This window comes from Mesorhizobium sp. BHbdii (genome assembly GCF_053848045.1).
Map to the genome: position 1 here is coordinate 2,194,023 of NZ_JBSPKX010000001.1, position 54,645 is coordinate 2,248,667.

General features: G+C 61.6%; 59 protein-coding genes, 1 tRNA gene and 2 pseudogenes (2 of these 62 running past the window's edge). 33 read left to right on the top strand and 29 right to left on the bottom strand.

What is annotated here, in order from left to right; translation table 11 throughout:
* Window positions 1-257, bottom strand: partial view of an NADH:ubiquinone oxidoreductase subunit NDUFA12 gene (locus ACWTU8_RS10660; protein WP_127319583.1) — the 5' portion only. It extends 142 nt beyond the left edge of the window; 257 of the gene's 399 nt are visible here — the first part of the coding sequence; it begins with the start codon at window positions 255-257; its stop codon lies off the left edge, out of view.
* A 248-nt stretch (window positions 258-505) separates the two neighbouring features.
* On the opposite strand from ACWTU8_RS10660, the gene panB reads away from it, so the two are divergent.
* Complete coding sequence (gene panB / locus ACWTU8_RS10665) at window positions 506-1,366, top strand: 3-methyl-2-oxobutanoate hydroxymethyltransferase (protein ID WP_455848041.1); 861 nt, start codon at window positions 506-508, stop codon at window positions 1,364-1,366.
* Window positions 1,367-1,379: 13 nt separating this feature from the next.
* The gene (gene panC / locus ACWTU8_RS10670) at window positions 1,380-2,231 is read left to right on the top strand and encodes a pantoate--beta-alanine ligase (RefSeq protein ID WP_455848042.1); all 852 of its coding nucleotides are present in this window, start codon (window positions 1,380-1,382) and stop codon (window positions 2,229-2,231) included.
* Window positions 2,232-2,323: 92 nt separating this feature from the next.
* On the opposite strand, the gene ACWTU8_RS10675 is transcribed toward panC, so the two are convergent.
* Window positions 2,324-2,776: a phasin gene (locus ACWTU8_RS10675; RefSeq protein WP_455848432.1), complete on the bottom strand. Its 453-nt coding sequence runs from the start codon at window positions 2,774-2,776 to the stop codon at window positions 2,324-2,326.
* Window positions 2,777-3,335: 559 nt separating this feature from the next.
* On the opposite strand from ACWTU8_RS10675, the gene ACWTU8_RS10680 reads away from it, so the two are divergent.
* Complete coding sequence (locus tag ACWTU8_RS10680; RefSeq protein ID WP_455848043.1) at window positions 3,336-4,733, top strand: ArnT family glycosyltransferase; 1,398 nt, start codon at window positions 3,336-3,338, stop codon at window positions 4,731-4,733.
* An 83-nt stretch (window positions 4,734-4,816) separates the two neighbouring features.
* On the opposite strand, the pseudogene ACWTU8_RS10685 reads toward ACWTU8_RS10680, so the two are convergent.
* The 4 genes and pseudogenes from ACWTU8_RS10685 to ACWTU8_RS10700 form a co-directional block, all read right to left on the bottom strand.
* Window positions 4,817-5,375 (bottom strand): annotated as a pseudogene (locus ACWTU8_RS10685) (GNAT family N-acetyltransferase); the annotation flags it as partial.
* Window position 5,376: 1 nt separating this feature from the next.
* Window positions 5,377-6,876, bottom strand: a complete 1,500-nt coding sequence (gatB, locus tag ACWTU8_RS10690) for an Asp-tRNA(Asn)/Glu-tRNA(Gln) amidotransferase subunit GatB (protein WP_455848044.1) — start codon at window positions 6,874-6,876, stop codon at window positions 5,377-5,379.
* A gap of 162 nt (window positions 6,877-7,038) precedes the next feature.
* Window positions 7,039-7,470: a CBS domain-containing protein gene (locus ACWTU8_RS10695; protein WP_023798170.1), complete on the bottom strand. Its 432-nt coding sequence runs from the start codon at window positions 7,468-7,470 to the stop codon at window positions 7,039-7,041.
* Between the two features lie 202 nt (window positions 7,471-7,672).
* The gene (locus ACWTU8_RS10700) at window positions 7,673-8,431 is read right to left on the bottom strand and encodes a rhomboid family intramembrane serine protease (protein WP_455848045.1); all 759 of its coding nucleotides are present in this window, start codon (window positions 8,429-8,431) and stop codon (window positions 7,673-7,675) included.
* 422 nt (window positions 8,432-8,853) lie between these two features.
* On the opposite strand from ACWTU8_RS10700, the gene ACWTU8_RS10705 reads away from it, so the two are divergent.
* The 3 genes from ACWTU8_RS10705 to ACWTU8_RS10715 all read left to right on the top strand — a co-directional run bounded on the left by ACWTU8_RS10705 (window position 8,854) and on the right by ACWTU8_RS10715 (window position 11,076).
* A complete protein-coding gene (locus ACWTU8_RS10705; RefSeq protein ID WP_455848046.1) occupies window positions 8,854-9,489 on the top strand; it encodes a PAS domain-containing protein in 636 nt (211 codons plus the stop codon).
* A 120-nt stretch (window positions 9,490-9,609) separates the two neighbouring features.
* Window positions 9,610-10,227 carry a PilZ domain-containing protein gene (locus ACWTU8_RS10710; protein WP_455838268.1) on the top strand — a complete coding sequence of 206 codons (618 nt, stop codon included), beginning with the start codon at window positions 9,610-9,612 and terminating at the stop codon, window positions 10,225-10,227.
* A 240-nt stretch (window positions 10,228-10,467) separates the two neighbouring features.
* The gene (locus tag ACWTU8_RS10715) at window positions 10,468-11,076 is read left to right on the top strand and encodes a transglutaminase-like cysteine peptidase (RefSeq protein ID WP_029353790.1); all 609 of its coding nucleotides are present in this window, start codon (window positions 10,468-10,470) and stop codon (window positions 11,074-11,076) included.
* Between the two features lie 207 nt (window positions 11,077-11,283).
* On the opposite strand, the gene ACWTU8_RS10720 is transcribed toward ACWTU8_RS10715, so the two are convergent.
* Complete coding sequence (locus ACWTU8_RS10720; protein ID WP_455848047.1) at window positions 11,284-13,296, bottom strand: BTAD domain-containing putative transcriptional regulator; 2,013 nt, start codon at window positions 13,294-13,296, stop codon at window positions 11,284-11,286.
* A gap of 255 nt (window positions 13,297-13,551) precedes the next feature.
* Here ACWTU8_RS10720 and ACWTU8_RS10725 point away from each other — a divergent pair, with 255 nt between their 5' ends.
* The 3 genes from ACWTU8_RS10725 to ACWTU8_RS10735 all read left to right on the top strand — a co-directional run bounded on the left by ACWTU8_RS10725 (window position 13,552) and on the right by ACWTU8_RS10735 (window position 14,499).
* A complete protein-coding gene (locus tag ACWTU8_RS10725) occupies window positions 13,552-13,713 on the top strand; it encodes a hypothetical protein (protein WP_455848048.1) in 162 nt (53 codons plus the stop codon).
* Window positions 13,714-13,941: 228 nt separating this feature from the next.
* A complete protein-coding gene (locus ACWTU8_RS10730; RefSeq protein WP_455848049.1) occupies window positions 13,942-14,082 on the top strand; it encodes a hypothetical protein in 141 nt (46 codons plus the stop codon).
* 36 nt (window positions 14,083-14,118) lie between these two features.
* A complete protein-coding gene (locus ACWTU8_RS10735) occupies window positions 14,119-14,499 on the top strand; it encodes an ankyrin repeat domain-containing protein (protein WP_455848050.1) in 381 nt (126 codons plus the stop codon).
* A 53-nt stretch (window positions 14,500-14,552) separates the two neighbouring features.
* On the opposite strand, the gene ACWTU8_RS10740 is transcribed toward ACWTU8_RS10735, so the two are convergent.
* Both ACWTU8_RS10740 and ACWTU8_RS10745 read right to left on the bottom strand, forming a co-directional pair.
* Window positions 14,553-15,080, bottom strand: a complete 528-nt coding sequence (locus tag ACWTU8_RS10740) for a gamma carbonic anhydrase family protein (protein ID WP_455848051.1) — start codon at window positions 15,078-15,080, stop codon at window positions 14,553-14,555.
* A 19-nt stretch (window positions 15,081-15,099) separates the two neighbouring features.
* Window positions 15,100-15,537 (bottom strand): DUF6949 family protein, encoded by a 438-nt coding sequence (locus tag ACWTU8_RS10745; RefSeq protein WP_455848052.1) that lies wholly within the window; start codon window positions 15,535-15,537, stop codon window positions 15,100-15,102.
* A gap of 33 nt (window positions 15,538-15,570) precedes the next feature.
* Between ACWTU8_RS10745 and ACWTU8_RS10750 the strand changes: the two genes are divergently transcribed.
* Window positions 15,571-16,302 (top strand): hypothetical protein, encoded by a 732-nt coding sequence (locus ACWTU8_RS10750; RefSeq protein ID WP_455848053.1) that lies wholly within the window; start codon window positions 15,571-15,573, stop codon window positions 16,300-16,302.
* Between the two features lie 117 nt (window positions 16,303-16,419).
* Here ACWTU8_RS10750 and ACWTU8_RS10755 read toward each other — a convergent pair whose 3' ends face one another.
* Entirely contained in the window at window positions 16,420-16,623 is a 204-nt protein-coding gene (locus ACWTU8_RS10755) for a DUF3126 family protein (protein WP_013531334.1), read from the bottom strand.
* A 150-nt stretch (window positions 16,624-16,773) separates the two neighbouring features.
* On the bottom strand, window positions 16,774-17,622 hold the full coding sequence (gene cysE, locus ACWTU8_RS10760; protein WP_455848054.1) for a serine O-acetyltransferase: 849 nt from the start codon (window positions 17,620-17,622) through the stop codon (window positions 16,774-16,776).
* 245 nt (window positions 17,623-17,867) lie between these two features.
* Between cysE and ACWTU8_RS10765 the strand changes: the two genes are divergently transcribed.
* Window positions 17,868-18,470, top strand: coding sequence for an HD domain-containing protein (locus ACWTU8_RS10765; RefSeq protein WP_455848055.1), 603 nt, complete (start codon window positions 17,868-17,870; stop codon window positions 18,468-18,470).
* Window positions 18,471-18,519: 49 nt separating this feature from the next.
* Here the strand turns inward: ACWTU8_RS10765 and ACWTU8_RS10770 are convergent, their stop codons facing one another.
* The 3 genes from ACWTU8_RS10770 to ACWTU8_RS10780 form a co-directional block, all read right to left on the bottom strand.
* The gene (locus ACWTU8_RS10770) at window positions 18,520-19,287 is read right to left on the bottom strand and encodes an alpha/beta fold hydrolase (RefSeq protein ID WP_455848056.1); all 768 of its coding nucleotides are present in this window, start codon (window positions 19,285-19,287) and stop codon (window positions 18,520-18,522) included.
* Between the two features lie 20 nt (window positions 19,288-19,307).
* The gene (locus ACWTU8_RS10775; protein WP_455848057.1) at window positions 19,308-19,820 is read right to left on the bottom strand and encodes a DUF192 domain-containing protein; all 513 of its coding nucleotides are present in this window, start codon (window positions 19,818-19,820) and stop codon (window positions 19,308-19,310) included.
* A gap of 111 nt (window positions 19,821-19,931) precedes the next feature.
* Window positions 19,932-20,528 carry a cold-shock protein gene (locus ACWTU8_RS10780; RefSeq protein ID WP_455848058.1) on the bottom strand — a complete coding sequence of 199 codons (597 nt, stop codon included), beginning with the start codon at window positions 20,526-20,528 and terminating at the stop codon, window positions 19,932-19,934.
* Between the two features lie 217 nt (window positions 20,529-20,745).
* On the opposite strand from ACWTU8_RS10780, the gene gloA reads away from it, so the two are divergent.
* Window positions 20,746-21,186, top strand: a complete 441-nt coding sequence (gene gloA / locus ACWTU8_RS10785; RefSeq protein WP_455848059.1) for a lactoylglutathione lyase — start codon at window positions 20,746-20,748, stop codon at window positions 21,184-21,186.
* 29 nt (window positions 21,187-21,215) lie between these two features.
* Window positions 21,216-21,509 carry a DUF2218 domain-containing protein gene (locus tag ACWTU8_RS10790; protein WP_455848060.1) on the top strand — a complete coding sequence of 98 codons (294 nt, stop codon included), beginning with the start codon at window positions 21,216-21,218 and terminating at the stop codon, window positions 21,507-21,509.
* 10 nt (window positions 21,510-21,519) lie between these two features.
* On the opposite strand, the gene ACWTU8_RS10795 is transcribed toward ACWTU8_RS10790, so the two are convergent.
* Both ACWTU8_RS10795 and ilvA read right to left on the bottom strand, forming a co-directional pair.
* The gene (locus ACWTU8_RS10795; RefSeq protein ID WP_455848061.1) at window positions 21,520-22,074 is read right to left on the bottom strand and encodes a DUF1697 domain-containing protein; all 555 of its coding nucleotides are present in this window, start codon (window positions 22,072-22,074) and stop codon (window positions 21,520-21,522) included.
* 10 nt (window positions 22,075-22,084) lie between these two features.
* Window positions 22,085-23,341, bottom strand: coding sequence for a threonine ammonia-lyase IlvA (gene ilvA / locus ACWTU8_RS10800; protein ID WP_455848062.1), 1,257 nt, complete (start codon window positions 23,339-23,341; stop codon window positions 22,085-22,087).
* A gap of 229 nt (window positions 23,342-23,570) precedes the next feature.
* Between ilvA and ACWTU8_RS10805 the strand changes: the two genes are divergently transcribed.
* Window positions 23,571-24,647 (top strand): alpha/beta hydrolase, encoded by a 1,077-nt coding sequence (locus ACWTU8_RS10805; RefSeq protein ID WP_455848433.1) that lies wholly within the window; start codon window positions 23,571-23,573, stop codon window positions 24,645-24,647.
* Window positions 24,648-24,794: 147 nt separating this feature from the next.
* Complete coding sequence (locus tag ACWTU8_RS10810; protein WP_455848063.1) at window positions 24,795-25,961, top strand: alpha/beta hydrolase; 1,167 nt, start codon at window positions 24,795-24,797, stop codon at window positions 25,959-25,961.
* Between the two features lie 27 nt (window positions 25,962-25,988).
* On the opposite strand, the gene ade is transcribed toward ACWTU8_RS10810, so the two are convergent.
* The 3 genes from ade to ACWTU8_RS10825 all read right to left on the bottom strand — a co-directional run bounded on the left by ade (window position 25,989) and on the right by ACWTU8_RS10825 (window position 29,007).
* Window positions 25,989-27,794 (bottom strand): adenine deaminase, encoded by a 1,806-nt coding sequence (ade, locus tag ACWTU8_RS10815; protein ID WP_455848064.1) that lies wholly within the window; start codon window positions 27,792-27,794, stop codon window positions 25,989-25,991.
* Window positions 27,795-28,231: 437 nt separating this feature from the next.
* Window positions 28,232-28,684, bottom strand: coding sequence for a cupin domain-containing protein (locus tag ACWTU8_RS10820; protein WP_135937630.1), 453 nt, complete (start codon window positions 28,682-28,684; stop codon window positions 28,232-28,234).
* Window positions 28,685-28,827: 143 nt separating this feature from the next.
* Window positions 28,828-29,007, bottom strand: a complete 180-nt coding sequence (locus ACWTU8_RS10825) for a hypothetical protein (protein ID WP_029353754.1) — start codon at window positions 29,005-29,007, stop codon at window positions 28,828-28,830.
* Between the two features lie 567 nt (window positions 29,008-29,574).
* On the opposite strand from ACWTU8_RS10825, the gene ACWTU8_RS10830 reads away from it, so the two are divergent.
* Window positions 29,575-29,796 carry a hypothetical protein gene (locus ACWTU8_RS10830; RefSeq protein WP_455848065.1) on the top strand — a complete coding sequence of 74 codons (222 nt, stop codon included), beginning with the start codon at window positions 29,575-29,577 and terminating at the stop codon, window positions 29,794-29,796.
* Window positions 29,797-30,068: 272 nt separating this feature from the next.
* On the opposite strand, the gene ACWTU8_RS10835 is transcribed toward ACWTU8_RS10830, so the two are convergent.
* A complete protein-coding gene (locus ACWTU8_RS10835; protein ID WP_455848066.1) occupies window positions 30,069-30,506 on the bottom strand; it encodes a hypothetical protein in 438 nt (145 codons plus the stop codon).
* Between the two features lie 11 nt (window positions 30,507-30,517).
* Between ACWTU8_RS10835 and ACWTU8_RS10840 the strand changes: the two genes are divergently transcribed.
* Both ACWTU8_RS10840 and ACWTU8_RS10845 read left to right on the top strand, forming a co-directional pair.
* On the top strand, window positions 30,518-30,964 hold the full coding sequence (locus ACWTU8_RS10840) for a potassium channel family protein (protein ID WP_246684409.1): 447 nt from the start codon (window positions 30,518-30,520) through the stop codon (window positions 30,962-30,964).
* A 497-nt stretch (window positions 30,965-31,461) separates the two neighbouring features.
* A tRNA-Leu gene (locus ACWTU8_RS10845) sits at window positions 31,462-31,547 on the top strand.
* 44 nt (window positions 31,548-31,591) lie between these two features.
* On the opposite strand, the gene ACWTU8_RS10850 is transcribed toward ACWTU8_RS10845, so the two are convergent.
* Window positions 31,592-32,170 (bottom strand): NUDIX domain-containing protein, encoded by a 579-nt coding sequence (locus ACWTU8_RS10850; RefSeq protein WP_455848067.1) that lies wholly within the window; start codon window positions 32,168-32,170, stop codon window positions 31,592-31,594.
* A 258-nt stretch (window positions 32,171-32,428) separates the two neighbouring features.
* Here ACWTU8_RS10850 and ACWTU8_RS10855 point away from each other — a divergent pair, with 258 nt between their 5' ends.
* From ACWTU8_RS10855 to ACWTU8_RS10920, 14 genes and pseudogenes are all read left to right on the top strand, one after another.
* Window positions 32,429-33,532, top strand: coding sequence for an NADH:flavin oxidoreductase/NADH oxidase (locus tag ACWTU8_RS10855; RefSeq protein ID WP_455848068.1), 1,104 nt, complete (start codon window positions 32,429-32,431; stop codon window positions 33,530-33,532).
* Window positions 33,533-33,662: 130 nt separating this feature from the next.
* Entirely contained in the window at window positions 33,663-33,971 is a 309-nt protein-coding gene (locus ACWTU8_RS10860; protein WP_455838308.1) for a DUF982 domain-containing protein, read from the top strand.
* A 31-nt stretch (window positions 33,972-34,002) separates the two neighbouring features.
* The gene (locus ACWTU8_RS10865; protein ID WP_065008174.1) at window positions 34,003-34,242 is read left to right on the top strand and encodes a DUF2188 domain-containing protein; all 240 of its coding nucleotides are present in this window, start codon (window positions 34,003-34,005) and stop codon (window positions 34,240-34,242) included.
* Between the two features lie 292 nt (window positions 34,243-34,534).
* Window positions 34,535-35,623, top strand: coding sequence for an ABC transporter ATP-binding protein (locus tag ACWTU8_RS10870; protein WP_455838245.1), 1,089 nt, complete (start codon window positions 34,535-34,537; stop codon window positions 35,621-35,623).
* A gap of 36 nt (window positions 35,624-35,659) precedes the next feature.
* Complete coding sequence (locus ACWTU8_RS10875; protein ID WP_455848069.1) at window positions 35,660-36,985, top strand: ABC transporter substrate-binding protein; 1,326 nt, start codon at window positions 35,660-35,662, stop codon at window positions 36,983-36,985.
* A 206-nt stretch (window positions 36,986-37,191) separates the two neighbouring features.
* Window positions 37,192-38,043 carry a carbohydrate ABC transporter permease gene (locus ACWTU8_RS10880; RefSeq protein ID WP_370463494.1) on the top strand — a complete coding sequence of 284 codons (852 nt, stop codon included), beginning with the start codon at window positions 37,192-37,194 and terminating at the stop codon, window positions 38,041-38,043.
* Window position 38,044: 1 nt separating this feature from the next.
* A complete protein-coding gene (locus ACWTU8_RS10885) occupies window positions 38,045-38,938 on the top strand; it encodes a carbohydrate ABC transporter permease (RefSeq protein ID WP_029353730.1) in 894 nt (297 codons plus the stop codon).
* A gap of 352 nt (window positions 38,939-39,290) precedes the next feature.
* Window positions 39,291-40,034 (top strand): competence/damage-inducible protein A, encoded by a 744-nt coding sequence (locus ACWTU8_RS10890; protein WP_455848070.1) that lies wholly within the window; start codon window positions 39,291-39,293, stop codon window positions 40,032-40,034.
* 76 nt (window positions 40,035-40,110) lie between these two features.
* Window positions 40,111-40,944 carry a universal stress protein gene (locus tag ACWTU8_RS10895; protein WP_455848071.1) on the top strand — a complete coding sequence of 278 codons (834 nt, stop codon included), beginning with the start codon at window positions 40,111-40,113 and terminating at the stop codon, window positions 40,942-40,944.
* Window positions 40,945-41,090: 146 nt separating this feature from the next.
* Window positions 41,091-41,591, top strand: coding sequence for a xanthine phosphoribosyltransferase (gene gpt / locus ACWTU8_RS10900; RefSeq protein ID WP_455848072.1), 501 nt, complete (start codon window positions 41,091-41,093; stop codon window positions 41,589-41,591).
* A gap of 216 nt (window positions 41,592-41,807) precedes the next feature.
* Window positions 41,808-42,296, top strand: coding sequence for an NUDIX hydrolase (locus ACWTU8_RS10905; RefSeq protein WP_029353721.1), 489 nt, complete (start codon window positions 41,808-41,810; stop codon window positions 42,294-42,296).
* Window positions 42,297-43,009: 713 nt separating this feature from the next.
* Window positions 43,010-46,789: a vitamin B12-dependent ribonucleotide reductase gene (locus ACWTU8_RS10910; RefSeq protein WP_455848073.1), complete on the top strand. Its 3,780-nt coding sequence runs from the start codon at window positions 43,010-43,012 to the stop codon at window positions 46,787-46,789.
* Between the two features lie 5 nt (window positions 46,790-46,794).
* Window positions 46,795-46,995, top strand: coding sequence for a type II toxin-antitoxin system HicA family toxin (locus tag ACWTU8_RS10915; protein ID WP_455848074.1), 201 nt, complete (start codon window positions 46,795-46,797; stop codon window positions 46,993-46,995).
* 3 nt (window positions 46,996-46,998) lie between these two features.
* Window positions 46,999-47,204, top strand: a pseudogene (locus tag ACWTU8_RS10920) (type II toxin-antitoxin system HicB family antitoxin).
* A gap of 175 nt (window positions 47,205-47,379) precedes the next feature.
* Here the strand turns inward: ACWTU8_RS10920 and ACWTU8_RS10925 are convergent.
* From ACWTU8_RS10925 to ACWTU8_RS10960, 8 genes are all read right to left on the bottom strand, one after another.
* Window positions 47,380-47,745 carry an endonuclease domain-containing protein gene (locus tag ACWTU8_RS10925; protein WP_455848075.1) on the bottom strand — a complete coding sequence of 122 codons (366 nt, stop codon included), beginning with the start codon at window positions 47,743-47,745 and terminating at the stop codon, window positions 47,380-47,382.
* 223 nt (window positions 47,746-47,968) lie between these two features.
* Window positions 47,969-50,167, bottom strand: coding sequence for an esterase-like activity of phytase family protein (locus tag ACWTU8_RS10930; RefSeq protein ID WP_455848076.1), 2,199 nt, complete (start codon window positions 50,165-50,167; stop codon window positions 47,969-47,971).
* Between the two features lie 203 nt (window positions 50,168-50,370).
* Window positions 50,371-51,387, bottom strand: a complete 1,017-nt coding sequence (locus ACWTU8_RS10935; RefSeq protein WP_455848077.1) for a glycoside hydrolase family 25 protein — start codon at window positions 51,385-51,387, stop codon at window positions 50,371-50,373.
* A 229-nt stretch (window positions 51,388-51,616) separates the two neighbouring features.
* Window positions 51,617-51,841, bottom strand: coding sequence for a hypothetical protein (locus ACWTU8_RS10940; protein WP_029353718.1), 225 nt, complete (start codon window positions 51,839-51,841; stop codon window positions 51,617-51,619).
* A gap of 133 nt (window positions 51,842-51,974) precedes the next feature.
* A complete protein-coding gene (locus ACWTU8_RS10945; protein WP_455848078.1) occupies window positions 51,975-52,373 on the bottom strand; it encodes a GFA family protein in 399 nt (132 codons plus the stop codon).
* 219 nt (window positions 52,374-52,592) lie between these two features.
* The gene (locus tag ACWTU8_RS10950) at window positions 52,593-53,549 is read right to left on the bottom strand and encodes an alpha/beta fold hydrolase (RefSeq protein WP_455848079.1); all 957 of its coding nucleotides are present in this window, start codon (window positions 53,547-53,549) and stop codon (window positions 52,593-52,595) included.
* A gap of 26 nt (window positions 53,550-53,575) precedes the next feature.
* A complete protein-coding gene (locus tag ACWTU8_RS10955; RefSeq protein ID WP_455848080.1) occupies window positions 53,576-54,061 on the bottom strand; it encodes an SRPBCC family protein in 486 nt (161 codons plus the stop codon).
* A 134-nt stretch (window positions 54,062-54,195) separates the two neighbouring features.
* Complete coding sequence (locus tag ACWTU8_RS10960; RefSeq protein ID WP_065008163.1) at window positions 54,196-54,444, bottom strand: ParB N-terminal domain-containing protein; 249 nt, start codon at window positions 54,442-54,444, stop codon at window positions 54,196-54,198.
* 155 nt (window positions 54,445-54,599) lie between these two features.
* On the opposite strand from ACWTU8_RS10960, the gene ACWTU8_RS10965 reads away from it, so the two are divergent.
* Window positions 54,600-54,645 carry the 5' end (the start) of a N,N-dimethylformamidase beta subunit family domain-containing protein gene (locus ACWTU8_RS10965; RefSeq protein ID WP_455848081.1) on the top strand. 1,595 nt of this gene lie beyond the right edge of the window, so only the first 46 of its 1,641 coding nucleotides appear in the window; it begins with the start codon at window positions 54,600-54,602; its stop codon lies off the right edge, out of view.

Genomic DNA, 54,645 nt, shown 5'->3' on the forward strand with positions numbered 1-54,645 from the left:
TAATTGTCGCTCGGCGGCGCGATATCGACGCGGTGATGCATCCAGCCATGCCAGCCGGGCGGGATCATCGAGGCTTCCGAATAGTCGCGATAGATGACCCAGCGGCGGGTGCGGCCTTCCGAATCGACACCACCCTCGTAGTAGACGTTGCCAGCCTCGTCCTGCCCGACTTTCTTGCCATGCCGCCAGGTGTGGAAGCGCGTGCCCAGCGTCTGGCTGTTCCACCAGGTGAAAAACTGCAGAAGGAAAGTCTTCATCCAAATCCTCGTGGCAAGCCCTCGCGGCGGCAGCGGCGGCGCCTGTTTCCTGCTTATGGCGTCAGGCCATCGCTAAGGCAAGGGTTTTGCCGCAAGCGCGGCGCAAATGGCTGTCAGAAAACCGATGCAAACCCGGCGGCCCTTTCGCGGCGGTCGAAGCATGCCTTGCCAAGGCTGCCCCGTCTTTCTAAAGCTCTGCGCGTCCCATGCAGGTATCCAGTCTGATTTGACGGTTGAGGGAGGTAAAGATGGCCCCGGATTCATCCGACCCTGAGCTGCGGATCAGTGCCAGCTCCATTCGCCTGCGCAAGGGCGGCGTACCGGTCGTCTGCCTCACCGCCTACACCTATCCCGTCGCTCGCCTGCTCGACGATCATGTCGACCTGCTTCTGGTCGGCGACAGCGTCGCCATGGTTCTCCATGGCCACAAGACCACGCTGGGCGCTTCGCTGGAGATGATGATCGCCCATGGACAAGCGGTGATGCGGGGTTCGGCCAGGGCCTGCGTGGTGGTCGACATGCCGGCCGGAAGCTATGAGGCAACGCCGCGCCAAGCCGTCGCCTCGGCTCGGCGGATCGTCAACGAAACCGGTTGTCAGGCCGTCAAGCTGGAGGGCGGCGTTACCGTTGCCCGGCAGATCGCGGCGATCGTCGCTGCCGGCATTTCGGTCATGGGACATATCGGCTTGCAGCCGCAATCGGTGGAAAGCGACGGCGGCTACAGGATCAAGGGCCGTACCGAGGAGAATGTGGCGGCGCTTTATCGCGACGCCGGCGCGGTCGAGAAGGCCGGCGCGTTTTCGGTAGTCATCGAAGGCACCGTCGAGACCGTCGCCGCCGACCTCACCCGGCACATTTCCATTCCAACCATCGGCATCGGCGCCAGCAGAGACTGCGACGGCCAGATCCTGGTCATCGACGATATGGTCGGCCTGACCGTCGACCGCGTGCCGAAATTCGTCAAGGAATATGCCGACCTGCGCAGCGTTATATCGCAGGCGGCAGCCAGCTATGCAGCGGAGGTGCGAAGCCGGACATTCCCCGGCCCGAACCACGTCTTTTCGGCCGCAGCAGAACAAGGGCAAAGAACGAGTTGGGACAAAGAATGAGCCGAGACAAAGCATGAGCCGGCCTCTCATCGTCGACAGCGTCGCCGCCCTTCGCGCGCAAATCCGCGACTGGCGTCGCGATGGCCTCAGCCTTGCCATGGTGCCGACCATGGGGGCACTGCATGACGGCCATGTCTCGCTGATCGGGATCGCACTCGAAAAGGCCGATCGCTGCGTTGTCTCGATCTTCGTCAACCCGACGCAGTTCGCGCCGAGCGAAGACCTCGACAAATATCCGCGCCAACTCGCCCGCGACCTCGACCGGCTGGCCGAGACCGGCGCGCAACTCACTTTCACCCCTGGTGTGGCGGAGATGTATCCGGCTGGCTTCGCCACAAGGATCTCGGTCGGCGGGCCAGCCGCCGGGCTGGAATCGGATTTCCGTCCGACCTTCTTCGACGGCGTCGCGACGGTCGTGGCAAAGCTCTTCCTGCAGGCGTCGCCCGACTGTGCGGTCTTCGGTGAAAAGGACTACCAGCAGCTTTGCGTCGTCAGGCAGCTCTGCCGCGACCTCGATCTGCCGGTGGAAATCATCGGCGCGCCAACGGTACGCGACGCACATGGCCTCGCCATGTCCTCACGCAATGCGTATCTGAGCAAAGCCGAGCTGGAGGTGGCGCGCCAGCTCAACGCCATATTGCGCCGGACGGCGGCGGCACTAGCGGCAGGCGCGGATGAAGGCAGCGCGACAGCCGAGGCCAGCCGCGCGCTCGTCAAGGCTGGCTTCGACAAAATCGATTATGTCGCGGCGCGCGAGAGCCTGACGCTCGCCCCATGGCGGAGAAACCGTGACGGACGCCTGCTCGCAGCCGCCTGGCTGGGCAAGACTCGGCTGATCGACAATGTGGAAGTTCCCTCCGCCTAAAGCGCGTCGCGTTTGGATGGATTCATGCGACGCGCTTTAAGTTCTTGTTTTTATGCCGCTTCGCACTTTTTGCGCGACGTGCATTCGGCCAATCAGGCGACCTTGAGATCCTTCATCGCCTTCTCGTAGACATCTTTGATCGGCTTGGATACGTCTTCGGCGGCTTTCGTCGCGGCCGCCTGAAACTCCTTGCCCTGCTCGACGGTCTTTTCCACCTGCTTGCGCAGGAAGGTAGTCTGCAGTTCGATGAACTCGGAGGGCGATTTCACGGCAACCAGGGCTTCGAGGTGAGAAAAGCTGGCCTCAACATTTGCGCGCAGCGCGGCGATCGTCTTCAGCGACAGATCATTGCCAGCGGTCTTGGCTGTTTCGAAGGATGACTCAAGAGCCTTTTGGGTCGCCTCGGCGCCGGTCGCCAATTTCGATAAGGCTTCTTTCGACTGCTCGACGCCCTTTTCGGCGACAGCGCGGAACTGATCGGTTGCCGCGGTCGGGACTTCTGCATTCTCGATGATTTCAGCAGTTTTATCAGCGGTCTTGGTCATAGTTTCCATCCTTTGAGGTGGGCGACCTTGTAGAAAAGCCGTCTCGTTCATCTAGCAGCCTGACGTTACGGCATCTGCAGTGCATTGCAATATTTTTGTGCGTCGCACCATGCCTTTTTTGCCTCAGCGTTAGCCACTGCTGAGTTCTTACCGGGCGTGTTTTGCGGACGACAGCTGAGAAAGTATTCAGGCAAGAATTGCAAAACAGTGGCCCGCTTCAAGCGCGCCTGTCCGATACTCGGTTCGCCCCGCGAATTACGGTGACAGTGCACCTTTTCCCCGCCTGCCGCGGCGTTTTCGGTTTGCTCGGCAATTCGATCCAGAAGTGCTTCGCTGCCCACCGGCCAGCACAGCCGAGCAAACAGGGCAAAGGTGCACTGTCACCCTAATTCCAATCTGCATATTTTTTAGCCCTTTGTGGACGACATCTTCAGAATCCAAGCTACCCGGCCGGCTCGGCTACAATTCGGCCAAAATCATGGTGCGGTCCTGCGCGCTCCAGGAGCGCAGCATCGACGCTCGGCTGGAATGAGAACATTTCCTGGCGCGGATCCCAATCTTGATAACGGCACATGTCGAGCGGCTGCTCCCCTATCTGTTCCTGCTTGCATTGACCTGCATCGCGGTCGCCTTCCGGCCGCTCCTGCCTGTCGATGAAACGCGATACCTCAGCGTCACCTGGGAGATGTATCTGAGCGGACAGATCTTCGTTCCGACGATGAATTTCGCGCCCTATCTGCAAAAGCCGCCGCTGCTGTTCTGGCTCATCGACCTGGCCTGGGACATTTTCGGCGCAAGCCGGGTTGCCGCGATGCTCGTCATCTTCGTCGCGTCGTCGCTCGTCATCTGGCTGACCACGCGTCTGACAAAAACCCTCTTTCCCAGCCGCGACGACATCGCAAGCCGTATCCCTTGGCTCGTCGCCGGAAGCACCATCTTCGTGATTTATTCGACGCTGATCCTGTTCGACATGCTGCTGACGGTCTTCGTGCTCGCCGCGCTTTTGTCGTTGCTTGCCTTTGCCAAAAACGGCAACCATTGGCACGCCGTGCTGGCGGGATTGTTCATCGGACTGGGTGTTTTGACGAAAGGTCCGGTGGTGCTCATCCATGTCGGCGCCCCTATCCTGCTCTATCCGTTCTGGCGCGATCGGCAGGCCGGGCTGGCGACGCCGAAATTTTTTGCCGGGGCGGGTCTGGCAATTCTCGCCGCATTGATCCCGGTGGCGATCTGGCTGGTGCCGGCGACCATCCAGACGAAAGGCAACTTCGTCTACGACCTTGTCTGGAACCAGTCGGCAGGGCGTGTCACCGGCAACCTGCACAACTCCCATGGCCGGCCGTTCTATTTCTATGTCGTGCTGTTGCCGATCATGCTCATACCGTGGATCTTCATACCCGAAGTGTGGCGGCTGAAGCTGGGCGCCCGGATAAGTGGCCTGATCGACACGAAATCGCCGGACCTGCGCGCACTGCGCCTGCTGTCGTTCTCGTTCGTCGCGGTTTTACTGGTTTTCAGCGCGATATCCGGCAAGCAACCTCACTATCTGGTGCCGATGCTGCCATTTGCGACCATCCTGTTCGGGTATTTTATGGCGGAGATTCCCCCCGCGAGGCTCAGAAACTCGGCCCTCGTCCTGCTCGCAATTTTCGGCATCGGCCATGCCGCAGCATCAGCGACCGCTTTCAGACCCGAAGATCTCATGCCGCTGGCCAACTTCATCGCCGAGCGAAAGAACGCCGACTGGGCCGTCGCCTTCGACTACCAGGACGAGGTCGGCTTCCTGGCCCGGCTGCAGAAGCCGTTCGAAAGCACTGACAATCCCGAGGAATGGCTTCGCTCGCATCCTGGCGGCTATGTCATCGACAAATCCAAGGACACTGGGACGTCGGAGCAGATCGCTTTCCGCCTTCACGTCGAACGAGGCTATCTTGTCGTCCTCAAGGGACAACATTGAGGGCGCCGCAACCGACCGCGCAGCCCGTAAAACGCAACTGACTGCGACATATCCGGGCAGACAAATCTATCCGATCGCCTTCTCGCTGGCAGCCCTGAACCGCCGCCACAGTCGGCGGTGTTGCCGGCGGGCAAAAACCCTTTCGAGCGGTAGAAGGCGACCGCCGGAGCGTTTGCCTCTTCCACTTCGACACGCAGCGTCCGCGCCTCCGGAAAGCTGGCCTCGACCTCTCCAGCAGCGCCTGGCGATCCCTTGCCTCTGGCAGGTCGGATGCACGTATAGCTGGTTCAGCATGACGATCTTCGCATCCGTGGTGGCGGCGGCGAAAGCCATGCCGCCGATGCGCCTGCCGTCGTCTGCGACCAGGAATTCGGAGTTCGGCCGTGTCAGCCGCGCTCTACAGGGCCGCGCGTCCTTTCGGACGCGCAAAGGACGCTGTAGCACTTTTAATTTTGCGCATGATCCTTTCCGAAATCGATTCCGATTTCATGCCCTGAGCGAGGCGATCGAAAGCCATTCGTCAGGGATCTCGGTGACTTTGGCAGCACCATGGATGGCGTCATAGGTGGCATGCCAGGTTTCGACCAGCAGCGCCCGGATGGCAACCAGATCGCGTCCGCTGGCGGTGCGAACGAACATCATTCTACTCAATCCCGAGCTTGGCCTTGACGAGGTCGTTGACCGCTTGCGGGTTGGCCTTGCCACCCGTCGCCTTCATCACCTGGCCGACGAACCAGCCGGCCATGGTCGGCTTGGCGCGCGCCTGCTCGACCTTGTCCGGATTGGCTGATATCACCTCGTCGACCGCCTTTTCGATGGCGCCGCTGTCGGTGACCTGCTTCATGCCGCGACTTTCGACCAACTGGCGCGGATCGCCGCCTTCGTTCCAGACGATCTCGAACAGATCCTTGGCGATCTTGCCGGAGATGGTGCCCTCCTTGATCAGGTCGATTACCGCGCCGAGCTGATCGGGCGAAACCGGGGCATTTTCAATACCCTTGCCGGCTCTGTTCAACGCGCCCAGCAGATCGTTGATGACCCAATTGGCGGCGAGCTTGCCGTCGCGACCAGCGGCCACCTTCTCGAAATAGTCGGCGACCGCCTTTTCCGATACCAGGATCGAGGCGTCGTAGGTCGACAGGCCAAGCGAGGAGATCAGCCGCGCCTTCTTGGCGTCGGGCAGTTCAGGCAGATCCTTTGCCAACGCATCGACATAGGCCTGGTCGAATTCCAGCGGCAGAAGATCGGGATCCGGGAAATAGCGGTAGTCGTGCGCTTCTTCCTTGGAACGCATCGAGCGCGTCTCGCCCTTGTTGGGGTCGAACAGCCGCGTTTCCTGGTCGATCTTGCCGCCGTCCTCTAGGATGGCGATCTGGCGGCGCGCCTCGTAGTCGATGGCTTGGCCGATGAAGCGGATAGAGTTGACGTTCTTGATCTCGCAGCGCGTGCCGAATTCGCCGCCGGGCCTGCGCACCGAGACGTTGACGTCGGCGCGCAACGAGCCTTCGTCCATGTTGCCGTCGCAAGTGCCGAGATAGCGCACGATGGTGCGCAGCTTGGTGACATAGGCCTTGGCCTCGTCGGCGGAGCGCATGTCGGGCTTGGAGACGATCTCCATCAACGCCACGCCGGAGCGGTTGAGGTCGACATAGGACATCGTCGCATGCTGATCGTGCATCGACTTGCCGGCATCCTGCTCCAGATGCAGGCGCTCGATGCCGACCTCGATGTCCTCGAATTCGCCCTGCCGGTCCGGGCCGACCGAGACGATCACCTTGCCCTCGCCGACGATCGGCTGCTTGAACTGCGAGATCTGATAGCCCTGCGGCAAATCGGGATAAAAATAGTTCTTCCGGTCGAAGACCGATTTGTGGTTGATCTCGGCCTTCAGCCCGAGGCCGGTGCGGATAGCCTGCTTGACGCATTCCTCATTGATGACCGGAAGCATGCCCGGCATCGCCGCATCGACAAGGCTGACATTGGCGTTTGGCGGCGCACCGAAAGCCGTCGAGGCGCCGGAGAACAGCTTTGCTTGCGAGGTCACCTGCGCGTGCACCTCGAGGCCGATGATGATTTCCCAGTCGCCGGTGGCACCTGATATCAGGCGCTTGGCGTCAGGTGTGCGGGTATCGATGAGGGTCATAGTGGCCTGCGAGTTATCGGTGACGGAATTCATTCTCAACGTGAATTCCGTCACGTCGGACGTGAAAGTCACTCGCTAGTGCAAACCACAAAAAGAGACAAGCGCAAAGCCAAAGCTGGCGCTTCACATCGAATCCAGCCGGTCGGCTGAAGTAATAAGGCGTCACGCCGTCGCGATGTAGGCCCTGATCTCCGCGGCCTCGCGCTCGACATCCTCGATGCGCCGCTTGACCACATCACCTATGGACACGATGCCGTCGAGCAGGCCGTCCTTTTCCACCGGCAGATGGCGGAAACGGCCACTGGTCATGATCTCCATGACCTCGTTGACGGTGTGGTTCTCATTGCAGATCTTCACCTTGGGCGTCATTGCCGAACGCACCGCGATATCCAGTGCGGCGGCTCCTTCCCTGGCGAGGACCCGCACGACGTCGCGCTCGGAAAGAATACCGACGATCTTATGATCGCCATTGGTGATGACCAGCGCACCGATCCTGTGTTCGGCCAGGATTCGAATGGCCTCGCTCAGCTTTTCGTTCGGCCCGAGCGTCAACACGTCATGGCCTTTCTGCTCGAGAATTGCCTTAACAGTCATGGCGTCCTCCTCAGTTTTACTTGCCGGTTCCTGCCCTGACCGGCTTTCCTTCTGCGCATGACCCCGAAAATCGGCCCTGATTTTTCGGAAGGATCATGCGCAAATCAAAGTTCTACAGCGTCCTTTGCGCGTCCAAGAGGACGCGCGGCGCTGTAGTGAACATCGTGCGCCGCGATCGATTGCATTTCAAGTGCGGCGATGCTTAAGCCGTGAACTCATCCGGCTGCTGCCGTCGATCGAAAGCGCGCAGGCCGAAGAAGCCGGCGACGAAACCGCCAATATGCGCCTCCCAGGCGATCTGGCTGTCGATGCCGGGCGCGAAGGCAACGAGGCCGGTGGCGAGATTGATCACCATCCAGATGGCGAGAAAAGTCACAACGCCGCGCGAGCGGAACACCGCCGCCATCGGCAGCGGCGCGCCGGCGAAGGCGGCTTTGCCGGACGAGCGGTCCGTGCGGAAGCCAAAGCGGGCGGCGGCCCCCATCATGCCGGAAATCGCCCCCGATGCGCCCACCAGCGGCGCCTGGCCGAGCGGATGCACGGCCCAGAACAGCACCACCGCCGCCAGCCCCGTCGCCGCGAAGAACAGGCTGAAACGAAGCGCGCCGAAGCGGTTCGCCAGCGGTGAGCCGAAAGCCGCCAGCCACACCATGTTGACGGCAAGATGAGCAAAGCCGCCATGCAGGAAGGCATAAGTGAAGGGGCTCGAAAACGCGTAGAAATCGAGGTCGAAGCGACCGGAATAGCGGATCGGAATGAAGGCGGTCCGGATCAGCAGGGAGAAATCCTGGTCCTCGGTGAGCCAGTAGAGCCGGATCAGATGAACGACGACGCAGATGCCGATCACCGCCAGCACAACCGGCGGCATGTTGAATACCGGCTCGCGAAGACGCTCCGGCCCGCGGCCGACAGGTCCGCCCTCGCCCTGTTCGATTTCCGATGGGCTTGCTGGTTCGCTCATATGGCTCGCACTCAGTCGCTGGATTCGACTTCGCGAGCATGTAGGTCACGGCCACCCGATTCACAAAGGGGCGAATCGCCCCATGCAAATCAAAAGCGGGGCGAATCAAAATTGGCGCGAATCAAAAAGAAGCCGTCCAAGGTTGCCCTTGAACGGCCGGTCGAGCCCCCATGCTCCCCCAAACTCTTGACTGAACTGCTGCCGATCGCTGCGAAACGACCGCTTCTGGAGTGGTTTTAGCGTGCCACGGGCGTGGGCGGGGCGCAACGTAAACCACTTGTTAACCTTAACGACCCCGACCCGTGAACAAGTGTTAACGATGCTGGCACGCATCCTGCTCCGCAACGCATGTAGGTCCTCGGAGGGCGCCCTTCTGTTCACCGATGGGACATCAGACGACAGATTGCGCGGAGCAGCATAACATGAACCAGAACGGATCGATCAGGCTGTTCCATTATTGGAACCGGCTGCGTGACGGGCGCCCTGCCCCGAAGCGTTCGGAAGTCGAGCCAGCCGACATCAAGTCGCTGCTGGCCGACACATTCATCCTGGAAAAGGATACGCGCGGCGAAGCGGTATTCCGGCTCGCCGGCACCAGGCTTTGCGCGGTCTATGGCCGTGAACTCAAGGGGTTTTCCTTCCCCTCTCTATGGGGGGAGAAGGACCAGCGGCTTATCTCGAAACTGATCCACGGCGTCTTCGATCAGAAATCCGTATTGCTCATCACCTATGAAGGTTTCAGCCGCACCGACCGTTCCAGCAAGTTCGAGCTGCTCGCCCTCCCGCTCGACGGCGGCGTCGAAAATCCGCGCTGCCTCGGCGTGATAAGCGCTGCTGAAAAGCCCTTCTGGCTGGGCGCGGACCCGATCGCCGACGCCCTGATCGATTCGATCCGCATCGTCGATCCGGAGAAGGAACCGATATTCGCCAAGAACCGGCCGGCCATCGACGTTCCCTCGCTTGTCCCGTCGGAACTCGATCCGCCCCAGACGATTTCGGCGCTCGGCCAGGCGCGCCGCATCCGCCATCTGGTCGTGTTCGACGGCGGGCGCGGGTAATAATCTAAAACCCTAAAGTAGCGGTGTCAGGCTTTCCCCTTTGTTAACCCGCTTCGCTGTAGCTTTCTGACGAAGTTCCTCGCATCAACGCGCGGAATGCCAGACGGGGTGTAGGCAGTCATGAGGTCAGCGGCGGTCGACACCGCGCCGTCCCGAGCTGAAAGGCGTAACTTTCAGCGCGTTCGCGTGAAAATCTACGGACGCTTCATGCTGGAGGATCGCACCGAACATCCGTGCCAGGTGGTCGATATGTCGCCGGGCAATGTAGCGCTTCGCACCGAGCGCATCGGCATGCCGGGCGAGAAAGTCATCGCCTATATCGATCACATTGGTCGCATCGAAGGCGTCGTCACCCGCATCCTGCAGGATGGTTTCGCGATGACGGTCATCGCCTCGGAACGCAAGAAGGACAAGCTTGCCGCGCAGTTGACCTGGCTCGCCAACAAGCACGAGCTTGATCTGCCGGAAGATCGTCGTCACGAACGCGTGGCGCCGCGCAATCCGACCACCGTGCTTCAGCTCAGTGATGGGCGCCAGTACCAGTGCCGCATCATCGACCTGTCCCTTTCGGGCGCCGCGGTCGAGATCGACGTCAAGCCGGCAATCGGCATCCAGGTCATGCTCGGCACGATGCGCGGCCAGGTGGTGCGCCATTTCGAGGACGGCGTCGCCATCGAGTTCGCGGTCATCCAGCGGCCCGAAACACTCGATTCCGAATTCAACGCATCCGGCACCTGACAACCAACACGGTTTCCGCAATCGAACCGGCCCATTTCGGCCGGTTTTTTGTTGCCCCGATGCCGCGCCAAGGCGCCGCGCCGGCCGATACAGCTCCGCGAGAACGCCCCAACAATTTTGTACTGGAATGATTCAAATTTTATGTTTATTCTATAGGCGTTTTACTTAATGTCTACTTCGAGCCTTTGCGTCGAATAAATCCGATCGTGTCATTGTCTCCTCAAACGGGGAGACTGGACGATGAAGAAGACGAGGGGCAAGCTGTTGCTCTTGGCAATGGCGATGCAGCTTACTGCCTGGGGAACGGCGTATGCAGCGGGACCTGCCTTCATGCACACCGGCAGCCGTACCACACAGCCGGTCGGCCATTACGAGTTCTGTCAGAAGATTCCGCAGGAATGCAATCAGCGGACGCCGAAGCAGGCGCCGATCGAGCTGACCCGCAAGCTGTGGGCGAAGATCGTGAGCATCAACAATTCGGTCAACAGCAAGATCGCGCCACGCACCGATATGGAACTGTGGGGCAAAGAAGAAGTCTGGTCCTATCCCAACAGCGGCTTCGGCGATTGCGAGGACTATGCGCTGGAAAAGCGCCGCGCGTTGATGAACATCGGCGTTCCGGCCGGCGACCTGCTGATGACGGTTGCGCGCCAGCCGAACGGAGACGGCCACGCGGTGCTGACCGTGCGCACCAGCCTCGGAGAGTTCATCCTCGACAATCTGGAAACCAGGGTGCTGTCCTGGACTGCTACCGACTACACCTACCTGAAGCGCCAATCGAGCCAGAATTCGGGCGCTTGGGTAATGATCAACGACGGCCGCTCCGACGCGGTCGCCAGCGTCCGCTAAGGACGCCAATGCATGTCGCCCAAAAGTGCGCAGCGGTTTTGGGATAGCGACATGCATAAAACAGAGATTAAGCGCGTCGCATCATTTGAACGCGCAGCGCTTTAGGAGAAAACCCGGTCGAGCCCCACCCTCCCCGTCCCCAACGACCGGGTTTTAGGAGCCGGCCCCGTCCCCGGGCCGGCTCCACCATTTCATGAGAGACGGGCCTTAGTCCGGCAGGCCCGCCTTGCGAAGGCCCTCGATATATCTGCTGCGATCGTCCGGTCGATGAAACGGCGGCAGCACCTCGGCGAGATTCGAAAGCCGCAGCGAGGGATCGAACGCGCACAGCCGGGCCATCATTTGCTGCGCTTCCAAAAGCCGCTCCGCCAGGGCATGACCTACGGCCGCAACGCGCATGGCGCTTGCGTAGTTCGGCTGGGATCGCAACGAGCTTTCTGCCCATTCGACAGCGTCATCGTAGCGGCCAGCACAGAAGTGAGCGAGCCCCGTGCAGAACTGCCAGGCGAACAGACGCGGATCCAGCGGGCTCAGGCGCATGGCGCCCGCAGCGTGTTCGACGGCTCTGTCCGGCTCACCAAAGCAGGCTCTCACCCAGCTGCTTAGGCCCCAGGCAGCCGCTAAATTCGGATTGAGAACGAGCGCGCGATCGATGCAGACCGCACTGTTCTTGAGTTCGCCCCCAACATAACCAAGGACGTATCCACCATGGGAAAGTGCAATCGCATCGTCCCTGCCGAGTTCGACCGCTCGCCTGGCCAACCGGACGGCTTCTGCGACCTCTTCCGCGCGATCGACCATCCAGCCATTGCTCTTTCGAGTGGCGTAGCATCGCGCAGCCCGCGCGTAAGCTGCGGCAAACTCCGGGTCACGGGCGATCGCTGCCTTGAACAGTTGCAACGCTTCGTCGATAGCCGCTTGATCGTTGACCGTTCGGTCAAAGACTGCGAGCCCGCGGAGGTAGTAGTCATAAGCGTCGAGGCTTTCTGTCGGCTTGCGTTTGGCACGGTCGATCTCAGCCTCCTCCACCTTCGGTGTGATTGCGCCGACTATGCTCGAGGCGACCTGGTCCTGCAGATCGAACACCTCGGCGAGCGTTCCGTCAAAACGATCGGCCCAGAGATAGGCCCCCGTCGAGGTGTCGATGAGCTGTCCGGCGATGCGCAGGCGGTCACTCGCCCGGCGCACACTTCCCTCGACCACATAGCGCACGCCCAGTTCACGCCCGACCTGCTTTATGTCTATGGACCGCCCCTTGTAGGCAAAGCTCGAATTCCGTGCGACTACGAACAGGTGGCGGAAGTGAGCCAGGGCGGTGACGATGTCTTCCACCATACCGTCGGCAAAATATTCCTGCTCGAGATCACCGCTTAGATTCTGGAATGGCAGCACTGCAATTGATGGCTGGTCGTCGTGTCTCGCTAGGACTGCCCCCATTTGCGCCGGCGCCGCGACGCCAGAGCTTGGCCCCGGCCGCTGATGTCCAGTTCGTTCGCGGGACTGCAGAGAAGCCGCCAGTGAGCTTGTCTGCGCCTCCGGCTCCGCATCCAGCTGCTTCTTCAGGGCAGTTCGACAAAGCTCGAACTGGCGCAAGGCCGCGTTTTGGTGACCGCGATGCGCGTGGATCCGGATCAGCGCCCGATGGGCGGCCTCGGCGGTAGGATCTGAGGCGAGCAATCTCTCTGCCAGCCCTTCGCAGGCTGTCTCTTCAGCAGAGCCGGGTATGGGCAGCGCGAGGCTCAGCCGATCCACCAACTGCAGCGCCTTGCGCTGATACCTGTTCAGATAGGGTCCAAACCACTCATCCAGTTCCTCAGGAATGGCTTCCCCTGCGAGCACCCCACCGCGGTAGAGGTCGGCGGCGAAGGCGAGATCGGTCGCCCGGCCCTCCTCCAGTTTCCGGTCGAAGATCGAAATGTCCGCTTCATCCGGGCCGGTAATCAGCGCGATGGCTTCGTGATCCCCGTCGATGTAGACGGCGGCATCTTTGCTGGTCGGGAACGAGCGCCGGATGTCGACCAGTGCTTGCCGCAAACTGTTGCGCGCCTGGCCATTGCTTCGTCCCGGCCAAAAGGCTTCGGAAAGCTGCTCGCGACGATGGCCGCGGCGGCCCGCAAGGACCAGGGCAGCAAAAAGCAGCGAAGTCTTGCGCGTGGCGAAGCGGACGGGCCGGCGCTCCAGGGAAGTAACCTCGAGGCCGCCAAGCAACCTGATGCGCACAGATGGTCTCCAGACTTTGACCGCCGCGGCAGAATAGCATTTCGGTAATTGGATTTAACACCGATTTAACGGCAGCTCGTCGGACATTTCCGTTTTTTTCACGCTCAGCCGAACAGCCCGAAAACACCCGCGTGGCACGCTCCCAGCCGCAAATCTCGAATTGGGAGACTAGAAATGCCTCATACGGAAACTCGCGCCGACCGCAGCGCGTCGAAAAGACACTTGTTTGGAACTAGCAGGAAAAGTGTAGCAATAATGATCGCCGCCATCATGGGATGGCGACGGACCGTTGCAGAAGGCAGGGCGCTAGCCGACTTGACGCCCGATCAGCTGAACGACATCGGTCATCCGGAGGCCCATCGACCCGCGTTCGACATTAAGGCAGGTCTGATCACGAATTTGACGTCGATGCGGTAAATTCGGCGTACCGCTGCGCAAAGGATCAGCTGCCGGCAGCCTGCAACCGCTGCATAGTCGAACTCGCACCAAACGCGCGGGCTGGATTGTCGGCAGCTAAGAGACTGAAGCGGGATGAGATTCTAGCAAACGCAGCCGCAAGAACTGCTCCAATCGCCACCGCATGAAGCTTTCAGGCAACTGCGGATGGGAGCAATATGGCAGCCGTTCAACCTCCGGATCGCTGCGATGTTGGAAATCCCGGAAGATCGATGCGAGCGCCACGGCCTGTTCAAGGCCATCGACGACGCGTTCAAGGCGGGCGACTTCGAGGGCCGGTGTGGCCCTCGGCGGCTCACCCGGCTGGTTCGACGAGCAGATGCCCTTTGAACTCGGCCTTGGGCATCCACTGGAGTATGCGATCTATTGAGCCCCGCCGCTTTCATCTCGATCTTACTGGATGCGGGCTCGGACCCGAACTATCACCACCACAGCGGTTTTCCGGCAATCATCGCGGCACTGTCCACCGACCGGGCTGACAGACTGGAAATCGTCCGACTCCTGATCGATGGGGGCGCAGACCCCAACATGCGGGGCGTAAACGACTGGACACCCCTTTACTATGCAGTCGCCATCCGTAGCATCGATGCCATCCGCCTGCTGTTGGCGGCGGGCGCCCACTCATCGCTCGAAACCCGCATCGACGACTATACGACAGCCCTTGAGGACGCTGACAATGCCGGTTTTGAAGCCGGCGCTTCGTTGCTGCGCGATGCGATGACCAGGCGCGGCTCCAATGGACTCTGAGTTGGGGGACGATGCAGGTGAAACCATAGCCGAAGGTTTGAGCAAGGCTGGCCTCAGGCCTTCATCAGTCCCGCTTTAAAGCGTTTGCCGTTGGCGACGTAGTGCGCGGCCGAAGCGCGCAGCCTTGAGACCGCGGCATCGTCCAGCGCTCGCACCAAATGCGCGGGCGAGCCGATGATCAGTGAATTGTCGGGGAATTCCTTGCCTTCGGTGACCAGGGCGCCGGCGCCGACCAGCGAGTTCTTGCCGATTTTCGCGCCGTTCAGCACGATGGCGCCCATGCCGATCAGGCTGTTGTCGCCGATCGTGCAACCATGCAGCAAGGCGCGATGGCCAATCGTGCAGCCTTGCCCGATGGTCAGGGGAAAACCGGCATCGGTGTGCATGACCGTGTGTTCCTGCACATTGGTATCGGCGCCGATGATGATCGGCTCGTTGTCGCCGCGAATGACGACGCCGAACCAGAAGCCTGCATTGCGGCCAATCTGTACGTCGCCGATCAGGGTGGCGTCGGGCGCGATCCAGTTGCTGTCCGCGTCCTCGAAAACGGGGGCTTTTGCGTCGATCGCGTAGAGCGGCATTTCGATCTCCCGATTCGTCTCACACTGAAAAGTCAGCCGAACCTAGGAGCATGCCCGCAACGGATGCAATGTCGATCAGCACGACGCCCAACGCCAATGCCCAGACCGTCGCGGTGCAACCGCAGGTGATCAGCGCCGGAGCGGAAAGGCGGCCTTGCCGCCAGGCGTCGAGGGCTTCGTTGGCGAACATCAAGGGTCCGGCGCAGGCCGTCGCGGCGAGCGAGCGCAGCACATGCGCCGGCGACACATAGGGCTCGACGAAGGCAAGCCGGCGGCCTGAGATCAGCTCCATCACCGATCCCGCTAGGCCGCACGCCGTCAGCCCAACCATAAAAGCAAAGAGTGTGTGTTCGACCGGACCCATCTTTACCTTCCATTTACCATGAAATCGCACAGTCGTGTTCGACAGGCGCCGCTGCAAGACCCGTGCCGCGCCACGTGTGCCGCCTAAGGACATCTTGGGACAGGCGGCCGAAAATTGGGGATCGCGATGAAACAGGCAGCCACCGCCAACGGTCCGCAACTTACCGTCGTCGATTCCAAGCTGATGAAGCGGGTGTTCTACGTGTTCGCGGCGCTGGCAATGCTTTCGGTGACGATCAGCCTTGGCGGCAAATGGTTCGGCCGCTCGATCGCCATGGCCGGATACACCGACGACACGACAATCCACGAGGTGGTGATCGGCAACAACGTCATCGCCGTGCCGGCCAATGTCATCCGCTTCGACCAGGCCCGGCGCGACGGCATCGCCTCGCGGCTCGACCTCTATCTGCGCTATCCCGAGATGGACGGCTACAGCGAAGCCGCCCGCAACGATTTCAACCATACCGGATCAAGCAAGGACATCATTTTCCTATCGTTCGAACGGCAGATAATGTCGCGTGAGATGAGCGGCCGCTTCGCGCCGATCTACAGCGCACTGATCGTCCAGCCCGGCACGCCGGGCCCGGGCGGCACCACGCTCTACGGCTTCACCGAAAAATCAGGTTATTTCAACGAGGTGCTGGCGGTCGCCAATCGCCGGGGCAAGGACCCGTTCGTGGCCCGCTGCCTGAGCGGCCCGAGTGCTGCGCAGTCGCTGGCGCCCTGCGAACGCGACATTCTGGTCGGCGACAGTCTCAGCCTCACCTACCGCTTTCCCATGGAATTTCTGGGGGACTGGCAGGCGCTCGACGCAGCCCTCGCCGCCGAGGCCGCGCGTATGCTGAAGACCGGTCGCTAACGCGTTGTGTCCGAGAGGATTATGCGACGCGCTTTGGGGGCAAATCGCAAACGGCGGAGATTGGTGCCCCTTCTCCGCCAGGGATAACGGAGCCTGCCGGGAACCGCGAATCCCGGCTCAGGCCAGATCGATGTCGAGGATCGCCATCGAGAAATTATAGTCGCCGTCGTCCTCGTCCTTGAAGACGATGCCGAGGAATTCGTCGCCGACATAGACCTCGGCCGAATCGTCCTTGCGCGGCCGCGCCTTCACTTCAAGCTTGGGGTTCTGGAAGACGCGCTTGAAATAGGCGTCCAGCTTTCTGATTTCGTCCGGCTTCAAAAGTCTTCTCCGATCGTCGGTCTGCTCGTTTGAGCGCGCTTCTGCCACGTCGACAATGGCGATGTAAAGGCAAGCCGACCGGATATGCGAGAACCGACAGGCGGCAGAGGCGGCAAACGGAGTTCCGTTGCCCGCCCCGCGGACTTGAAATCAGATATCGAAGCTGACGACGTGGTCCATCGACTGCGACGGCAAAAGCTGGTCCATCTGCCGCGAAGGCTGGTCGCAGCCGGTCTCACCGACGACGCGGGCCGGCACGCCGGCAACCGTCTTGTTGTGCGGCACCGGCGACAGCACTACCGAGCCTGCCGCGATCTTCGAGCAATGGCCGACTTCGATGTTGCCGAGGATCTTGGCGCCGGCGCCGATCAGCACGCCGTAGCGGATTTTTGGATGGCGGTCGCCGCCGGCCTTGCCGGTGCCGCCCAGCGTCACCCCGTGCAGGATCGACACGTCGTCCTCGATCACCGCCGTCTGGCCGACGACGAGGCCGGTGGCGTGGTCGAGGAAGATGCCCTTGCCGATGCGGGCGGCCGGATTGATGTCGGTCTGGAACACCGAGGACGACCGGCTCTGCAGGTAGAGAGCGAAATCCTGGCGGCCCTGGTTCCACAGCCAATGTGCCAGCCGGTGGGTCTGGATGGCATGAAAGCCCTTGAAATAGAGCACCGGCATGATGAAGCGGTCGCAGGCCGGATCGCGATCGTAATAGGCCTGGATGTCGACACGCACCGTCGACGACCAGTCCATGTCGTCGGCTGCCATCGCCTTGAATGTCTGGCGGATGAGATCGGAACCGATATCCTGATGAGCGAGCCGCTCGGCCAGCCGATGAATGACCGCTTCCTCGAGGCTTTCTTGGTTGAGGATGGTCGAATAGAGGAACGCCGCCAGCAGCGGATCGCGGTTGACCGCCTCCATCGCTTCATCGCGAATCGAGCGCCAGATCGGGTCGATCGGCTTCACCATGGTCGGGCGGGCAATCGTTACACTGTTCATCAATGATCTCCGACCATCTAATGTCTCCGGCTTGGCGACTTGCCTATTCTCCGGCCGCATAATGCGAATCGCGATCGAAGTGATTCAGGCGATGCGCATTAAGTGCCTCTTTTGAGCATGTCGTTGTCCCAAAACCGCTGCGCACTTTGCGCGACATGCTCTATAAGCCAGATCATAGCACGGTTGAACTCAATTTTCCTTAGTGCTTTGTCAAATGGATTTGGTTCACGGAAATTCAAGCGGCCATGGAAGACGAACCCTTGATCGACGAGCCGCTGAAGCACAAGCTTTCCGCGCTCTACCGAGCCGAAGGCCGCCACTATCACAGCCTTGCGCATATCGAGGCGATGCTGGCGCTCGCCGGCCACTATCAGGCATGCCTGCACGATCCCGAGGCGGTCGAGGCGGCGATCTGGTTCCACGATGCCATCTATGACAGCCGAGCCAAGGACAATGAGGCGAGGAGTGCCGCCCTTGCCGAGAAAAAACTCGCCGGCCGCACGGATACGGAGCGCCTGGACCGCATCACAGCGATGATCATCGCCACCGCCACGCATGAATTGCCGCACTTTGACGACGAGAATGCCGTCCGCGACGCAGCGCTGTTCCTCGATATGGACCTGGCGATCCTGGGTGCGACGCCTGATGCATTCGATGCCTATGAGCAAGCGGTTCGCCGCGAATATGGCTGGGTGGAGGAGTCGATGTGGCGTGCCGGCCGCAGTGCTGTTCTGGAGAGTTTCCTCGCCCGCCCTCGCATCTTCCACACCGAGGAATTCCGGCAGCGGTTCGAGGTTCAGGCTCGGCAAAACATGGCGCGTTCGCTCAAAGCGCTCGGGCTAAGCTGAATCCAAACGCGCGTAGTTATAAGCATCCATACGCTGCGCATCGATGCACTCACAGCGGATTTTCGGCATAGAACTCCAGCACCCGCTGCTTGAAGGTTTTGTCGCCGACGGCCAACATGTGGTCGCGGCCCTCGATGTGAAAGGCCCTGGCGTTCGGCATCAAGGCGGCCAGTTCGTCGGGCGAACCGCCGATATCGTCCTTGGTGCCGACGGCAATCAACGTCGGCTGGGCAATGCGCCCAATGTCGGCCTCGGCCAGCAATTCCCGCGAGGTGGCAATGCAGGCGGCCAGCGCCCGGCGGTCACTGCGTGTCTGGTCGGCGAAGGCGCGAAACGAGCGGCCGCGCGGATGGCTGGTGGCATCAGGATCGTCGGCCAGAAGGGCGGCGGCGATCGGATCCCAGTCGCCGACGCCGTCGACCATGCCGACGCCGAGACCGCCGAAGACCAGCGTCGCCACCTTGTCCGGGTCGGAAAGCGCCAGGAAGGCCGATATCCGCGCGCCCATCGAATAGCCCATAACATGGGCGCGTTCGATGCCGAGATGGGTCAGCAACGCTGCCCCGTCGGAAGCCATTTTTGCGGGGGTATAATCGGCCTCTTCATAGCTCTTCGACGATGCGCCATGGCCGCGATTGTCGAAGGCGATGGCGCGGTAGCCGGCATCGTTAAGCGCATTGAACCAGCCGGGCGACACCCAGTTGACGTAATGGGTCGAGGCAAAGCCATGGATCATGAGCACCGGATCGCCCTGCCCCGAGGCCGGCTGGCGGTCGAGGAAAGCAAGATCAAAACCGTCATGGGAGAAAAACTGCATCTGCGCCGGATCCTGCGCGTTCAGTTGTGCGCAGTGCCGATTGCCGGGTGGCGCAACAAATCGCCGTCCGCGATGCCGCTCCTGGCGGCGGTGCCCGCCTTGAGCTCGAGCACGAAGCGAACCGGCTCGCCAGGCGAGATCATCGCCTCGGATTGCGGCTCGCCTTGCTTGATTGCCCGGATCCTGCCGTCCTGACCGACAAAGATCAGGTCGAGCGGCATCGGCGTGTTCTTCATCCAGAAGCTCACATCCCGAGGCTCCTCGAACACGAACAGCATGCCATGATCGTCGGCCATCTCCTCGCGAAACATCAGGCCGGCTTGGCGCTCGGCGGAGGTGTCGGCGATTTCGACGGAGAAAGAGCGTTCGCCGGCTTTCGTCACAGCGACCAGCGGCTGCGGGTCGACGGCAAGAATCATCGCCCGGCCGCCTGCCGAAGCCGGTTGCTGCGAATGGAAGAAAGCGCCTGTGGCGATGACAAAAGCGATCGCGGCGCAGACTACGCCCGTTGTCAGCCAGTTCCTGTAAGTCATTCAGAATCCTCGGCCATCGTCCTAGACCATGATCCCGAACCTACGGTTCGAAAAAGATCATGGTCAAGCAGAAAGCACCAGGTTGCATCCCGATTCGATCGGGATGGGACCTTAGTGCGAGACGGGCAAGGTACCCATATCCGGGTGAATTTCGGCAGCCATAAGGCCTTTGTCGCCGCGCCCGAAGCGGACCAGCACAACCTGCCCGGGCCGGAGCTCGGTAATGCCGTAACGGCGCAGGGTCTCCATGTGGACGAAAATGTCCTCAGTGCCCTCGCCTCGGGTCAGGAAACCGAACCCCTTGGTGCGGTTGAACCATTTCACCAGCGCCCGTTCGAGGCCGCTTTCCGGCGTCACCGAGACGTGGGTGCGCTGCTCCTGCATCTCCGCCGGATGGGTCGCCGTGGTGAGATCCATGGAGAGCACGCGGAACGCCTGCAATCCGCGCTCACCTTGCTTGACCAGGCAGACGACGCGCGCACCTTCCAAGGCGGTCTGGAAACCGTCCTTTCGAAGACATGTCACATGTAGGAGAATATCGCCGGAAGAGCCGTCATCGGGAAGAATGAAACCGTAGCCCTTGGCCACGTCGAACCATTTGATGGCGCCCGAAACCTCGACAAGATCGGCAGCGTCGCCGCTCTCGCCTCTTTGCAAGGCGTCGTGACCGGTTCCGTCCCGCCCCATGAAAGAGGCTTTTTCCCCCATAAGAACGCCCCCCTTTTTCCAAGAATACCGCAACTGATTCTTGAGTTAGATTAACACTGCCGCTTCCGGTGTGTGCAAGACCTGAGCTGCCTTTTTTCACGGTTCATTGCAGGAATACCGGATTTGTTGTTTGCCGGCACGACCGGTTATCGGGAATTGCCCTTTGGCCGGGTGGCCCCTATGTTCCGCCGCAACGCAAACGTTTCGAGGAAATCACATGCGCTATCTTCACACCATGGTCCGTGTCGCAGACATCGATGTCTCGCTCGATTTCTACTGCAACAAGCTTGGCCTCAAGGAAGTGCGGCGCCACGAAAACGGACAGGGGCGCTACACGCTGATCTTCCTCGCCGCGCCCGAAGACGAGCAAAGCGGCATCGCCGACAAGGCGCCGCTGATCGAGCTCACCTACAATTGGGATCCGGAAGACTACAAGGGCGGCCGCAATTTTGGCCACCTCGCCTACGAGGTCGACGACATCTACGCCACCTGCCAGCAGCTGATGGACAAGGGTGTCACCATCAATCGGCCGCCGCGCGACGGCAACATGGCCTTCGTCAAGTCGCCGGACGGCATTTCGATCGAGCTTTTGCAGAAAGGCCCGGCCAAGGCCAAGGCGGAGCCCTGGGCCTCGATGCCGAATACCGGAAGCTGGTAACCAGTCACATTATCGGAGAGAATCCATTCATGCCGACCAGCCATGTCGATGTCGCCACCGAACATGCGAGCCGGTATCTGCAGCAGCTTTGCAAGCATTGGGCGCACAAGTTTCCCGTCGAGTTCGATCCGAACCACGGGACAATCGATCTCTCACTGGGTCGTGCGGTTCTGGATGCCGATGCGGGAACGCTGCATATCGCGGTAACCGCTGACGAAGCCGGCTCGCTGGACCGCCTGGAAACGGTTGTCGCCGACCACATCAAACGCTTCGCTTTCCGCGAAGAGCTGTTCTTCGATTGGAAAAGGGCCTCGGCAGCGTAGGCGACCACGTTCAGCCGTCTCGGCCGGCTAACTCCAGCAGCGCCTGCACTGTGCGCCAGTTGCGCGCGGTGCAGGGCACTTTCAGCGTGCGCGGGATGAGGTTGGCAAACACCGATTTGCCGAGGCCATCCGGTGCGTGCAGATAAAGTACGTCGTCCCTGATCTCGAAGCTTTCAGGGCCGGTGCACTTCTGCGAAAGACGAGCCGTCTCCTCAGGCGTTGGCGAACGCTCCAGCGCATAGGCGTGAAGCTTTGTCGGCTCCCCGGCGACTTCCGGATAGGGATTTTCCGCCACCAGCCGCTCGAACCAGCCGAGATCGCGCACCATGATGCGCGAGTGAAATCCCCATTTCTTCTCGAAGGCCGCTTCCAGCTGCCTGGTCAGCGTGGCCGCATCGCCCGTTGCCGACCGGAACACGACGTTGCCGCTCTGCACGTAGGTGGCGACGTCGCCAAAGCCGAGTTTCTCGAAGAACGACCGGAGTTCGGCCATCTTGACGATGCGGTTGCCGCCGACATTGATGCCGGAAAACAATGCAACGAATATCTTCTCCTCTTCACTCATATTCGGGCGCTCATATGATGAACCCGGCGAGCGTCTCGTTGTCGGTGATGTCCTGATACTGAACGCCCTCGGCCTCGAAATTCGCGTTGAGCAGCTCGAAATTGCGGCGATCCTTCGTTTCGATGCCGATCAGCACCGAACCGAAATTGCGCGCCGACTTCTTCAGATATTCGAAGCGGGCAATGTCGTCGTCAGGCCCAAGCAATTCGAGAAAGTCGCGCAGCGCGCCCGGCCGCTGCGGAAAGCGGATGATGAAGTACTTCTTCAGCCCCTCGAAACGCAGCGCCCTTTCCTTCACATCCGGCAGCCGCTCGAAATCGAAATTGCCGCCCGACACCACCGCGACGATGGTCTTGCCCCTGATTTCCTTCTTCGAAAAATCCTTGAGCGCGTCGATCGCCAATGCGCCGGCCGGCTCCAGCACTACGCCTTCGACATTCAGCATCTCGATCATGGTCGCGCAGAGCCGGTTTTCCGGGATCAGCCGCACGGCCTCAGCGGCAAACTCCCTGAGGTGCCGCAACGGTTCGCGGCCGATCTCGGCCACCGCCGCGCCGTCGACGAAATTGTCGACCCTGGCAAGCTTGATGCGCTTGCCGGTGGCGAGGCTCTCGCTGAGGCTTGGCGCGCCGGCCGGCTCGCAGAAGACGAAGCGCGTGTCGCGGCGCTGGTCGGCGAAATAATGCGTCACACCCGCAGCCAGACCGCCGCCGCCGACCGGAAGCATGATGATGTCGGGCATCCGCGCGCCCGGCATCTGGCCTGATATCTCGTAGGCGACGGTCGCCTGCCCCTCGATGATGTCCTTGTGGTCGAACGGCGGCACCATGTGCGCGCCGGCGCTTTCGGTGAATTCGAAGGCGGCGCGGTAGCAGTCGTCGAAAAAGTCGCCGACCAGCCTGATCTCGACGAATTCGCCGCCGAACAGCCGCGTCTTATCGATTTTCTGCTGTGGCGTCGTCACCGGCATGAACACCACACCTTGTCTGCCGAAATGACGGCAGACGAAGGCAAAGCCCTGCGCATGGTTGCCGGCGGAAGCGCAGACGAACAGTTCGGCGTCGTTGCCGGCGTCGAGCGCCTTGCGGAAGAAATTGAACGCGCCCCTGATCTTGTAGGAGCGCACCGGCGACAGGTCCTCGCGCTTCAGCAGCACGCGCGCCCCGGTCTTCTTCGACAGGTAATCGTTTTCCTGCAGCGGCGTTTCCGGAAAAATCTCGCGGATCGCGGCGGCAGCGGCAGCGACGCGGGAGGAGAAACTGGTCATCGGAAAAATCACCCCGAATCGTCTGTGGTCTTCGCGTGCGATTGTCGGTCACGAAGCTAGCACACGCCGTACGTGTTTGATCAGGGCAATCGTTCTGGCTTTCGTGCAACAGTGCTTTGACTGTCGCTAGGCGCTGAGCGCAATTCGGCTGGATATGACTTACTTCTGCCGCACTTCGACTGTCCGGGAGGGGTTCGCGGAGGTTGGATAGCCTTTCGGCCGGAGTGGAATTCTAGAGTTGAAGAAGATTTGTATCCTTGTCCTTACCTTGCTCGTTGCCGGCTGTGGCGGCCGGCAAACCGAGGAACTGCTCGGCAGCGCCATGGTGTCCGCGCCGGTGACGGAAATCGCCGGCAACCACAGCATCTTCATCGCCACGACGCGCAAGCGCTCCGACGATCCCAGCAAGGTATTTGACGGTGAGCGCTCGGCCACGCTGAACTATGCCCGCGCCAACGTCACCGTGCCGGGGACCCACGAAACCGGTCGGATCGAGCGGCGTTCGCGCGGCAAGTCGAACGACCCGGCCAAATACTTCATGGCCTCCGACGTCGTCGGCTACGACACCGCGCCGAAATTCTCCAGCGCGCTCAGCACTGACATCGCCGCGCGCGGCGGCCGCGTCATGGTCTTCGTCCACGGCTACAACACCGGTTTCGACGCCGCCGTCTACCGCGTCACCCAGATCGCCCATGATTCCGGCTACCCGGGCACGCCGGTGCTGTTTTCCTGGGCGTCGGGCGCCAAGACCAGGGACTATGTCTACGACAGGGAAAGCGCCAGTGCTGCCCGCGACCAGCTGGAAGTGACGCTGAGGATGCTCGCGCAGACCGGCGCGCGGCGCATCGACATCGTCGCGCATTCGCTGGGAACCTGGGTTACCATGGAAGCGCTGCGCCAACTCGCCATCAACGGCGACCGCGATCTCGGCGGCAAGCTCGGCGACGTCGTGCTGGCCTCGCCCGACATCGATGTCGACGTGTTCAAGAGCCAGATGCGCCGCTACGGCAAGCCGAACAAGCCATTCATCCTGCTCCTGTCCGACGACGACCGGGCGCTGCGGCTCTCCGGCCTGATCGCCGGCTCGCGGCCGCGCGTCGGCGACTATAAGGACGCCGCCGACCTCGCCGACTATGGCGTGAGCGTTGTCGATCTCTCCAGCGTCAAGGGATCGGACCGTTTCAACCACACCAAATTTGCCGACAACCCCGAGTTGGTGAAGATGATCGGCCAGCGGCTGCGCGAGGATGACGGATTTGCCAGCGACCGCGAGGTAACCGACCGCATCAGCCTGCTCGGACAGTGAGGTGCGTTCCACGCCCTGTTACTTTCGTCGTGCGTGTTCACGGTTGCGGCACCATCGAATCACTTTCAACTGGACCGGGTCGGACCTTGGCTTTATCGAAATAGCGAGCGACGTCACCAGCTTGACGTCCCCCTTGCGGGAGCCTGCGTGACCGTGCGTTCGAAGATTTTTCTCGTCGTAGCGTTTGCGCTCGCCGTTACCGGCTGCGCCGGTGGGAAAACACACGACCTTCTCAACACGACGGCTGTCACAGTGCCTGCCTCCGACATCGCAGCCACGCATGAGATATTCGTCGCCACCACCCGGAAAAGGGCAACAAAAGATCCGCGCCAGGTGTTCGACGGTGACCGTTCACCGACCACCAGTTTTGCCAGTGTCGAGGTCACCGTTCCGAAGGTCCATCAGGTCGGCGCCATCGAGCGGGTCAGGAGCTCCGCCAACAGCAATCCGGCGAAGGATTTCACGGCAACGGAGGTCGAATTCTACGAAGGCGCCCCGCAATTCGCCAAGGCGGTCGGCGCCGACATCGCCATGCGCGGCGACCGCGCGCTGGTCTTCGTGCACGGCTTCAACAACGGTTTCGACGACGGCATCTATCGGCTGACGCAGATTGCGCACGACACGAAATATCCCGGCACGCCGGTGCTGTTCTCATGGGCGTCGAGCGGCAAAACCACGGGCTATATCTACGACAAGGAAAGCGCCAACGCTGCGCGCGACGATCTCGAAGAGACGCTGCGTATGCTGGCCAAGACGAAGGCCAAGAGCATCGACATTATCGCCCATTCGATGGGCACCTGGGTGACAATGGAGGCGTTGCGCCAGCTTGCCATCACCGGCGACCGCGATCTCAGCGACAAGCTCGGCTACGTCATCCTGGCCTCGCCCGACATCGATGTCGATGTGTTCAAGAAGCAGATGATCCGCTACGGCAAGCCCGACAAGCATTTCGCCATCCTGCTTTCGGGCGACGATCGCGCCCTCAGACTCTCCTCCCTGATCTCCGGCGACAAGCCGCGCGTCGGCGACTATGGCGACGCGGCCGACCTCGCCAGCTACGGCGTGTCGGTGATCGACCTGACCAAGACCAAGGGCGGCGACCGTCTGAACCACGCCAAATTCGCCGACAACCCGTTCCTGGTGCAGTTGCTTGGCGACCGGCTGCGCGCCCCGGCCGGCCTGGCATCGGAGGAAGCCAATCCGGCGCAGCCGATCGACAATCTCGGCCAGGGCATCGGCAAGGCCGTCGGCTCGGTTGCCGAGATCGTCATCACCACGCCATTCAGGGTGCTGACCATCGCCACCGGCGGATGAGCAATTTGGGCTCGGCCTTGGTCGTTGTCAGACGAACAGGTCGACCTTTTGGAACGTCGTCACGTCGATCAGGCCGACATCGGAAATCCTCAGTTCCGGGATGACGACCAGCGCCAGCAGCGAGTGCTGCATGTAGGCGTTGTTCAGCGAACAGCCCATCTGGCGCATCGCCTCGGTCAGCTTGTCGGCCTTGGCCGCGACGATTTCGGCGCGCTCGTCCGACATCAGCCCGGCAATCGGCATTTCGACCAGCGCCAGTTCCTTGCCCTTGGAGAACAGCACGACGCCGCCACCGACCTCGCCCAGCCGGTTGACCGCCAGTGCCATGTCCTGCTTGCTGGTGCCGACGACGATGATGTGGTGCGCATCATGCGCCACGCTGGAGGCTATGGCGCAGTCGCTCATGTAGCCGAAGCCGGAGACGAAGGCATTGGTGACGCCGCCCGTGCCCTTGTGGCGTTCGACCAGCGCGATCTGGCAGACGTCGTTGCGACGGTCCATGGCGACCAGACCGTCCTCCACCGGAAGATCGGCCTCGAGCGCGCGCGTCGGCGCCTGGTTCTCGATCACGCCGATGACCCGCACCCGCACCTCGTTGGCGCCGATAGGCGCCACGATGTCGAAATCCCCTGACTTGAGCTTCCTGCCGAGCTTGACGGTGTTCTTCGACGTCTTCGGATAGTCATAGGCCGGAATGTCGATGTCGAGCTTGCCGCCCTTGGCCAGCCTAACGCCGCGGCCATAGACCTCATCGATGGTCATTGCGGCCAGATCGGAGACGATCAGCAGATCGGCGAGACGCCCCGGGGCGATCGAACCCAACTCGCGCTCCAGCCTGAAATGCTGGGCGGTGTTGAGCGTCGCCATCTGGATCGCCGTCACCGGCTTCAACCCCTGGCTGATGACGTGCCGGACCACCCGGTCCATATGGCCTTCATGGACAAGCGTGCCGGAATGGCTGTCGTCGGTGCACAGGATGAAATTGCGCGGATCGAGCCCGCTCTCCGTCACCGCTTTGATCTGCGAGGCGACGTCGTACCAGGCCGAACCCAGCCTCAGCATCGCCTTCATGCCCTGGCGGACGCGGGCGATGGCGTCCTCGGCGCGCGTGCCTTCGTGGTCGTCCTCGGGGCCGCCGGCGACATAGCCATGGAAAGGCAGGCCGAGATCGCGCGAGGCGTAATGGCCGCCAACCGTCTTGCCCGCCCTCACCGTCGCGGCGATCTCGCCCGACATCACCGGATCGTTGGCCGCGACACCGGGAAAATTCATCACCTCGCCAAGCCCGATGATGTTTTCCCACGCCATCGCCTCGGCGACATCGGCGACCGTCAGCTCGGCGCCGGCATGCTCCAGCCCAGGTGCGGAGGGCACGCAGGACGGCATCTGCACTAACACGTTGATCGGCATGGCGACGGCCTCGTCATGCATCAGCCGCACACCCGGCAGGCCGAGCACATTGGCGATCTCGTGCGGATCGATGAACATCGAGGTGGTGCCATGCGGGATGACCGCGCGGCAGAACTCCGTCACCGTCACCATGCCGCTCTCGACATGCATATGCGCGTCGCAGAGACCCGGCACCAGATAGCGTCCGCCGGCGTCGACCACCTTGGTGCCCTGCCCGATGGCGTGGCCGGCATTCGGTCCGCAATAGGCGAAGCGGCCGCCGGCAATGGCAATGTCGGTGCCGGCGATGATCTCGCCGGAGTGAACGTTGACCCAGCGCCCGTTGCGGATGACGAGATCGGCGGGCCTCCTGCCCATCGCGACGTCGACCAGATGCGTGGCCGCCTCGGCCCAGGGTTTTGGTTTCGTCGCGGTCTTCGCCATGAAGAGACTCCTGTTTTCCCGACTGTGCCAAGCCGATGGCGTTTTGACCAGCGAGATCGGCGGATTGCCTGAGCGCTCCTCGGCCTTAACATCGACCGTGATTTTCGCGTCTGTTGCGAGCTCGCGATTCGTTGCTGTGACGGCATTTATGTTATGGATTTCGCCATGGCGCTGATTTGCGCCAACGACCCGCCGCCGAGGCGGGCTTTTTGTTTCGGCGCCGTCCACGGCAAAGTGCCCAACCGGAATACGATTCCGTTTGCGGCAAATCAGATTGCCTCCCGTTAGCGAATCTTTCTGAATCGACGTTCGGGAAACCGCAGACACCACTCGAAGACTCAGATCAGAACTGGAAGTGCCTGATCCGGCCGCTCAGAGGGTCTCGACCTCCACCATTCGAGCCTGCAGGCGGTTCAATCAATTTGATCCCCGAACTGTCATTTTTTGCTCGGATCGTCCGCCGGATTGACGTAGTTGATCGTGAACGGTCCGTTGCCATGAACCTGAATAATCGTTTCGCTTGTCATCCAGGCGAAGTGATTCATTCCGGCCGGCGCAACTCCGAAGCCGCCAGCAGTCAGTTCGATGCCTTTCGCCTCGTCGAACTTATCGCCCATTCCGATATGAAAGTTGCCGGAAAGCACCGTTATATATTCCGCGGTGGGATGACTATGTGCGGCAATTTTGTAACCGGCGGGCGTCTTCAGTCGCAGCACATAAGGCCCATCCTTTGAGGGATCTCCAGCGATAACAGCTATGTCCGCGCCAGCGGGAATGACAGCAGGAGCAGGGCCCCATTTGATACTGTCCGCGTTCACTGGCATATCATCGGCAAACAGAGGCGCTGTCCCAACAAGCAGCAGCGCCAGAGCAGAGGCGAGCTTGAGCATGACAATCTCTCCATTGGTTCGTAGAGGACAGCGTCAAATATCAACGCTGAATCACTCACCAATTGGAGCCTACCAATGCAGAACGCCCGAACGCATCCTCCGAACGGGGGACGCGCTTTCGCGGCAGACCTCAGAAGCCGCCGTTAAGTGTCCTCCCGCTGTTCCCTGTCGCGGCAGTTAAGAAGTTCGACCAGATCGTCGGCCTCTTCGATCGGCATGTCGATCAAGGGGACACCCACCTCGACAACCGGCAGCCCTGTGAACACATCGATGATGTCCCACGTGCCTTCAGGTGTCTTCTCAATGTCGTAGCGTTGAGTCATGGGGGAGTAGTGAGCCATGGGGGTAGAGGGGAAGACCTGGCGCGTTTTACTCGATCATCGCTCGTTCGGGCTTCGGGAATGCGGAAATGGATCCCGCCCGGCCCGATCAAGCGCCTCAAGCAATGAGGCAAGGGGGCTGGGAAGTCGCAGGTCGACGCCAAGACCCAGCGCGTCGTGTAAATACCGGCGATTATCTTCGGAACGGATCAGTTGCCGAACGGCTTCGGCAACAGACTTCCCTCGTTCTGTGTCAAACTCTGCCATGTTCGGAATTCCAGTAGCTTTAGTGCGAAACTCAGCCACTACGAAATTGTTCCAGGTGGAAACGATCTTGTTTGAACCTCAGTGTTTGATTCCCTCGCTGGGAACGGTTGCCGCCGGCCGGTAACGGCAGCTATGCTGTTGACTTGGGCACGAATTTCGCGCCGACGATCCGCATCCAAGGCGGGTCGCGCGTGCCATGATGCGGGCCGGAAAAAACGCTCTAGCCTTGAGGCACCGGTAACGGTTGGGTAACGAGCCTGCCCCGGCGAGGGGGAGTCCGGGACAGGCTCGGCTCCTCAGAACATGCCGGATTTCTCCGACTGGCCTCCAAACCACTGTGCCTGCGCAAACTTCCATTGCGTGGTGATCATTTTTCCTCGCGAAAGTCCTGCAGCGAGGCATGCCGAAGGTCTTCCTGCCACGCAGGTGTTTGGCGATCCGCGCAAGAACGAAGGCGACGATTTTTACATCTGCCCGATCTGTACGCAGCCGGTCGATATGCCGGATCTCAGGCAAGTGATCTAGTACGACAAGCCGGTGCACGATCGACTGGAAATGGACGCCTAGCGGCGCCTTTCTCGCCCGCGCCGTTATGACCGAACCGTAACCTCGACCGGCAAGGGGGAGCGCTGGTTTTGCAGCGAGGCAGAAGCGCGATCAGCGGGCTGGCGAAAAGCGCGACGGTGACGTCCGCCTTGCTCTTGTGCCGCAGCTATTGCGCGATTTTGGTTCCGTTGACGCCCGGCAATCATGGACGGCCCAGGGGCGAGCGGTCGAGTTCCGGTTCTCATAGCACACTAGCCCAGCACTAAGCCTGCAATCAAAACGGCAAACCCGATAGAAAGCGGAACCGCCAAAAGCCAGCCAGCCTCCAAAACACTATTTTCCTGCCGATCCATGACAGTCTCCTCTTTGACGCTGCCCCTGATTACGAAAGCTCTGGGGAGCGGATCGGTTCCGACGGATTTTGCCGACGACCCGGAGAGATGGCACCACAGGGCCTCGCGTTCGCCCTCACCATTCGCGTCGGCGGCGATCGCATCCCGTGGCGTCAGGGCGACGAGCTCATGGATGGCACCGTTGATCTCACCGCGCTCCAGACGCTCCACAACGCGCCGCAGGACGATTTTGGAGCGGATGTCGTCGATAGCCTCGATGAAGGCGGCGGGCAGCATCGGGCTCGTACATCGCGACAAGCTGTTCGAACCGCTCGCGCGGTGATAGGCGTTGAGCATCTGAAGCCTACTTGAAGGTACCGCAATTGGTCATCGCGTTCGCCATATCTGCAGGTCTCGCACTGGTAACGGTTCTGATGCACTATGAGGTGCTGAATATCGCCGGAGCGATGAGGCGTCGTTTTTCACTTCCGATGCGGGTTGATCTGCTGCTCTTGGTCATCGCAGCGATCATTGCTCACGTGGTGGGGATCTGTCTTTTCGCGGTCGCCTATGCCTGGATGCACCAGCATCCAGACCTTGGAGCTCTCGCAGGCTTGTTTTCCGGGAGCGCAGCGGATTTCTTCTATTTCTCGATCACCTGTTACACGACCATCGGCTTTGGCGAAGTCTATGCCACTGGGCCGATGCGGATCGTTGCTGCCTTGGAAGGTCTCAACGGACTCGTCCTGATCACTTGGTCAGCATCGTTCGCATACGCATCGACTTCGGATTTGTGGAAGCGGAAGCAAGACTGACGCGTGTGCGTAGTGCTTTGAGCGCCTAAACCTCCACAAACGCAATGAGGGCTCGCACGCGGCCTGGCCGCGGATGGAACTATCAACAATGCCGAGGTCGAGTTCCTTCAAAAATGGCTGGCAGCGAATGCGGAGATCAGCAATCATCCGATCATCCGAACCATGCAGCCCTCCCCCGTTGGGACCCCGCGCAGCTAATCCCAATTGGAGATTAAGGCTGCACACTGGACGGGTTGCGCGTCACCTATGCCGCCGCCATACGGCGCATGGGCAATGACGCCGGGAGGCGCCGACGCGCTGGGGGCCGCTCTACGCGCTTGGGCGAGCACTATACCAGGCATGTCGAGAAAAGAGGTTGGACGCTGCGGCCACGGACCAGAAAAATGGCAAAAACGGCCTCCGGCGAATGAAAAGGGAACGCAGTTTTGCACAACACAATTTTCGGACTGCACAACGCCGATTGACGAAATCGCCTAAGTAGTTGAAACGAAAAGGGCGCGGACGTGGCGGAATTGGTAGACGCAAGGGACTTAAAATCCCTCGATCTCTGATCGTACGGGTTCGATTCCCGTCGTCCGCACCAGGAACACCGGCGCCACCCAGCGGGCGCGTCCAGGTTCCGGCAGATCAAGCCCGGATCGGGTTCAGCTTCAGATGCTGGATCAGGATGATCGTCTTGGCGTCGATGATGCGGCCGTCGGCGATGCCGGCCAGAGCTTCATCGAGCGGCATCTCCAGAACCTCTATGTCTTCGCCTTCTTCCGGCGCGCCGCCGCCGTCCGAGATGCGGTCGGTCGGCGAATAGCGCGCGACGAAGAACCAGAGCCGCTCGGTCACGCTGCCAGGGCTCATAAAGGGCGAAAACAGCCGATCAACGTCCTTCAGGTGGTAGCCGAGCTCCTCTTCCGCCTCCTTGCGGATGCAGGTTTCGGGATCGTGTTCATCGAGCAGGCCGGCGCAGGCCTCGATCAGCGGCTCGCGGTGGCCGGTGACGTAGGCCGCGTAGCGGAACTGCCGAACGAGCAGAACCGTCGAGCGCTCGGGGTCGTAAGGCAGGATCACCGCCCCGTCGCCGCGATCGTAGGTCTGGCGGATCTGCGTCTCCCATTGCCCGTCGCGCCGGCGATAATCGAGGACGGTCTTTTTCAAGACTGCCCAATCATCGGAAAGGACTTCTTCCGAACGGATACGAATGCGGTCTTCCATGGTGAACTCCGTGCTGCCGGCGTGAGGACTACAGCGCCCCGCGTCCTCTTGGACGCGCAAAGGACGCTGTAGCACTTTTGATCTGCGCATGATCCATTCCGAAATCGGAATCGATTTTCGGGGTCATGCGCTAGCTGCGAACCGGCCCGTGCGCAATCCCAACAGCAATTGGTCCAGGGGCGCGCTTCACCGCCTCGTGTATGGCGCAGGCGCAATCCACTGCCTAAATAGCGACAGCCCCTCCCCGGAGTTTTTTTGATGACCACATCCCTTTTCCAGCCGATCACGCTTGACGGCCTCGCCTTTCCCAACCGCATCGCGGTCGCGCCGATGTGCCAGTATTCCGCCGATGACGGTTCGGCCAGCGACTGGCACCTGTACCACTGGATGAACCTGGCGATGTCCGGCGCCGGCATGGTCACCGTCGAGATGACCGACGTCGAGCGGCGCGGCCGCATCTCGCATGGCTGCCTCGGCCTTTACTCCGACGACAACGAGGCAGCCGCCCGGCGCGCGCTGGATGCCGCCAAGCGCGTCGCCGCCCCCGGCACCAAATTCGGCACGCAGCTTGCCCATGCCGGCCGCAAAGCATCTAACCGGAAGCCTTGGGAAGGCGGCGGGCCGCTCGGTGCCGATCAGGATCCCTGGCCGATCGTGTCCGCCTCGGCAATCGCCTACGACACGGGCTGGCAGGTGCCGCGGGCGCTGGAGGATGAGGAGATACTGCACATCATCGAACGCTTCGCCGAGGCGGCAAGGCGGGCCGAGCGGGCCGGCTTCGATTTCATCGAATTGCATGCGGCACACGGCTATCTGATCTTCCAGTTCCTGTCGCCGCTTTCCAACCAGCGCACCGACCGCTGGGGCGGCTCGCTGGAAAACCGCATGCGTTTTGTCGTCGAGATCGCCAAGGCGGTGAGGAACGCAGTGCCCAAGCTGATGCTCGGGGCGCGCCTGTCGGTCAAGGAATGGGTCGATGGCGGCTTCGATGTCGAGGACGCGATCGAAGTGGCCAAGGCGCTGAAGGCAGCGGGCGTCGCCTATCTCTGCTGCTCGAGCGGCGGCAATTCGCCGTTGCAGAAGCTACCGACGGGTCGGGGCTACCAGGTGCATCTGGCGGAAGCCGTGCGCAACGGCGCCGGCATCCCGACGCGGGCCGTCGGCCTGATCGACGACCCGAAGCAGGCCGAGGCGATCGTTGCCGAGGGCCGTGCCGACATGGTGGCTTTGGCCCGCGCCTTCCTCGCCGATCCGCGCTGGGCGTGGCGCGCCGCGGCCACCTTCGGCGAGACGATCCACCCGGCGCCGCAGCTTGCCCGCTCGGTGACGACGATGCAGCACTGGATGAAGGCGGCGGGCTGAGCGGCGCCATTTCCAATGGCTGTGGCCCCTATGACCGCGACGCCAATGATTGCGACCCCAATGATTGAGACCCTTTGGAGGTTTACGCGGACGGACGTGCAACCAAATCGGCCGCTCCGCGTTGGCGGCGATGATGGACAACAAGCCTTTTGAAAAGCCGGTGGTAGTCGAACTTGGTCATGTCGGCAAATACCGTGAGATCCGCAGCACCCAGGAAGCGGCGGAGTGCCTGATGACCGTCTGGCCGCTCAATCGTGGTCCCCGGCATCGCGATGCTCTCGACACTTGCCTAAAAGTGCTGGAGGGTTATCGTTCGACGGCGGATGCGCGCCGCGCATTGGTCGAAGCCGCGAAGGAATCGGACGTGCTGGTTCCCGAGGAGAGATTGTCCGACGGCAGGCTGCCCGAAGGCAAACTGCCCCAAGGCAAACTGCATTGAGCAGACGGAGCTTTTCCCACTGGAGGATTTCATGGCGAAGCTGACCTACAAGATCGTCGAGCATGACGGGGGCTGGGCCTACAAGGTCGGCTCGACATTCTCGGAAACGTTCCCTACCCACGAGGACGCGCTCCGCGCGGCTGAGATCGCTTCGGCCGAACAGCAGGTCGCCGGCACCACGGACGGCATCCAGTACGAGGACGCCGACGGCAAATGGCACGACGAGCTCGCCGACGGCCGGGACCGGCCGCAAACCGAAGTTTCCGATTAGGCTGGTGTCGTATACTGATGACTTCTCGCACCTCCGTTTTCAAGGGCTGGGGCTGGGCGAGTCATTTTCCTGCTAGGATCCCAGACGTGGCGAATTTCAATCCCACTGGGAACAAACACGATCAGGAGCAACGAAGAAGAGTGCTTGCCACGCAGCCGCTTTACAGGGCAGTCTGGTAGCGCTACCGTTTCATCATCGCGCGTGACCAGGGAGGAACTTTGGGAGCTGCCGCGGCCAGTTAGGAAAGCGGTTTCCTTCGAAGACGTCGCAGGAAGCATTCGGGAGGAAATCGATGGCGTCTGTCGCGATTGGCGATGTCTACAAATCATTCGGAACCGTCGAGATTCTCCACGGTGTCAGCGTCGATATAAACGATGGCGAGTTCGTCACGCTGGTCGGGCCGTCGGGCTGCGGAAAATCGACCCTTCTCAGGATGATCGCTGGCCTGGAAAAGATTTCGCGCGGCCAGATCGCGATTGGCGACCGTGTCGTCAACAACGTTGCGCCAAAAGAACGCGACGTCGCCATGGTCTTCCAGAACTACGCGCTCTACCCGCACATGACCGTCGCCGAGAACATGGCGTTCTCGCTCATGCTCAAGGGTGTTTCGAAAGCCGAAAGCGCTGCCAGCGTTAAGCGCGCCGCCGAAATCCTGGGGCTGGTGCCATTGCTGGAGCGCTATCCCCGGCAGCTTTCCGGCGGCCAGCGCCAGCGCGTCGCCATGGGCCGGGCGATCGTGCGCGATCCGGCGGTCTTCCTGTTCGACGAGCCGCTGTCCAACCTTGACGCCAAACTCAGGGTGCAGATGCGCGCCGAGATCAAGGAACTGCATCAGCGCCTGAAGACCACGACGGTCTATGTCACCCATGACCAGATCGAGGCCATGACCATGGCCGACAAGATCGTGGTCATGCATGACGGCCTCGTCGAGCAGATCGGGCCGCCATTGGAACTCTACGACCGGCCGAACAATCTCTTCGTCGCCAGCTTCATCGGCTCGCCCGCCATGAACATGCTGAGGGGCGAAATCGCAACTGATGGCGGCTCATCGTCTTTTCGCGGCTCCGGGGGCATTTCCCTGCCGCTGGCCGCAGTACCTTCGATCGGCAGCGGCGAACAGGTGGTGCTGGGGATACGACCCGAGCATCTGCGGCTGTCCGACGAAGATGGCATTCCGGTCACCGTCGTGGTGGTCGAGCCGACCGGGTCGGAAGTGCAGCTCATCGGCCGGACGGCCGGCGGCGAAGAGATCGTCGCCAATTTCCGGGAGCGCCATTCCTTCACGCCGGGCGAGACCGTACGGCTGACGGCCGAGCCCGGCCTCATCCATCTCTTTCATGGCGAAACCGGGCAGCGCTTCGAAATGCGGACCCGGCAGTAAGAAGCACCGCGAGGAAATAAACAGGAGGAGACGAGCATGAAATTCACCAGACGTGACGTGATCCGCACCACCGCCGGCGTGGCGGCGGGAGCCTTGGGAAGCCGGTTCGTCGGCTCTTCCGCCTTTGCCCAGGAGGGGTTGACATACAAGCCCGAGGACGGCGCGAAGCTGCGGATGCTGCGTTGGTCGCCCTTCGTGCAGGGCGATGAGGATCAATGGCTGGCCAACACCAAGCGGTTCACCGAGGCGACAGGCGTCGAGGTCCGCGTCGACAAGGAAAGCTGGGAGGACATTCGCCCCAAGGCGGCGGTTGCCGCCAATGTCGGCTCCGGTCCAGATCTGATGTTGGTCTGGTTCGACGACCCGCACCAGTACCCTGACAAGTTGCACGACGTGACGGAACTGGGTGAGTATCTCGGCACGAAATACGGCGGCTGGTACGACGGGCCAAAGCAATATGCGACGCGGGAGGGGAAATTCCTCGGCCTGCCTCTGGCCACCATCGGCAATGCCATCGTCTATCGGGAAAGCTGGGTAAAGGAGGCTGGCTTCTCGGAATTTCCGAAGGACACGGCGGGCTTCCTCGAGCTTTGCAAGGCGTTGCAGGCGAAGGGGCATCCGGCCGGCTTCACGCACGGTCATGGCGTCGGCGACGGCAACAACTATGCTCACTGGCTGCTTTGGAGCCATGGCGGCCAGATGGTCGACGAGAGCGGAAAGGTGACCATCAACAGCCCGGAGACGCTCAAGGCGATCGAATACGCGCAGGAACTCTACAAGACCTTCATCCCCGGCACCGAAAGCTGGCTCGACGTGAACAACAACCGCGCCTTCCTGGCCGGCGAACTGGGCGTCATCGCCAACGGCATTTCCGTGTATAACACGGCAAAAACCAACAAGGACAATGATCCGAAACTGGCTGAAATCGCCAAGGACATGCGCACGACCAGCCTGCCGATCGGTCCCGTCGGGAAATCGGTCGAGCTGTTCCAGGTGACCACGGCCGTGATCTTCGACTACACGCCCTACCCCAACGCAGCCAAGGCCTATCTGCAGTTCATGTTCGAGGAACAGCAAATGGCGGAGTGGATTACCTCCTCGGCCGCCTACTGCTGCCAGACACTCAAAGCCTTCGACAACAATCCGGTATGGACGGCCGACCCGAACAATGCCGCTTACGCCAAGGCCTCGGCGACGCTGCGTCCCAACGGCTATGCCGGGCCGCTCGGCTACGCCTCGGCGGCGACCATGGCCGATTATGTCCTGGTCGACATGTTCGCCAAGGCCGTGACGGGCCAGGCCACGCCGCAGGAGGCGATGGAAGAGGCGGAGAAACGCGCCAACCGGTACTATCGCGTTTGATCACAGCCGAGCCGGGCAGCCGCGACCGCGCTGCCCGGTCTGGTTCCTGAAATCGTGTGGCGGCCACTCAGGCCACCATGCCAGCAGACCTTATGAGGAGCCGTCCCATGGCCGTGTCGTCCGCCGCCGTTCAGCCGCGTCCGTCGATCCTGTCGCGGAGCCTGTCGCTCCTGGCCGACAGCCGGAACGCGCTTGGCTTCGGCTTCATGCTGCCGGCGGCAGCGCTGCTGCTGGTCTTCCTCACCTATCCGTTGGGGCTCGGCATCTGGCTCGGCTTCACGGATGCCCGCATCGGCCGCCCCGGTATCTTCATAGGCATCGAAAACTACCAATATCTGTCGGATGATGCCGTCTTCTGGCTCTCCGTATTCAACACCTTGCTCTACACAATAAGCGCCTCGATCCTGAAGTTCGCGCTCGGCCTCTGGCTGGCGCTTATCCTCAATCAGAATCTTCCCTTCAAATCGTTCTTCCGCGCGATCGTCCTGCTGCCGTGGGTGGTGCCGACGGTGCTGTCGGCCATCGCCTTCTGGTGGATATACGATTCGCAGTTCTCCATCCTGTCCTGGGCGCTTATGGAAATGGGCCTAATCGACCATCGCATCAATTTCCTCGGCGACCCGGAGAACGCGCGCGCTTCGGTAATCGCGGCCAATGTCTGGCGCGGCATTCCGTTCGTCGCCATCACGCTGCTGGCCGGCTTGCAGACGATTCCCCAGTCGCTTTACGAGGCCGCCACGCTCGACGGCGCCAGCCGCTGGCAATTGTTCCGTTTTGTGACGTTGCCGCTGCTGACGCCGATCATCGCCATCACCATGACGTTCTCTGTGCTGTTCACCTTCACCGATTTCCAGCTGATCTATGTGCTGACCCGCGGCGGACCGGTCAATGCCACCCATCTGATGGCGACATTGTCCTTTCAGCGCGGCATTTCGGGAGGCCAGCTTGGCGAGGGCGCCGCCATCGCTGTCGCCATGATCCCGTTCCTGCTTGCGGCGATCCTGTTCAGCTATTTCGGCTTGCAACGCCGCAAATGGCAGCAGGGCGGCGGAGACTGACATGGCCACGATCAAAAAAACGAAACGTCCGGAACTCGACGAAGGCGGTATGGGCTACCTTCAGAGCCTGCCGCGGCGCGTGGTGACGGTCTATCTGCCGTTGCTGGTGTTCGTCATCGTGCTGTTGTTCCCGTTCTACTGGATGACGATCACGGCAATTAAGCCCAATCACGAGATGACCGACTACGCCAATTTCAATCCGTTCTGGGTCGTGCATCCGACATTCGAGCACATCCGCTATCTCTTGTTCGACACCTCCTATCCGGGCTGGCTGCTCAACACGATCATCATCTCCACCGCCGCGACGTTCCTGTCGCTGCTGGCTGCGGTGTTCGCGGCCTATGCGATCGAACGGCTGAGGTTTTCCGGGGCGCGGCAGGTCGGGCTCGCGATCTTCCTCGCCTATCTCGTGCCGCCTTCGATCCTGTTCATCCCGCTGTCGGTGATGGTGTTCAACCTTGGGCTTTACGACACGCCCTTCGCGCTCATTCTCACTTACCCGACCTTCCTGGTACCCTTCTGCACATGGCTGCTGATGGGTTACTTCCGCTCCATCCCGTTCGAACTGGAAGAATGCGCGCTCATCGACGGGGCGAGCCGGTGGCAGATCCTCACCAAGATCGTGCTGCCGCTGTCGGTGCCCGGCCTGATTTCCGCCGGCATATTCGCATTCACCCTGTCATGGAACGAATTCATCTATGCCCTGACATTCATCCAGTCGTCCGAAAACAAGACCGTGCCGGTCGGGGTGCTCACGGAGCTTGTCCGTTCCGACGTCTATGAGTGGGGAGCGCTGATGGCCGGTGCCCTGATCGGCTCCCTGCCGGTGGTCGTGCTTTATTCGTTCTTTGTCGAGCACTACGTTTCCTCGATGACCGGTGCGGTGAAGGAATAGCGCCTATGGGCGCCGCACCTTCTCCCTTCTCCCTTGTGGGAGAATGTGGCCTCGCCCACGGGTCTTGCCTCCAGCAAGCCCGAGGACAGCTCCGCGAGGTCGGATGAGGGGTGTCCAGCTTGGTACCGACGGCGTTCCGGCCAGCACCCCTCAACCGTCTTGGCGCTGCGCGCCAATCCACCTTCTCCCACAACAAGGGGAGAAGGAAGAGCCGCACCAGTGCGCACCAGTATCCTGGCGCATTGCCGCCGGCCATTCGCCGCGTTATCTCAGGCGACCCTGTCTGCCTAAGGCGACCTGTCTGCTCGAGGCGACTCTGTCTGCCTAAGGTGATCTTTTGCCGGAGCCTCCCATGCCTGAAATCGTCACCGCCGCCATGCTCGTCATCGGCGATGAGATTCTGTCCGGGCGCACCAAGGACAAGAATATCGGCCACCTCGCCGACATCATGACGGCGATCGGCATCGACCTGAAGGAGGTGCGCATCGTTCCCGACGAGGAAGACGAGATCGTCGCCGCAGTGAATGCCGTGCGTACCCGCTACACCTATGTCTTCACGACCGGCGGCATCGGCCCCACGCATGACGACATCACCGCGGACGCGATCGCCAAGGCCTTCGGCGTGCCCTGCGAATACGACGCCAAGGCCTATGCGATGCTGGAAGCGAGCTACGCCGCGCGCGCCATCGAATACACCGAGGCGCGCAAGCGCATGGCGCGGATGCCGCGTGGCGCCGACCATATCGACAATCCAGTGTCCATCGCGCCCGGCTTTCGCATCGGCAACGTCCATGTCATGGCCGGCGTGCCGTCGATTTTCCAGGCGATGCTCGACAATGTGGTGCCGACGCTGAAGGCCGGCACCAGAATGCTGTCGGCCACGGTGCACTGTCCGTTCGGCGAAGGGCTGGTCGGCGGACCGCTCGGCGATATCCAGAAGGCGCATCCGGATACGATCATCGGGTCCTACCCGAAATATGGCGACGGCAAGTTCTGGACCGAGCTGGTCGTCCGTGCCCGCAGCCAGGAAGCGCTGGACGCCGCCCACGCCGATGTCGAGGCGATGGTCGCAGGCCTCGCCAGCGCGGCCACCTGATCCAGGCCGGAACCAAGCATGGTGCTGTAACGTTTCATGCGGGCGAGTTTCGATCGCCGTAAATTGAGGGGTTATCATGCGATTCAAAACCATCGTCGCCATACTGCAGAACGAACAGGACGCGGAGCGCGTGCTCGAATGCGCCATTCCGCTTGCCGACAGGTTCCAGAGCCATCTCATCGGCATTCATGCCGAAGCGCTTCCCGTCCCCTACACCTCGGCCACCGGCTTTCCCGACACCGAGTTCCTGCAGGTTTCGGCCGACATGAACAAGGAGCGTGCTGAAAAATTGCGGGCGGTTTTCCTCCGGCATCTCGAGGATTCCGACCTGTCGTTCGAGTGGCGTAGCCTCGAGAGCTTTTCCGGAGACAGCGCGCTGACCGGTATCCCAACCGTTCGCACCGCAGACCTCATCATCGCCGCGCAGCGGGAGTCGGGCGGCGATCCGAGCGCCGATGTCGACACGCTGGTCTACGACGCCGGCCGGCCGGTGCTGGTCGTGCCGCATTCGGGCCCGCTCGTGACCAGCTTCAAGCATGTGCTGCTCGCCTGGAACGGCAGCAAGGAAGCCGCGCGCGCCGCCTTCGATGCCCTGCCCTTCATCATCGATGCCGAGAAGACTGATATTGTCGTCATTGACCCGCCGGATACGCTCGACGAGGCTCCAGAGGCGGCCGGCGCCGAAATCGCCGCTGCCCTGTCCAGGCATGGCGCCACTGTCAGCGTCTCGGTGCTGCAATCGGGCGGCCACTCGGTCGACGACGTGATCCAGACCAGGGTTGCCGAAACCGGCGCCGACCTGCTCGTGCTCGGCGCCTACAGCCATTCCTGGCTGCGCCAGCTTCTGTTCGGCGGGGTCACGCGCACGGTGCTGCGCACGTTGCCGGTGGCAGCTTTCCTGTCACGGTAAATCCACAAGGGTAACTCCACAGGGGCGAGTCCACAGGGATCGCCTGCCGCCGCCCTTGCCAAGGCCAAGGCTTTCCAGTTAATTCCGCGCGCATTCCTTCAAGTGTTTGCGCGCGGTTTTTCGCGCGCTGCGGAGTGCATGCAAAAATGTCCCTTCCGGAAAAGGCCTTTCCCGTCTCCTGGGATCAGTTCCACCGCGACGCGCGTGCGCTTGCCTGGCGACTTGCCGGCGCCAATAAAGGCCAGTGGAAGGCGATCGTCTGCATCACGCGCGGCGGCTTGGTTCCGGCCGCCATCATCTCGCGTGAACTCGGCATCCGGGTCATCGAGACGGTTTGCGTCGCCTCCTATCACGACTACGCCAGCCAGGGGCAGCTGCAGGTGCTGAAGGAGGTCACGCCGGTACTGCTCGCCGATGACGGCGCCGGCGTGCTGATCATCGACGACCTCACCGATACCGGCAAGACCGCGGGCATCGTGCGCGCCATGATGCCCAAGGCGCATTTCGCCACCGTCTACGCCAAGCCGAAAGGGAGGCCGCTGGTCGACACCTTCGTCACCGAGGTCAGCCAGGACACCTGGATCTATTTTCCGTGGGACATGGGCTTCACCTACCAGAAGCCGATCGCCGACGATCACGTCGGCTGATTCGCGGCAACTGTTTTTCTCCCGGAACATGCCGGCGAGCATTGCTTGCCGGCGAGCACTTCTTGAAAGAGTGCCGCGGCGCACGATATTTCCTGAATGGACGCCTGTTGGTGTGGTTAACCACTCCGTATGAGGTTTTTTACTTTTATTGCTCATGATTAGCCGTAAGATTCGCGAGACGGCAGATGATTCTGGAGGCTGGGGCAAGCTTCTCCGATGTTGACGAGGCCAGCAACGCACAACCATTTGGCCGAAAGGGTTCAGCGGCTCTTCGGCACAGCGCCGTGCCGCCTGCAGGTTGCAGCATTGCCCTGGCGCGATACCGGGCATGGCGTCGAGATCATGCTGATCACCAGCCGCGATACCGGTCGCTGGGTGCTTCCCAAGGGCTGGCCTGAGGCCAAGGAACTGCTTTGCGAAGCGGCGGCGCGCGAGGCTGGCGAGGAAGCCGGACTGCGCGGCACGATCTCCCACCATGAAGCCGGCCGCTACTTCTATGCCAAGGCATTGGCTTCCGGCGAGGAAGTGCCTTGCGAAGTTCTAGTATTTCCGCTGCAGGTCGACAAGATCGCCGACCGGTGGAAGGAAAAGCGGTCGCGCATCCGCAAGTGGGTCAGCCCCGCCGAGGCCGTGCGCATGGTCAACGAGCCGGACCTTGGTCAGATCATCGCCTATTTCTGCGCTGACCCGCACCAGTTCTCCTGAGCAAGACTAGGCGCACCGGCCAAAGCTGCGCACCTGTCGCATCACCGGCGATGCTCTTTGGGCGAAGAGAATCGATTTGACCACCACAGCTTGGGCGTGCGTTGTCATCACGGTCTAGGCCCTGGACGTGGGTCAAATCGAAATCCTCCGCGCCACTTCTATCCCCGTTATCCACATATGTGACACACAAGATGTTGGGGTCACAAAAGCTACGCAAACGAATCCTTGACGGCGCAAAACGAGTCGCCTTTTATGGGGCATGCGCTCCTGTTGAGAGTGCGACCGGAAAGTTCTGAGCCCGGTCTTTTTCCCGGACTATGTGCGTTTTGGCCGCATTTCCGCCTGTCTATGAGGCCGGCGGATGCGTTGGGGCTGTGGGGTCTTTGGGGGACGAAAGGGAAAAATGTCAGACTGGAATAAATTGTCTGTTAACACTATATTTAGCGTTTGCAGGTAGGTTCGACGCTAGATAGTGTGAAGATCCCCTCGATTGAGGGAGTCGCAAAAAAGTTTCAGTTTTGAGGGACCCGCAGGGTTCGTCGGCGCGTTGGACGACTACTTCGTAAGGAGTTCGGCCAGCAGGGCGGGCGGAGCCTGTGAAAGGGAGCCGGCCGTTTTCTAACGCTGGCAGACGGCGGACATGCGCGTTTCGCCAAGGGGGCAGAAATCCCCTGGGAAAAGCGCTATATATAGACAAGCAAGGGATAGGACCAATGCGCATCGAGCGTCGTTTCACCAAGCAAGGGCAGTCGGCTTATGCGGAGATCGAATTCCGCAAGGCGCTTTCGGAGATCAAGAATCCGGATGGCTCGGTGGTGTTCCGCTTGGACAATATCGATGTGCCGGCGCAGTTCAGCCAGGTTGCCGCCGACATCCTAGCGCAGAAGTATTTCCGCAAGGCCGGCGTGCCGGCTCGGCTGAAGAAGGTCGAGGAGAATGACGTCCCTTCCTTCCTGTGGCGCTCCGTCGCCGACGAGGCCGAACTGGCAAAGCTGCCCGAGTCCGAGCGCTACGGCTCCGAGATCGACGCCCGCCAGGTCTTCGACCGCCTCGCCGGTACCTGGACCTATTGGGGCTGGAAGGGCGGCTACTTCAAGTCGGAGCAAGATGCGCGCGCCTTCCGCGACGAACTCGCCTATATGCTGGCCACCCAGCGCGTCGCGCCGAACTCGCCGCAATGGTTCAACACCGGCCTGCACTGGGCCTACGGCATCGACGGCCCGAGCCAAGGCCACTTCTATGTCGACCCGTTCACCGGCAAGCTGACCAAGTCCAAATCTTCCTACGAGCATCCGCAGCCGCATGCCTGCTTCATCCAGGGCGTGCAGGACGATCTCGTCAACGAAGGCGGCATCATGGACCTGTGGGTGCGTGAAGCGCGCCTGTTCAAATACGGCTCCGGCACCGGCTCCAACTTCTCGTTCCTGCGCGGCGAAGGCGAAAAGCTGTCCGGCGGCGGCCGTTCGTCGGGCCTGATGAGCTTCCTGAAGATCGGCGACCGCGCAGCGGGCGCCATCAAGTCGGGCGGCACGACGCGCCGCGCCGCAAAGATGGTCATCGTCGACGCCGACCATCCCGATATCGAGGAGTTCATCGACTGGAAGGTCAATGAGGAGCAGAAGGTCGCCTCGCTGGTCACAGGCTCCAAGATCGTGAAGAAGCACCTCGAAGCGATCATGAAGGCCTGCATCAATTGCGAAGGCCAGGACGACGATTGCTTCGACCCGGCGATCAACACCGCGCTGAAGCGCGAGATCAAGGCGGCCAAGAAAGACGGGGTGCCGGAGAACTATATCTACCGCGTCATCCAGTTCGCCAAGCAGGGCTACACCTCGATGTCGTTCAAGACCTACGACACCGACTGGGATTCGGATGCCTACCTCACCGTTTCGGGCCAGAACTCCAACAATTCGGTCTCGCTGAAGGACGATTTCCTGCGCGCCGTCGAAGAGGATGCCGACTGGCACCTCACCGCCCGCAAGGACGGCAAGGTGCTGAAGACGCTGAAGGCCAGGGATCTGTGGGAAAAGATCGGCTATGCCGCCTGGGCATCGGCCGATCCGGGCCTGCACTTCAATACGACGATGAACGACTGGCACACCTGCGCCGCGGCCGGTGCGATCCGGGCGTCCAATCCCTGCTCGGAATACATGTTCCTCGACGACACGGCCTGCAACCTGGCCTCGATCAACCTGCTGCCCTACCGCAACGCCGACGGCACCATCGACATATCAGCCTACGAGCACACGGTTCGGCTGTGGACCATGGTGCTTGAAATTTCCGTGATGATGGCACAGTTCCCGTCGAAGGAGATCGCCAAGCTTTCCTACGAATACCGCACGCTCGGCCTCGGCTACGCCAATATTGGCGGCCTGCTGATGACCTCGGGCATTCCCTATGATTCCGACGAGGGCCGCGCCATCTGCGCAGCACTCACCGCTGTTATGACCGGCACGGCCTATGCCACCTCGGCCGAAATGGCCGCCGAGCTCGGCGCATTCCCCGATTACGACCGCAATGCGCAGAACATGCTGCGCGTCATGCGCAACCATCGCCGCGCTGCCTATGGGGACAAAGACGGCTACGAGAAACTCGCCGTCAACCCGGTGCCGCTGGTCGCCTCCGACCTGAAGCAGCCTGAGCTTGCCGCCCATGCCAAGGCTGCCTGGGACCGCGCCATCGAGCTCGGCGAGGAGCATGGCTACCGCAATGCGCAGACGACCGTAATCGCGCCGACCGGCACGATCGGCCTGGTGATGGATTGCGACACCACCGGCATCGAGCCCGACTTCGCGCTGGTCAAGTTCAAGAAGCTGGCCGGCGGCGGCTATTTCAAGATCATCAACCGCGCCGTTCCGGAAGCACTGCGTACGCTGGGCTATTCGGAAAGCCAGATCGCCGAGATCGAGGCCTATGCGGTCGGCCACGGCAATCTGAACCAGGCGCCAGCCGTCAACCCCGGCTCGCTCAAGGCCAAGGGTTTTACGGACGACAAGATCGCGGCACTCAATGCGGCATTGAAGTCGGCGTTCGACATCAAGTTCGTCTTCAACCAGTGGACGCTGGGTGCGGACTGGGTGAAGGAGACCTTTGGCTTCACCGACGAGCAGCTCAACGATTTCTCGTTCGAGATGCTGCCGGCCCTTGGCTTCTCGAAGAAGGACATCGAGGCCGCCAACATCCACGTCTGCGGTGCGATGACGCTGGAAGGCGCGCCGTTCCTCAAGGCCGAACACCTGCCCGTGTTCGACTGCGCCAGCCCGTGCGGCAAGATCGGCAAGCGTTCGCTGTCGATCAACAGTCACATCCAGATGATGGCGGCGGCCCAGCCCTTCATCTCCGGCGCCATTTCCAAGACCATCAACATGCCGAACGACGCGACGGTGGAAGACGCCAAGGGCGCCTACATGCTGTCGTGGAAGCTGGCGCTGAAGGCCAACGCGCTCTACCGCGACGGCTCGAAGCTCTCCCAGCCGCTCAATGCCTCGCTGCTTGCCGAGGTCGAAGACGACGAGGACGAGGCGATCGAGCAGCTGATCGCGGCACCCGCCTCGCAGCGCGCCGTGCAGGTGACCGAAAAGATCGTTGAGCGCGTCATCGAACGCCTCTACCGCGACCGCGAGAAACTGCCGAACCGCCGCAAGGGCTATACCCAGAAAGCGGTTGTCGGCGGCCACAAGGTCTATCTGCGCACCGGCGAGTTCGACGACGGTCGCCTCGGCGAGATCTTCATCGACATGCACAAGGAAGGTGCTGCCTTCCGGGCGATGATGAACAACTTCGCCATCGCCATCTCGCTCGGCCTGCAATATGGCGTGCCGCTCGAGGAATATGTCGAAGCCTTCACCTTCACCAAGTTCGAGCCGGCCGGCATGGTGCAGGGCAATGACGCGATCAAGAACGCGACGTCGATCCTCGACTATGTGTTCCGCGAGCTTGCCGTTTCCTATCTTGCGCGCCACGATCTCGCCCATGTCGACCAGTCGGATTTCGACAAGACAGCGCTCGGGCGCGGCATCAACGAAGGCAAGGCGACGCCGTTCTCGAAGGGGCTCACCCGCGGCGCCTCGCCGGTCAAGCTGGTGTCGGGTATGGGCGCCGAGCCCAAGGGGTTCGGGGGTTCGGGCTCGTCCGGAACCCCTGTCCGCTCTGCCCCGACGGCGTTCTCAGGTTCCAACGTGCTGGCGCTGAAGCCGGCCAGCGACGAAGCGATCGCCTACAAGCGCGATTATGAGGAGCGGGCCAGGGAACTGGTCGAAGACATCGTCTACGAGGAAGCCGCAGACGAGGCTTCGGGGGCTTCGGCGCTGTTCACCGACGCCGCCGCGCAGGAGGCCGCCGAGGCAAAGGCGCTTGCCGCGACACGTCGCCAGCAATCGCTGATGCAAGGCTACACCGGTAACGAATGCTCGGAATGCCACAACTTCACCATGGTGCGGAACGGGACATGTGAAAAGTGCGACACCTGTGGAGCTACGAGCGGGTGTAGCTGAGATAGATGCCACCTCGGCTTACGGTCCGCGAAGTCATTCGCCTGCTGGAAACCGACGGCTGGTATCTGGTTGCAACCAAAGGCAGCCATCGCCAACATAAGCATAAAATCAAAGCCGGCCGCGTCACCGTGGCCGGCAAGCCGTCTGAAGAGGTTGCACCGGGAACACCTAATAGCACCCTCAAGCAGTCCGGTTTAAAGGAGTGACGATTGCGTTACGCGGTGGTGATCGAAAAGGCCGGCAATAATCTTTCCGCTTACGTGCCGGATCTACCCGGCTGCGTCGCGACCGGCGCGACGGTGCCTGAGGTGGAAACCGAAATTCGCGACGCTGTACGCTTTCATATCGAAGGCTTGCGTGCCGATGGGCTGGATGTGCCCAAAGGTGTCAGCTGGCGGAATACATAGACGCGTAAAAGCCGCGCCTTCCCTTCTCCCCTTGTTGTGGGAGAAGGTGGCCGAGCGAAGCTCGGTCGGATGAGGGGTGTTCCAGCTTGGCACGGACGGCGATCCTTCCAACACCCCTCTTCCGTCTCGGCGCTACGCGCCGATCCACCTTCTCCCACAAGGGGAGAAGGCGAGACCGCGCTATTACCACGGTGGCAAACTCTCATCGCGGACATAAGCGATGATGGTGTCGCAGACGGCGTTCAAATCTCGCACGTCGTCGTTCCAGAAGCGCAGCACGCGAAAGCCCCTCGCCTTCAATTCGGCGTCTCGTTCCCGATCGTAGTTCGAGTCCGCATGCTGGCTGCCGTCGATCTCGACGATCAGCCTGGCCTCGGCGCAAACGAAATCGGCAATGAATTTGCCGACAGGAACCTGACGCCGGAATTTGATGCGATCGAGCCTGCGTCCGCGCAATTCCTGCCACAGACGGTCCTCCGCCTCTGTTGGCTCACGGCGCATTGAGCGAGCGAAACGACGTTTGGTCGGAGCGACAGGCTGATGCGGCATCGGGCGAGATTACCCAACCTCAGCACTCCGTCCAACACCATCGTCACAGCGCGGAATGCCACGCCTTCCCTTCTCCCCCTTGTGGGAGAAGGTGGATCGACGCGCAGCGCCAAGACGGTTGAGGGGTGTTGGACGGAGTGCCGTCCGTGCCAAGCTGGAACACCCCTCATCCGTCGACTTTGGCGACACCTTCTCCCACAGGGAGAGAAGGGAAGAACTGCCCTCAGTTCACGGCGCTGATGTTGCCCAGGCGCAGAAACAGCGTTTCGCCGGAAGAATCGTCGACGCCGTCATTGTCGGTGGCGACGAAGATGTCGCCGTTCTTGTCGATGGTGAAACCTTCGACCTTGTCGATGATATAGCCGTTGGTGGCCGATTTCAGGTCGCCGATGATGTCGCGCACCAGCGTCTTTTCGACCAGCGGCAGTTCGCCACCGAGCTTGGCCGGTTTGAAAGCGTCGAGCGCCACCGAATAGACGCGCTTTACCTTGGCCAGGTCGCCGATCTGGTTGTCGCGTTCGAGGATGTAGAGCTTGCCGTCATGCGCAGTGATCTCCGACAGCCCCATCCAGCCAGCCTCGGTCGCTTCGAGCGGATAGCGCACCGCCGACCATTCCTTGGCCTTCGGCTTGTAGGCCAAAAGCTTGACCTGGCCCTTCGCATCGTCGGCCCATTCACGCTGCATGGCCATCACCAGCGTCAGGTCGTCGCCCTCGCCGATGGTGGTGATGCCTTCGAGACCGAAGCGGGTCTGGTGGGCGAGCAGGTCCATCGGGAAGCCGATTTCCTGCTTGATCTCGCCCTTGTCGTCGACGCGCAGGATGGCGTGCGGGACGAGCTTTGCCGGATCGCCTTCATTGGCCAGCCAGAAGCCGCCTTCACCATCGGCGACGATGCCTTCGATGTCGAGCTTCTGTGCAGGATGGCCGCCACGCGTGACAATGGTCTTGCCGGTGATCAGCGCCGGCGTCTGCGTGGCATCGATCTCGAAGATCGAGGGCGCGTTGGCGTAGAACGAGTCCGAGGCCGCGAAGAGCCTGCCGGCAGTGTCGCCGGCCGCGAGCGCCGAAAGCGCACCCCAGCCGAGCGGCGTGCCGTCTGCCGTGAGCTTTGCCGTGATCGTCGGGTAAGTGGCGGGACCCTCGGAGCGCTCGTAGATCATCACGTGCGAGCGGGCGAGCCCGTCCTCGACCAGGTCGGCCTCGTTGGCGGTGACCAGGAGATTGCGCGACGGGATCGCGACCAGGCCTTCCGGACCGATGCCGGACGGCAGGATCTGGACAAACTGAGGCTCAGCACCCGTGTCTTTGTAGACGCCGACAACGGAGCCACGCTCCGAAGCGACGAAAATCAGTCTGTCTTCGCCGAAGGCGCCGGTATCGAGACCTTCCGGCTCAACGCCCTTCTTGTTGCGGGCGTCGGGATAATGGCCGGCATTCGCGACCTGGTACTCGAAGGACGGACCGGATTCGTAGAGAACCTCGCCCTTCTTGCTGAAGATCGTGAAGCCGCGCGAGCCGCCCTTGTAGTCGCCTTCGTTGGCGACGACGAGACGGTCATTGTCGAGCCATTTCACGGCGTCGGGTTCGCGCGCGACGTCTTCCATTTTGCCATCGAAAGAGAAGGCGCCGTTCTTCTTGGTGTCGATCTTGTCCAGCGTGACGGAGCCGGCCGAGAAGTGCGTGACGATCGCGCCGGTTTCGGCGTTGACGATGGCGACGTGGTTGTTTTCCTGGAGCGTGACCGCTATTTCGCCGACCTCGTTGAAGGCGACGAATTCCGGCTCCGGATCTTCCGCCGCAACTTCGGCAATGCCCGCCAGGTTGACGCTCTTCATCGTCGCGCAATCAGGCTGGCCGTCGGTCATCGTGAAAATCTTGAGGTCGCCCGCCGGCATCTGCGGAATTTCTCCGTCGTTCAGCTCCTCGTCGCGCTCGTTCTCGATGGCGATGGCCAGGAACTTGCCGTCCTTGCTGAACGCCAGCGAGTCCGGCTGGCCGCCGAGGTCGCAGGTGCCTTCGATCGCCTTGGAGGCAAGGTCGATGACGGTGAGGTTGCCCGAAGGCTTGGCTTTGCTCTTCGACGTGTTGACGCCGGCCAGCACCTTGCCGCCAATGACCACGACCGACGTCGGCTCGCCCTCGATCTTGACGATGCCGCCGGCCTTGGGCGCCTTGGGGTCGGTGATGTCGATGAAGCCGACGGCGCCGAGCGGGCTGTCGGAATAGACCAGCGTCATGCCGTCTTCGGTCGCCGTGATGATCTCGGACGAAGTCGGCGTGGTCTGCTCGACGTCCGCCGGGAGGTTTCCGGCGACGGCGAAGCTCGCGACCCGGTTGAACATCATGTCGGCATGGGCCGGCAGCGAAACGGAGGCAGCAAGCGCTGCCGTCAGGACGAAAAGCGCGGAATGGCGGGGCACGGGTGGCGTCTCCTGTTCGAATGGAAGCCACCTGCTTTGGGGGAACGACATTTCAAAGCGATGACGGATCCATGACAGTTCTGAGACAGGCGGTCAGGTCCGTCGATATTCATCTCATGCGGGCCTTCAAATGGCGGCTTTCTGCGGCCGCGATCAGCACCCCGCAGGCGCCAGCAGCAAGAAGTTCCCCCGGAAGGAAGTCCCTACTCCGCCTCGGCCACCATCTGCCGCCCGCCAACCCAGTTCCGCCAGGCTCTCTCGTCGCCGTGGAACACGTTGAGGTCGATACGGCCCCTCACCCCGTGCGACAGGCCGGAGCCGGAATACTGCCAGAACACCCATTTGCGGCCGGGATAGACCTTTGACGGGTGCTGTGCCACCGCGCGCAGCCAGAACGGATAGTCGGGGAAAGCGCCTCTGAGATTGTCGCGGTAGAAATCGGGCGCCGTGTAGATGATGGGCCGCTGGCCGTAGTGGCGCTCGAGCTTGTCCATGAACACCTGCATCTTCTCCAGCACCTTTTGCCGCGACGGCCGCCGCTTGCAGCTGGATTCGCCGTTCCACTCGACATCGATCACCGGCGGCAAGGCGCCCTCGACCCTCGGCACGTTGCGGATGAACCAGTCGGCCTGCTCGCCTGCCGTACGGCACCAGTAGAAGAAATGGTAGGCGCCGCGCTTGAGGCCGGCCGCGTCGGCGTTGCGCCAGTTCTTCATGAACATCGGATCAAGATGATCGCCGCCATCGGTCGCCTTGATGTAGGCGAAGTTCGCGCCCTGCGCGCGCAGCTTTGCCCAGTTCACGTTGCCCTGCCAGCGTGAAACGTCGACGCCGTGAACGGCGAGGTGTCTGGGCGAGGCCTTGCCGAAATTGATCGGCTTGGCGTCACGAAAACGGTAGCGCTGGACCGGCTCGGCGAGGATCGATGCTGCCCGTGCCAGCCGCTTCGGCGCAACCAGGGCAATCGGCTCGACGGGTGGTTCGATGCTGTCGGCAGGGCCTGGAGTGGCCATCGCCACAGTCTGCTCCGTCGCCTCTTCCTGCGCAAAGTCGGGTGCGGCATCGGCCGCACCGACCGACGCCACCGGCGCGGGCGGCCGCACAACGGAGCTGGTCGTCTCGCTGGACGGGACTTGCAGCGCGTCGACGCCGGACGTGGATGTGCAGCCGGCAAGGCAAAGTGACGCGATCGAGAAGATGACGACGCCTGATAACTGCATCTGGACCTGTACGCAGAACACAACAGACCGAGGGCAAGACAACGCCGCCGGACAACCGATCCAGATTACTAACGAGAAATTGCCAACAAAGTTTGAATCAAATTGTTAGGACGAGAGCTGGGCAAACAGAATACATGGCGCCCACTTTATCACCGTAGCGGTGAGAGCTTGGAAACGCCGGCAGGACGGAGACGGCGCGAAGGATCGCCGACGCCTGCAGGCCCGCTGCCTAGCCGCACAGCCATAACTTGTGGCAGCTCTCGGCTACCATGTGAGCGGGCGGTATGAAGCGGTCGGTGACGGGGCGATCGTTGACGACCGGTGCATCATCCCGGCGAACCTTTTCTTCAAGCAGCGAGCGAAGCTCGGCCGGCTGTACGCGGTCACGCTCCATCACGAGCTTGACCATCGGATCGCTCAAAAGCTCATCCAGGGTATTGATTCTGTCTTTCATCCGTCGCCTCCTCGACTGCCGACCCGCACGTAATAGATAGGCGGCAATGATGGCTCGCCAATGACGCTTTGCCGGCTATCTCGTGTCCCGGATGAAAAAATTGGGCACGCTTCGCGCTCAGTTCGCCTGTGCTTCAGTTCGGGGGTGGCGCGCCTTTATATTGCGGCAGGCCGTCGTCAAGCTGCACCCAGGGCTGCTTCGAGGCGGTCCACATATGCATCTGCGGCTTGAATATCGAAGGAGCGTCGAGCGAGCCTGAGGTCACGCCGATGATGCCGGCGGAGTCGCGCCGGGAAAACATCGTCGTGCCGCAGCCCGGGCAGAAGCCGCGCTTGAGATCGGGCGAGGAATTCACCGTCGCCACCGGCCCGTCGATGGTCACGTCGTCGATGCGGAACAGCACGCGTGCGTTGAAGGCCGCGCCCAGCGCCTTCTGGCAGAGCCGGCAATGGCAGACCCGCTCGTTGATCGGCGAGGCATCGGTGCGGTAACGCACCGCGCCGCACAGGCAGCCACCCTGATATTTCGCCATTACCTGCGCCCCTCTTCTGAAGACTGTCGGCAAGGTAGCTGCCGGCACAGCAGCGTCAATTGAAAAGCCTTGATAGGGCCATCTATGGCTGTGATGCGGGAGATGCCATTGGCCCCGAGGACGTGTGCCGGGATTGCCAATGCTTATCGCCGGCTTCAGAGGGACAAGCCTGTCCAGCCATCTCGCGGGAGATGGGCCGGACAGGCCGTTGTCAGGTGGTTATTCCGCCTCGCTGATGACCTCGTCCCAGGTCTTGACCTTGGTCTCGCCATTGAGGAAGGGCAGAGTGACTGCTGTCAGTTCCGGCGCGAAGAACACGTCGTAATGGGTGCGGTTCGGCAGGATGGCCAGCCGGTTCTGCGAAAGGTTCTCGCGCATCCAGCCGGCATCCTTCAGTCCGCCGCCGAGCATCTGATAGAATTTGATCTCATGCTCGGGCCGGTACATGTCGCTGTCGCCAAAAACCAGCATGACCGGCATCTTCAGCTTGGGTACGTCGGCGGAGTAGTCGTAGTCCTTGCGCATATGGGCGCCCAGTTGATCGAGCAGCTTCGGAAAGTCCTGCGGATGCGGCGCGACCGCCACGTAGGACTTGTACATCGGCGTGTCTTTCATCATGTCGGCCATCGCCGCGCCGACCTGCGCCTGCTGGGTGCGCATGTCGGCATAGAAGCCGTCCGCGGCATAGCCCGCCGACACCAGGACCAGCCGGCGCACTGCCTCGGGATGCTGGACGGCCATACGGAAGGCGACACCGCCGCCCAGCGAATAACCCATGACATCGACCTGCTCGTAGCCGAGCGCCTTGATGATCGCCGCCATGTCGTCACCCATCGCCTCCAGGCTCAACGGCCGGTCGCCGAGCGCAGTGCGGCCGTGGCCGTGCAGGTCCACGCCGATGACGGTGCGGTTCTCGGCAAGCCTCGGCAGGATCGGCGCGAACATGTCGGTGGTGCCGAGCCCACCATGCAGGAGAAGCAGCGGCTCGCCCTGGCCATAGACGGCGTAATAGTAATTCAGGCCGTTGATTGGCAGCAGGCCGGATTTCGCCGGCTTCGGCATTGCTTTCAGTTCGGAGGTCATGGCGGGCTTTGCCTCCTCGGCCTTGGTGGCGCCCGGCGCAGCGAAGAGCGCTGCAGCCGAGGCGAAAATGGCGAAAAACATCGCTCTGGACATGTCGGTCTCCTTCCGTCCCGCAGATATCAAAGTCGCTTAGCGACTTCTTCGAGCTGGTCGGCGCACTGGCCCCAGCCCTCGTGAAAGCCCATCTTCTCGTGCTCTTCGCGGTCAGTGACGGACCAATGCGCAACCCGGGCGATGTAGCGGGTCTTGCCCTCGCCCTCGTCCTCGAGGGTCAGCACGACTGTCATGAACGGCTTTTCGGACGGCTCCCACGCCTTCGTATAGGCGTCGGTGAGAACGATCTTCTTGCCCGGCACGACTTCGAGGAAGATGCCGGGGTTCGGAAATTCATTACCATCGGGTCCCGCCATGACGACCAGGCTGGAGCCGCCGCTGCGCACATCCATTTCGGCGCGCGGCGTCGTCCACGGCTTTGGCGCGAACCATTGCGTCACGAGCTTCGGCTCGGTCCAGCAGCGATAGACGTTCTCGCGCGGCGCATCGATGATGCGGGCAAGAACCAGTTCGCGGTCGGAGCTGGGGGCGATGTCGAGCTTGGTGGTCATGATGGTCTCCTCACTTGCAAAAGAGTTGGCTTGAATGCCGGTTTCCGTCTCAAGGACGAGCGGGCAAAGCGCAGCCCGACAAGCGTCCCGCGAAAATTTCACCAGGCCGATTCCGGCGAACGCCGAAGGAGAGCTTAGTGGCGCTTGGCTTGCACCAGATAGGCGTCGATATCGGTCTCGCCGAGCCACTTCGCCGCTTCCAGCCGATGCAGGCCTTCGACCAGGACATGGCGCTTGCCGTCGTGGCGCACCTGGATCGGGGTCTTCATGCCGTTTTCCAGAATGTCTTCGGCCAGATGCCGGACGGTTTCGGGATGCAGTGTCTTCCTGCGCGCGGTCGGCACGTAGATGTCATCCACCTTGACCTTTTGCACTCTCAGCATGTCGGCTCCCGTGGCGAAAAAGGCCACCCTTTGTGATAGTCCGTTTGGAAGGCAAGGCCAAGGCCGGCTGTGAGCTATCGCTGGCCCGATCGTTTCCAATTGACGGTTGGCCGGCAGATGGTCGAAATGACGCATTCGACCCTTCACAGGCGTTCATGACGAAGCTTCCTACCGAATTCCCCGATTTCGGACTGACGCCCC

Coding starts and splice junctions, on each gene's coding strand:
- panB (WP_455848041.1), top strand. CDS start 506: ATGGCCCCGGATTCATCCGACCCTGAGCTGCGGATCAGTGCCAGCTCC.
- panC (WP_455848042.1), top strand. CDS start 1,380: ATGAGCCGGCCTCTCATCGTCGACAGCGTCGCCGCCCTTCGCGCGCAA.
- ACWTU8_RS10675 (WP_455848432.1), bottom strand. CDS start 2,776: ATGACCAAGACCGCTGATAAAACTGCTGAAATCATCGAGAATGCAGAA.
- gatB (WP_455848044.1), bottom strand. CDS start 6,876: ATGACCCTCATCGATACCCGCACACCTGACGCCAAGCGCCTGATATCA.
- ACWTU8_RS10695 (WP_023798170.1), bottom strand. CDS start 7,470: ATGACTGTTAAGGCAATTCTCGAGCAGAAAGGCCATGACGTGTTGACG.
- ACWTU8_RS10700 (WP_455848045.1), bottom strand. CDS start 8,431: ATGAGCGAACCAGCAAGCCCATCGGAAATCGAACAGGGCGAGGGCGGA.
- ACWTU8_RS10705 (WP_455848046.1), top strand. CDS start 8,854: ATGAACCAGAACGGATCGATCAGGCTGTTCCATTATTGGAACCGGCTG.
- ACWTU8_RS10710 (WP_455838268.1), top strand. CDS start 9,610: ATGAGGTCAGCGGCGGTCGACACCGCGCCGTCCCGAGCTGAAAGGCGT.
- ACWTU8_RS10715 (WP_029353790.1), top strand. CDS start 10,468: ATGAAGAAGACGAGGGGCAAGCTGTTGCTCTTGGCAATGGCGATGCAG.
- ACWTU8_RS10725 (WP_455848048.1), top strand. CDS start 13,552: ATGATCGCCGCCATCATGGGATGGCGACGGACCGTTGCAGAAGGCAGG.
- ACWTU8_RS10730 (WP_455848049.1), top strand. CDS start 13,942: ATGTTGGAAATCCCGGAAGATCGATGCGAGCGCCACGGCCTGTTCAAG.
- ACWTU8_RS10740 (WP_455848051.1), bottom strand. CDS start 15,080: ATGCCGCTCTACGCGATCGACGCAAAAGCCCCCGTTTTCGAGGACGCG.
- ACWTU8_RS10745 (WP_455848052.1), bottom strand. CDS start 15,537: ATGTCCTTAGGCGGCACACGTGGCGCGGCACGGGTCTTGCAGCGGCGC.
- ACWTU8_RS10750 (WP_455848053.1), top strand. CDS start 15,571: ATGAAACAGGCAGCCACCGCCAACGGTCCGCAACTTACCGTCGTCGAT.
- cysE (WP_455848054.1), bottom strand. CDS start 17,622: ATGAACAGTGTAACGATTGCCCGCCCGACCATGGTGAAGCCGATCGAC.
- ACWTU8_RS10765 (WP_455848055.1), top strand. CDS start 17,868: ATGGAAGACGAACCCTTGATCGACGAGCCGCTGAAGCACAAGCTTTCC.
- ACWTU8_RS10770 (WP_455848056.1), bottom strand. CDS start 19,287: ATGCAGTTTTTCTCCCATGACGGTTTTGATCTTGCTTTCCTCGACCGC.
- ACWTU8_RS10775 (WP_455848057.1), bottom strand. CDS start 19,820: ATGACTTACAGGAACTGGCTGACAACGGGCGTAGTCTGCGCCGCGATC.
- ACWTU8_RS10780 (WP_455848058.1), bottom strand. CDS start 20,528: ATGGGGGAAAAAGCCTCTTTCATGGGGCGGGACGGAACCGGTCACGAC.
- gloA (WP_455848059.1), top strand. CDS start 20,746: ATGCGCTATCTTCACACCATGGTCCGTGTCGCAGACATCGATGTCTCG.
- ACWTU8_RS10790 (WP_455848060.1), top strand. CDS start 21,216: ATGCCGACCAGCCATGTCGATGTCGCCACCGAACATGCGAGCCGGTAT.
- ACWTU8_RS10795 (WP_455848061.1), bottom strand. CDS start 22,074: ATGAGTGAAGAGGAGAAGATATTCGTTGCATTGTTTTCCGGCATCAAT.
- ilvA (WP_455848062.1), bottom strand. CDS start 23,341: ATGACCAGTTTCTCCTCCCGCGTCGCTGCCGCTGCCGCCGCGATCCGC.
- ade (WP_455848064.1), bottom strand. CDS start 27,794: ATGGCGAAGACCGCGACGAAACCAAAACCCTGGGCCGAGGCGGCCACG.
- ACWTU8_RS10820 (WP_135937630.1), bottom strand. CDS start 28,684: ATGCTCAAGCTCGCCTCTGCTCTGGCGCTGCTGCTTGTTGGGACAGCG.
- ACWTU8_RS10825 (WP_029353754.1), bottom strand. CDS start 29,007: ATGACTCAACGCTACGACATTGAGAAGACACCTGAAGGCACGTGGGAC.
- ACWTU8_RS10830 (WP_455848065.1), top strand. CDS start 29,575: ATGCCGGATTTCTCCGACTGGCCTCCAAACCACTGTGCCTGCGCAAAC.
- ACWTU8_RS10835 (WP_455848066.1), bottom strand. CDS start 30,506: ATGCTCAACGCCTATCACCGCGCGAGCGGTTCGAACAGCTTGTCGCGA.
- ACWTU8_RS10850 (WP_455848067.1), bottom strand. CDS start 32,170: ATGGAAGACCGCATTCGTATCCGTTCGGAAGAAGTCCTTTCCGATGAT.
- ACWTU8_RS10855 (WP_455848068.1), top strand. CDS start 32,429: ATGACCACATCCCTTTTCCAGCCGATCACGCTTGACGGCCTCGCCTTT.
- ACWTU8_RS10860 (WP_455838308.1), top strand. CDS start 33,663: ATGATGGACAACAAGCCTTTTGAAAAGCCGGTGGTAGTCGAACTTGGT.
- ACWTU8_RS10865 (WP_065008174.1), top strand. CDS start 34,003: ATGGCGAAGCTGACCTACAAGATCGTCGAGCATGACGGGGGCTGGGCC.
- ACWTU8_RS10870 (WP_455838245.1), top strand. CDS start 34,535: ATGGCGTCTGTCGCGATTGGCGATGTCTACAAATCATTCGGAACCGTC.
- ACWTU8_RS10875 (WP_455848069.1), top strand. CDS start 35,660: ATGAAATTCACCAGACGTGACGTGATCCGCACCACCGCCGGCGTGGCG.
- ACWTU8_RS10880 (WP_370463494.1), top strand. CDS start 37,192: ATGCTGCCGGCGGCAGCGCTGCTGCTGGTCTTCCTCACCTATCCGTTG.
- ACWTU8_RS10885 (WP_029353730.1), top strand. CDS start 38,045: ATGGCCACGATCAAAAAAACGAAACGTCCGGAACTCGACGAAGGCGGT.
- ACWTU8_RS10890 (WP_455848070.1), top strand. CDS start 39,291: ATGCCTGAAATCGTCACCGCCGCCATGCTCGTCATCGGCGATGAGATT.
- ACWTU8_RS10895 (WP_455848071.1), top strand. CDS start 40,111: ATGCGATTCAAAACCATCGTCGCCATACTGCAGAACGAACAGGACGCG.
- gpt (WP_455848072.1), top strand. CDS start 41,091: ATGTCCCTTCCGGAAAAGGCCTTTCCCGTCTCCTGGGATCAGTTCCAC.
- ACWTU8_RS10905 (WP_029353721.1), top strand. CDS start 41,808: ATGTTGACGAGGCCAGCAACGCACAACCATTTGGCCGAAAGGGTTCAG.
- ACWTU8_RS10910 (WP_455848073.1), top strand. CDS start 43,010: ATGCGCATCGAGCGTCGTTTCACCAAGCAAGGGCAGTCGGCTTATGCG.
- ACWTU8_RS10915 (WP_455848074.1), top strand. CDS start 46,795: ATGCCACCTCGGCTTACGGTCCGCGAAGTCATTCGCCTGCTGGAAACC.
- ACWTU8_RS10925 (WP_455848075.1), bottom strand. CDS start 47,745: ATGCCGCATCAGCCTGTCGCTCCGACCAAACGTCGTTTCGCTCGCTCA.
- ACWTU8_RS10935 (WP_455848077.1), bottom strand. CDS start 51,387: ATGCAGTTATCAGGCGTCGTCATCTTCTCGATCGCGTCACTTTGCCTT.
- ACWTU8_RS10940 (WP_029353718.1), bottom strand. CDS start 51,841: ATGAAAGACAGAATCAATACCCTGGATGAGCTTTTGAGCGATCCGATG.
- ACWTU8_RS10945 (WP_455848078.1), bottom strand. CDS start 52,373: ATGGCGAAATATCAGGGTGGCTGCCTGTGCGGCGCGGTGCGTTACCGC.
- ACWTU8_RS10950 (WP_455848079.1), bottom strand. CDS start 53,549: ATGTCCAGAGCGATGTTTTTCGCCATTTTCGCCTCGGCTGCAGCGCTC.
- ACWTU8_RS10955 (WP_455848080.1), bottom strand. CDS start 54,061: ATGACCACCAAGCTCGACATCGCCCCCAGCTCCGACCGCGAACTGGTT.
- ACWTU8_RS10960 (WP_065008163.1), bottom strand. CDS start 54,444: ATGCTGAGAGTGCAAAAGGTCAAGGTGGATGACATCTACGTGCCGACC.